Annotated in this window: 42 protein-coding genes (2 of these 42 cut by a window edge); 21 read left to right on the top strand and 21 right to left on the bottom strand. The window is 38.7% G+C overall.

The features are described 5' to 3' along the window. Positions 1-2,388, bottom strand: the 5' portion of a protein-coding gene (locus tag NO991_RS11805; RefSeq protein WP_371352029.1) for a hypothetical protein. The gene continues 540 nt to the left of window position 1, outside the view; the window shows 2,388 of its 2,928 coding nt (coding positions 1-2,388); its start codon is at positions 2,386-2,388; its stop codon lies beyond the left edge, outside the window. Further along, positions 2,381-3,211, bottom strand: a complete 831-nt coding sequence (locus NO991_RS11810) for a Wadjet anti-phage system protein JetD domain-containing protein (RefSeq protein WP_371352030.1) — start codon at positions 3,209-3,211, stop codon at positions 2,381-2,383. Before NO991_RS11810 ends, NO991_RS11805 begins: the two co-directional genes overlap by 8 nt. Before the next feature lie 123 nt (positions 3,212-3,334). Here NO991_RS11810 and NO991_RS11815 point away from each other — a divergent pair, with 123 nt between their 5' ends. The 13 genes from NO991_RS11815 to NO991_RS11875 all read left to right on the top strand — a co-directional run bounded on the left by NO991_RS11815 (position 3,335) and on the right by NO991_RS11875 (position 18,621). After that, positions 3,335-4,171, top strand: a complete 837-nt coding sequence (locus NO991_RS11815; protein WP_371352031.1) for a WYL domain-containing protein — start codon at positions 3,335-3,337, stop codon at positions 4,169-4,171. A gap of 663 nt (positions 4,172-4,834) precedes the next feature. Beyond that, on the top strand, positions 4,835-6,307 hold the full coding sequence (locus NO991_RS11820) for a hypothetical protein (RefSeq protein WP_371352032.1): 1,473 nt from the start codon (positions 4,835-4,837) through the stop codon (positions 6,305-6,307). 5 nt (positions 6,308-6,312) lie between these two features. Then, positions 6,313-8,874, top strand: coding sequence for an AAA-like domain-containing protein (locus NO991_RS11825; RefSeq protein WP_371352033.1), 2,562 nt, complete (start codon positions 6,313-6,315; stop codon positions 8,872-8,874). Between the two features lie 1,795 nt (positions 8,875-10,669). Next, on the top strand, positions 10,670-11,332 hold the full coding sequence (locus tag NO991_RS11830; RefSeq protein ID WP_371352034.1) for a DUF2971 domain-containing protein: 663 nt from the start codon (positions 10,670-10,672) through the stop codon (positions 11,330-11,332). Positions 11,333-11,402: 70 nt separating this feature from the next. Beyond that, positions 11,403-12,113, top strand: a complete 711-nt coding sequence (locus NO991_RS11835; protein ID WP_371352035.1) for a DUF2971 domain-containing protein — start codon at positions 11,403-11,405, stop codon at positions 12,111-12,113. 182 nt (positions 12,114-12,295) lie between these two features. Further along, positions 12,296-12,748, top strand: coding sequence for a hypothetical protein (locus NO991_RS11840; RefSeq protein ID WP_371352036.1), 453 nt, complete (start codon positions 12,296-12,298; stop codon positions 12,746-12,748). Further along, positions 12,702-12,935, top strand: coding sequence for an HNH endonuclease (locus NO991_RS11845; RefSeq protein WP_371352037.1), 234 nt, complete (start codon positions 12,702-12,704; stop codon positions 12,933-12,935). Before NO991_RS11840 ends, NO991_RS11845 begins: the two co-directional genes overlap by 47 nt. A gap of 133 nt (positions 12,936-13,068) precedes the next feature. After that, positions 13,069-13,758, top strand: a complete 690-nt coding sequence (locus NO991_RS11850) for an HNH endonuclease (RefSeq protein WP_371352038.1) — start codon at positions 13,069-13,071, stop codon at positions 13,756-13,758. A 414-nt stretch (positions 13,759-14,172) separates the two neighbouring features. Further along, positions 14,173-15,108, top strand: a complete 936-nt coding sequence (locus NO991_RS11855; RefSeq protein ID WP_371352039.1) for an HNH endonuclease — start codon at positions 14,173-14,175, stop codon at positions 15,106-15,108. A gap of 49 nt (positions 15,109-15,157) precedes the next feature. Beyond that, a complete protein-coding gene (locus tag NO991_RS11860; protein ID WP_371352040.1) occupies positions 15,158-15,991 on the top strand; it encodes an HNH endonuclease in 834 nt (277 codons plus the stop codon). Positions 15,992-16,334: 343 nt separating this feature from the next. After that, the gene (locus tag NO991_RS11865) at positions 16,335-16,715 is read left to right on the top strand and encodes a hypothetical protein (protein ID WP_371352041.1); all 381 of its coding nucleotides are present in this window, start codon (positions 16,335-16,337) and stop codon (positions 16,713-16,715) included. A gap of 78 nt (positions 16,716-16,793) precedes the next feature. Continuing rightward, positions 16,794-17,603, top strand: coding sequence for a hypothetical protein (locus NO991_RS11870; RefSeq protein WP_371352042.1), 810 nt, complete (start codon positions 16,794-16,796; stop codon positions 17,601-17,603). Next, positions 17,566-18,621, top strand: coding sequence for a ComEC/Rec2 family competence protein (locus NO991_RS11875; protein WP_371352043.1), 1,056 nt, complete (start codon positions 17,566-17,568; stop codon positions 18,619-18,621). The genes NO991_RS11870 and NO991_RS11875 overlap by 38 nt, the downstream gene beginning before the upstream one ends. Before the next feature lie 32 nt (positions 18,622-18,653). Here NO991_RS11875 and NO991_RS11880 read toward each other — a convergent pair whose 3' ends face one another. The 4 genes from NO991_RS11880 to NO991_RS11895 are packed head-to-tail and all read right to left on the bottom strand — an operon-like array spanning position 18,654 to position 29,778. Further along, positions 18,654-19,139, bottom strand: coding sequence for a T6SS effector amidase Tae4 family protein (locus NO991_RS11880; protein ID WP_371352044.1), 486 nt, complete (start codon positions 19,137-19,139; stop codon positions 18,654-18,656). Then, on the bottom strand, positions 19,140-24,113 hold the full coding sequence (locus NO991_RS11885) for a hypothetical protein (protein ID WP_371352045.1): 4,974 nt from the start codon (positions 24,111-24,113) through the stop codon (positions 19,140-19,142). A gap of 2 nt (positions 24,114-24,115) precedes the next feature. After that, on the bottom strand, positions 24,116-28,360 hold the full coding sequence (locus NO991_RS11890) for a hypothetical protein (RefSeq protein WP_371352046.1): 4,245 nt from the start codon (positions 28,358-28,360) through the stop codon (positions 24,116-24,118). A 29-nt stretch (positions 28,361-28,389) separates the two neighbouring features. Continuing rightward, positions 28,390-29,778, bottom strand: coding sequence for a hypothetical protein (locus NO991_RS11895; RefSeq protein WP_371352048.1), 1,389 nt, complete (start codon positions 29,776-29,778; stop codon positions 28,390-28,392). A 662-nt stretch (positions 29,779-30,440) separates the two neighbouring features. Between NO991_RS11895 and NO991_RS11900 the strand changes: the two genes are divergently transcribed. After that, the gene (locus NO991_RS11900) at positions 30,441-31,103 is read left to right on the top strand and encodes a hypothetical protein (RefSeq protein WP_371352049.1); all 663 of its coding nucleotides are present in this window, start codon (positions 30,441-30,443) and stop codon (positions 31,101-31,103) included. Between the two features lie 124 nt (positions 31,104-31,227). On the opposite strand, the gene NO991_RS11905 is transcribed toward NO991_RS11900, so the two are convergent. The 4 genes from NO991_RS11905 to NO991_RS11920 all read right to left on the bottom strand — a co-directional run bounded on the left by NO991_RS11905 (position 31,228) and on the right by NO991_RS11920 (position 34,399). Next, positions 31,228-32,259, bottom strand: a complete 1,032-nt coding sequence (locus tag NO991_RS11905; RefSeq protein WP_371352050.1) for a replication initiation factor domain-containing protein — start codon at positions 32,257-32,259, stop codon at positions 31,228-31,230. Next, a complete protein-coding gene (locus NO991_RS11910; protein WP_175082105.1) occupies positions 32,249-32,449 on the bottom strand; it encodes an AlpA family transcriptional regulator in 201 nt (66 codons plus the stop codon). Before NO991_RS11910 ends, NO991_RS11905 begins: the two co-directional genes overlap by 11 nt. Before the next feature lie 93 nt (positions 32,450-32,542). Further along, the gene (locus NO991_RS11915) at positions 32,543-33,322 is read right to left on the bottom strand and encodes a hypothetical protein (protein WP_371352051.1); all 780 of its coding nucleotides are present in this window, start codon (positions 33,320-33,322) and stop codon (positions 32,543-32,545) included. Between the two features lie 360 nt (positions 33,323-33,682). Further along, entirely contained in the window at positions 33,683-34,399 is a 717-nt protein-coding gene (locus tag NO991_RS11920; protein WP_300359764.1) for an enoyl-CoA hydratase/isomerase family protein, read from the bottom strand. A 204-nt stretch (positions 34,400-34,603) separates the two neighbouring features. On the opposite strand from NO991_RS11920, the gene NO991_RS11925 reads away from it, so the two are divergent. Continuing rightward, on the top strand, positions 34,604-35,377 hold the full coding sequence (locus NO991_RS11925; protein WP_300359766.1) for a sulfite exporter TauE/SafE family protein: 774 nt from the start codon (positions 34,604-34,606) through the stop codon (positions 35,375-35,377). On the opposite strand, the gene NO991_RS11930 is transcribed toward NO991_RS11925, so the two are convergent. The 3 genes from NO991_RS11930 to NO991_RS11940 form a co-directional block, all read right to left on the bottom strand. Next, a complete protein-coding gene (locus NO991_RS11930) occupies positions 35,367-36,845 on the bottom strand; it encodes a methyl-accepting chemotaxis protein (RefSeq protein WP_371352053.1) in 1,479 nt (492 codons plus the stop codon). The genes NO991_RS11925 and NO991_RS11930 overlap by 11 nt on opposite strands. Positions 36,846-36,852: 7 nt before the next feature. Beyond that, a complete protein-coding gene (locus tag NO991_RS11935) occupies positions 36,853-37,689 on the bottom strand; it encodes an ABC transporter substrate-binding protein (protein ID WP_300542542.1) in 837 nt (278 codons plus the stop codon). 249 nt (positions 37,690-37,938) lie between these two features. Continuing rightward, positions 37,939-38,574, bottom strand: coding sequence for an SDR family oxidoreductase (locus NO991_RS11940; RefSeq protein WP_300417944.1), 636 nt, complete (start codon positions 38,572-38,574; stop codon positions 37,939-37,941). Positions 38,575-38,716: 142 nt separating this feature from the next. Here NO991_RS11940 and NO991_RS11945 point away from each other — a divergent pair, with 142 nt between their 5' ends. Then, positions 38,717-40,174, top strand: coding sequence for an OmpA family protein (locus NO991_RS11945; protein WP_300359771.1), 1,458 nt, complete (start codon positions 38,717-38,719; stop codon positions 40,172-40,174). A gap of 22 nt (positions 40,175-40,196) precedes the next feature. Here NO991_RS11945 and mnmC read toward each other — a convergent pair whose 3' ends face one another. Then, positions 40,197-42,245: a bifunctional tRNA (5-methylaminomethyl-2-thiouridine)(34)-methyltransferase MnmD/FAD-dependent 5-carboxymethylaminomethyl-2-thiouridine(34) oxidoreductase MnmC gene (gene mnmC, locus NO991_RS11950; protein WP_300359773.1), complete on the bottom strand. Its 2,049-nt coding sequence runs from the start codon at positions 42,243-42,245 to the stop codon at positions 40,197-40,199. A 179-nt stretch (positions 42,246-42,424) separates the two neighbouring features. Here mnmC and fabB point away from each other — a divergent pair, with 179 nt between their 5' ends. From fabB to NO991_RS11970, 4 genes are all read left to right on the top strand, one after another. Beyond that, positions 42,425-43,639 carry a beta-ketoacyl-ACP synthase I gene (gene fabB / locus NO991_RS11955; RefSeq protein ID WP_054551681.1) on the top strand — a complete coding sequence of 405 codons (1,215 nt, stop codon included), beginning with the start codon at positions 42,425-42,427 and terminating at the stop codon, positions 43,637-43,639. A 132-nt stretch (positions 43,640-43,771) separates the two neighbouring features. Then, on the top strand, positions 43,772-44,893 hold the full coding sequence (locus NO991_RS11960; protein ID WP_300582164.1) for a 4-phosphoerythronate dehydrogenase: 1,122 nt from the start codon (positions 43,772-43,774) through the stop codon (positions 44,891-44,893). Between the two features lie 32 nt (positions 44,894-44,925). Beyond that, positions 44,926-45,942 carry an aspartate-semialdehyde dehydrogenase gene (locus tag NO991_RS11965; RefSeq protein ID WP_054551679.1) on the top strand — a complete coding sequence of 339 codons (1,017 nt, stop codon included), beginning with the start codon at positions 44,926-44,928 and terminating at the stop codon, positions 45,940-45,942. Between the two features lie 321 nt (positions 45,943-46,263). Continuing rightward, complete coding sequence (locus NO991_RS11970; RefSeq protein ID WP_371352055.1) at positions 46,264-50,622, top strand: FimV/HubP family polar landmark protein; 4,359 nt, start codon at positions 46,264-46,266, stop codon at positions 50,620-50,622. 69 nt (positions 50,623-50,691) lie between these two features. On the opposite strand, the gene NO991_RS11975 is transcribed toward NO991_RS11970, so the two are convergent. Both NO991_RS11975 and NO991_RS11980 read right to left on the bottom strand, forming a co-directional pair. After that, positions 50,692-52,317 carry a M28 family metallopeptidase gene (locus tag NO991_RS11975; RefSeq protein WP_300417947.1) on the bottom strand — a complete coding sequence of 542 codons (1,626 nt, stop codon included), beginning with the start codon at positions 52,315-52,317 and terminating at the stop codon, positions 50,692-50,694. Positions 52,318-52,444: 127 nt separating this feature from the next. Beyond that, positions 52,445-53,464, bottom strand: coding sequence for an MBL fold metallo-hydrolase (locus tag NO991_RS11980; RefSeq protein ID WP_300417928.1), 1,020 nt, complete (start codon positions 53,462-53,464; stop codon positions 52,445-52,447). Positions 53,465-53,639: 175 nt separating this feature from the next. Here NO991_RS11980 and NO991_RS11985 point away from each other — a divergent pair, with 175 nt between their 5' ends. Further along, positions 53,640-54,233, top strand: coding sequence for a TetR/AcrR family transcriptional regulator (locus NO991_RS11985; RefSeq protein ID WP_062564346.1), 594 nt, complete (start codon positions 53,640-53,642; stop codon positions 54,231-54,233). Between the two features lie 57 nt (positions 54,234-54,290). Here the strand turns inward: NO991_RS11985 and lipA are convergent, their stop codons facing one another. From lipA to NO991_RS12010, 5 genes are all read right to left on the bottom strand, one after another. Beyond that, the gene (gene lipA, locus NO991_RS11990; RefSeq protein ID WP_054551675.1) at positions 54,291-55,256 is read right to left on the bottom strand and encodes a lipoyl synthase; all 966 of its coding nucleotides are present in this window, start codon (positions 55,254-55,256) and stop codon (positions 54,291-54,293) included. Continuing rightward, positions 55,253-55,906 (bottom strand): lipoyl(octanoyl) transferase LipB, encoded by a 654-nt coding sequence (gene lipB / locus NO991_RS11995; RefSeq protein ID WP_082389180.1) that lies wholly within the window; start codon positions 55,904-55,906, stop codon positions 55,253-55,255. The genes lipA and lipB overlap by 4 nt, the downstream gene beginning before the upstream one ends. A gap of 19 nt (positions 55,907-55,925) precedes the next feature. After that, entirely contained in the window at positions 55,926-56,204 is a 279-nt protein-coding gene (gene ybeD, locus NO991_RS12000) for a DUF493 family protein YbeD (RefSeq protein ID WP_054551674.1), read from the bottom strand. Positions 56,205-56,387: 183 nt separating this feature from the next. Continuing rightward, positions 56,388-57,548: a serine hydrolase gene (locus tag NO991_RS12005; RefSeq protein WP_054551673.1), complete on the bottom strand. Its 1,161-nt coding sequence runs from the start codon at positions 57,546-57,548 to the stop codon at positions 56,388-56,390. A 54-nt stretch (positions 57,549-57,602) separates the two neighbouring features. Continuing rightward, on the bottom strand, positions 57,603-57,671 hold the final stretch of the coding sequence (locus NO991_RS12010) for a septal ring lytic transglycosylase RlpA family protein (RefSeq protein ID WP_371352056.1). Its footprint extends 699 nt past the window's final position; the window shows 69 of its 768 coding nt (coding positions 700-768); its start codon lies off the right edge, out of view; its stop codon occupies positions 57,603-57,605.

Genomic DNA, 57,671 nt, shown 5'->3' on the forward strand with positions numbered 1-57,671 from the left:
TACTCCCGGCTCAATTGTTAGCTCAAGTCGCATTGCATCAATATTAGATAGCTTGAACGTGTTAAGTTCTTTAGTTAAACGTTTTATATAATTTTCAAAGTGACTAATTTGATGGCTTAGCGTTTTTGTTAAATCAAGCGTTACTTGACCATGCGCTTTTGCTAGTTCATTTAGCTGTCTTTCATCATCTTCTAAGGATTCATAAATTGCTTGGCAATCAGCAAACAAACCTCTGTAAATACTATTAAAACTTGGACTTGAATTCATCAATAAGCTGTTAGCATCTTCTACGATATTGTTAGTTACTAGTATGTTAAGACCCTTTAAAATCGCACCTTTAGCCTCCGTAACGCGCTTAAATAGGCTCTCAACATTTTGCAGATGTCCTTGGTGGGGGGGGTCTATAGCATCAGCGCTCTGTAGCTCACTTTTAGGCTTGTATTTCTCTATAGTTTTTAGAGAATTTAATTTTGATTCAATCGACTCTGCACTTGTTTTCATTGAATTTAATGAATCGAGCTTTCCTTGAATACTTTTTATAATCTCATTGTGTTCCTTTGCTTGTGTTTTGATGATTGTAATTTGTTCGCTTAGAGCTATGTTATGATTTTGCTCTTCTTCTAACCCTCTCAAGTCAGCTAAGTGCTCCTCATAATACGGTGCGACTTCCCTTAATAACTTTAAATCTTTCTTGGTTCTATCTCTACTAGTTACGAGTTCTTCATACGACTGTTGCCAGTTAGCACTTAGTACTTTGTCTAGCTTCGCAATGTCTTCAAGTACTTTTCTTTTAGCCTGCTCTTTAGCTTCCAGCTTCTTCTCTATATCTTGACGAGAAAATGTTGTTTCTTCGGGTAATAGACCAAACGGTATTTCACCTAAAAATACTTGGTTTTCTTTTATTTCAAATAAGTTACAAAATTGATTTAGATAGCTAATTTGCTTGTCTGTAAAGTTGTCAGATGTAAGTCCAAAAGCACTATTTACAGTCAATAAAATTTCAGGGTGAGATAGTTTAGAGTTACGTATGAGTAATTGACTGTTGGATGAGAGTGCAGCTTTTAGACCAGAAATTTCAGTTTCGTATTCTATTAATTCGTCTTTAAACTGTTCACGTTTTTTTTCTGTCTCAACCATATTTTCATAAGGCTTTAACTCTTCTTTAACTCCATCTAAGTAATCTTGCCAGTATTTTTCTATATGTTCTGCATCACCGTTAAAGAGGATCAAGTCAGAATCTTCACCAAACAAAAGCGCTTGGTATTGTTCAACTTTAGGTTTTCTTCTGTTAACTTGAGTTGACTTTGCATTGAGTGCGCCTGTTTTTTGATCATAAGATGATTGTAACTTTGTTGCTTTTAAATCAAAGCTATCCCTTTTAGTTTCCTTTAGTTTTTTCTCGTCTTCTAAAGCTTGAATTTCAGCCATTTTATTTTTAATAAAATGTTTAGTAGAGCTTTCTAGCTGAATAAAATCATGATCTAGCTGATCAGAAACTGTTTTCAATTCGTTGAATGCATTGCAAATAGACTTGTAGTAATCTTCAAAGTTTTTTCTGTTATTCAGAACTAGCCTGTCTTTTTCCAAACTATCAAACTTTTCTAAAAGTTGAGTAGGCGAAAAGTCGGTTTTATCTCTTGTGTTGTTGATATATGTGCTTTCAATCAGGCTAACGACAGTTTTCTTAATGAGTTTATCGTTAATAGATGTGGCATTAACAGCCAACTTAAAAACATCAATTAAGTTATCTATCTTATTTTCGGTAATAGGCGCTATTGAGAACCTTGCTGAGTCTTCATCAACTAATGTACGATTGAACATCACTTTCTTGTTCTCTTGAACCGTTTTTGAAAACCTATGCCCCTTTACAGCTTTTATTTTACTTATTAATTGTTGGTACGTTATTTTTGTTGGGGTGCCAAGTTCATCATTTTTTGAAAATACCCAAAACCAATCATAGATATCATCCATACTGACAGGTAAAAATGCTCTTTCAATAGTTAGTGGTGCGGCTCCTCGGTACACAAGTTGGGTGAAAACACCATATGTATTTTTGAACTCATAAGCGATAACACTATTACTGTCAGGAAAGTGGTAGTAAAAACAGTCTTGATCGCTAAAGTGCTCACCTTCAGAGTCGACAAAATAAAATTTCTTATCCGAACTTTTAAATGTAGTATGCGGTAAAAATCCAATTTGAATAGCATTAAGCTTTGAAGTTTTACCTTTACCATTGGTGCCATTAAGTAAAGTATTTTTATCTGTTTCTAAAGAGAAGCAGTTGGCAGCTGCCGAGTTGTGAAACATGATTTTTCTCAATTGATAGCAAAGCTGATCATCAATAGAAAGTAATTCGGTTTGGTCTTCAAAGTTTAAAATATTATTCATTAATCTCACTCTCTAATGCGATCTGCAATGCTTCTTGCTCTAAAAATCTAATCGAGCGACGTCCATTTACTTTTAAGGAAACTATCTCATTTATGATGTCATTAAGCTCAGTTATGTTGTTGTATTTTCTTAATGCTAAATATTGTTTGTCAGTTACATTTTTGCCGAAAAAATTCAGATATTTAGCCAAATTCACAGGATGATAGAATGTCAATTTTATATCGCTACGTAATGTTAATTTGAGCCTTTTAAAAGCTTCAAAGCCACCTAGATCAAAGTCAAAAAAACAAATGATTTGATCATATTTGTTTAAGAAATTAACATATTGCTTTGATGTTATTTCTTGGCCCTTACTCCATATAACATTGCTTGTTAGTTTGTCTTCATCAATACCAACAAACACGTTATTTGGGCTTAAAAAGTTATTTAGATTTTCTATTAATAGCAGGCTGGTCGAACTGGGGTTAAAACCTGTCTTTGTATTTCTAAAACAAATGGAAATACCATGTTGATCAAAATAATGGTGTTTAAAATTAAGAACTCCACCATCTATTTTCCCTTTCTTACTATCCCCATGAAGAGTTGCTTCAACTTTTTCGTCATTACTCGAATATTCAAAACGAGAAAAGTATTGCTCATACAAACTGGTATCTTTGATTGATACCAAATAGTGCTTAGTTGAAATTGAGTTAGTTACATTAAAAATTTTGCTGAAAAGCTCATTATCAATATCGAGTTGCTTTGAGCACCAGTCTTTAAAGACGAACAATGGCAATGGTGCTGACTCTTTTATTGCATTTAAGTAACGCTTATATATTTTCAATCTCACTTTCCTAGGTTTTATCTACTAATTAACGTCCCTATTTACTATGTAATTAAATGTACTGTACATTTTAGGTACATGTAAATACTGTATACATATGTGTGTAACATTTTAGAGCAGGTTATGAGCTTGAGTTCTTTTAAGTGGGATCAAATATTAAGATTTAGACTCATTGAAATAATAGTTCTTTGGGAGGGACGCCTAACAACTAATCATCTTTGTGATGCATTTAAAATAGGGCGTCAGCAAGCTTCTAGAGACATTGCTAAATACAAGTCTCTATTTGAGCAGGAGCAAATAATTCTTGATCAAAAGCTAAGAGGATATAAACCAGCAAAAGATTTTATTCCTCACTTTACTGAAGGTACTCCCGGTGAATACCTATCTTTTTTGTATCAACAACAAACTATGGATTCATGTTTTGAATTTTTTAATTGGCAAAATGCAGAATGTGAAATTTTATCGATACCAGATAGATCTATTTCCCCTCAAATAATACGAAAGTTGTTGTTAGCGGCAAGAGAGTGCAGAAGAGTTGATGTTGATTATATTTCTTTGTCATCTCCGTCAGTTCGAGGTCGTATTATTGTGCCCCATTCAATTGTATATGACGGTGTACGTTGGCACTTAAGAGCGTATTGCGAAGAAAAGAAAAAATACAGAGACTTTGTACTAAGCAGATTTCGAAATGAGCCAGATTTATTAGATCATGCTAACAATAACCGTGATTTAGATGTTGACTGGATAACCTATGAAACTTTGAAAGTAATTCCTAATCCACACTTATCTAAGTCCCAGCAGAGAATTATTGCGAATGATTACAACATGATAGATGGCTGTTTATGTATTAAAACAAGAAAAGCTCTAGTGATGTATTACAAGCAAAGGTTGAGTATTTGTGAGGATTCAGAAAAGCTCAGAGGCGAACCTGAAGTGTATCATCTTACCATATCATTATAAGGTTTAATGGCAAGGTGTTATTAGCAACAAGATAATTACAGACAAAACTCCAAATTTATTGCATTATAAAAAATATGTACAAATTTATTTTGTTATTAAATTAATTGTAAGGCTATTCAAGGTTGGCATACTAGTGAAGTATAAGGAAAGTTAATTGACGGAAAATTTTTATAATCTAAATGTAAGCTATTTAGCTCAGCAACCCCTCTTGAAGATATTTGAGAAGGTGCATCAAAGCAGGGCTAAATTTTAGCCAACAATAATTAATAACCACAATGCTAGAATTCTTGACCTAGGTGTAGGTTCAGGGCAAGGTGCTAAATATTTAGCGAACTTGGCTCTAGGAAATCATAGTGAAAACAATGACATAAAAGTTCATGGCTGCTTGGCCTACTATAGAGCAGCTAAAGCTTGGTTAGATTCACATAATGAAAGATTTTTTTTCTGAAGCAAATTTAGCTTTACTTGCTTAGATTCAAATAATTGTTCAGTTGATAACTTGTTTGAAGCATTTAGCCCTCAGCGAAATTTATTAAAAGAAATGCAAAAACTTATGGAACAGTAAAAATTAAAAGTTAGTTATAATAAATCAATGTGTAATACAGGATTGGAATATTTGAAAGCTTAATATTGAGCGTTAGTTTAAAAAGCCTACGGGGTCATATGAAAGGTTGGTATGAAGTAAATAAGTCGGATACTGTTATAGTTTTTATCCATGGACTGTTTTCAGATAGCAGTAAGTGCTGGACTAGTAAATGTAACGTGTTTTGGCCGGACTTAATTCTGAAAGAGAAAAGAATTTTTAAACCCAGTATATTTCTAGCTGAATTCTATACAGAAGCTGGTTCAAATGACTACGGGATCAGCGAATGCGCGAAGGAGGTTCATTCGCAGCTGGTGAGAACAGATGAAAAAGGAAATTCTCCTCCAATTTCTAAAGAGAATATTATATTTGTTACACATAGTACCGGCGGTATAGTAGCTCGGTACATTCTCGACTCTTATCGTTCAACTTTTAGAAACAAAAAAGTAGGTTTATGTTTATACGCGTCTCCTTCATATGGTTCAAAGATTCCTTTCTTAGCAAGGCTTCTCTCTAAATTAACAAATAATCAATTAGCACAAGAGTTGAATTGGGAAAGTGATATTCTCAAAGATATAGATGATAGATTTAATACATTGTTAGCAGAGAAGAGCGTTAATATTACAGGTATAGAAGCATTTGAAAATAGGGCGCCATTTCGTATTCCTTTTATAAATTATAGGGTAGTAAATAAAGAATCTGCGGCAAGGTACTTTAATAAGAGAAAATTAATTCCGAACTCTGATCACTCATCAATAGTTAAACCAAAGTCAGCATGTTGTGCCTCTCACGAATTTTTAATAGATTATATGACTAGTGAGGGGGTTTGTTTGCCAATCAATAAAAAGCTTTCAGATATACAAAGCTCCCTATTTAACAGATATGAGCCTAAATATAAAGATTATACAATTGTCAGGGACGTAGATGTTCATTTAGTTCAAACTATAAGCCAGTATAGTGTTTGGGTTTGCGGTGAGTCAGGTACAGGAAAAACAACATCGATATTCAGAGCATTATATGAAGAAGATATTGATTTTAAATATATAAGTTTAGGGAGTTATATAGGGAGTGGTGTACATGAGCTTTTTAATGGAATACTTACAGAGCTAAATGAGGGAGAGTATGTTGAAACACATAATATCCAAGATTGTATAAAGAAAATATCTGGCTTTATTTCAAATAAAGCTGATGAGGAAGGGTATTTCTTGTTTATCGAAGAAATACCAATTTCAAATAATGTTATGTTCATTGACTTTTCAAATTATATATACGCTTTAATTAATTCATTAATTAATATTGATTTCAAAATAGCTCTATCTTCAATATATAGACCCAACTCATTATCAAATGAGTTAACAAAAACGTCTGAGGTACTCAAAGTTAAGGAATGGGTTCCATGGAGTACTGACGAAATAAGGAGTTTAATAAACTTGATTGAAAAGCATACAGGAATAGGTTTGGTTGATGTAGATATTGATACATTTGGTGGCATTCCTAGACATGTAAAAAAATACTTCAAAGATGAATTATCTAAGCAACCATTAAAGGCATAGTGATTATGAGTAAAAAATTAATTCCAAGTACTATAATCCCTGAAGAGCTTTACGTAGAAAGAAATGCTGATGTCCAATTAAGAGAAATTATAAGGGATATGGGGCGTCCTGGCTATATACTTGTCGCTAGGCAAATGGGAAAGACTAACCTTCTAATTAACTCTAAAAGGGCCTTGGAAGGAGTTAACGATATATTCGCTTATATAGATCTTTCAAACAAGTTCGAGACTGATAGAGAATGCTTTAGAAATATTGTTGACACTATTTTAGATGTTAATTATGAAAAGCTGGAAAGTATATCTGAAAAAATCTACTCGAATAGAGAGAAACGTAAAACTGTTGCGCATCGTGAACATGTAAGTGAGTTGAGGTTAATTCTTTCTGAAATTACAGGTAAACTAATTATAAACTTGGATGAAATCGACTCGCTTACAGCTGCTGAATATTCAGACAAAATATTTGCTCAAGTCAGAAGTGTTTACTTTGAAAGAGTTAATTATAGTGAATTTGAACGCTTAAGCTACATACTTTCAGGCGTTGCTGAGCCTAGCGATATAATTAAAGATAAATCTATTTCACCATTTAATATAGGTCAAAAAATATTATTGGGTGATTTTAGTCTAAAAGAGTTTAATTCGTTAGTCGAAAAAACAAATCTATCTTTATCTGAAGATGTAATAGGCAGGATTTTTTACTGGGCTAATGGAAACCCTCGCTTGAGCTGGGAAATTTGTTCTAAAGTCGAAGATATGATCATTGAAAATGAAAAGGTTGATTGTGAAAGTATAGATAATATAGTCAGTATTTTATATACAACAAACTTTAATAGGCCTCCAGTAGATCATATTAGAACTCTAATTCAATCGGACACAGAATTAAGAGAAGCTGTGTTATCTATTTATTACCAGCGTATGGAAGATCTGAGTGACAAAGTAAAGAGTAGGTTGTATTTGGCAGGAATACTATCTTCTGATTATGAATCAGGAGATATCAAAATAAAAAACAGAATTATAGAAGAAAGTTTGGATATGTCATGGTTGCTAGAGATTAGCAAACAAAATACATTATCATTAGTTAAAGCAGAAGAGTTTTTCGTTAATGGAGAATACGGAAAAGCTTCGGAAATATATGTGAATATTGTTGATAATCCAGAGTTCTCTAATGCCGATCAATTGAATTCGAGCTACAAATTAGGGGTATGTTATTCGAAGCTGGGTGAAAATCAAAAAGCTATCAACTGTATGGAAAATAAGCTTTTTGATAAAGTTGGATTTAGGGATATTCACATTGAACAACTATATATTCTTGGCCTTTCATATTTGAAACAGAAAAATTATGAAAAATCAGAAGAATATTTTAACCAAATAATTAAGGAAAAACCGAATGATTACTATTTTATAGCATTGATCAATCGTGCATCAACTTTAGGTAAGATGGATATAGAAAAACATCGTGAACAAATAATTGAAATAAATAAGGAGGTTGTAAAACAAAGTTTGGGTGACAATATTGTGGCGCCAGAAGCAATTTGTAGTGCATATTATAATCTTGGCACATTAAGTGATAGCGTAGACGAAAAGGAATCATTTAACTATTATTTAAAATCTTACGAAAGTGCTACTAACTCCTATAAACTTAAACCTCTTATTAATGCTTTAGACCTAGATAATGGTAAGTTTAGTTCGCTATGGCCAAAAATACTCAATGTTTTGTCTTCAGGAGATATCATATTTGATAGTGGTATTGAGCCTTATGGAATGGAAACATCATTATACGAAATTTCTGGCTTGATTAACATTGCTATAGAACTCGATAAAGTTGATGATTTAAATGATTTTTTAGAAAATATAAAAAGTTATTGCTTAAAAGAAAAAAGTAATTTTTCCACTGTACTACTGGAAATAGCTATCCATTTACTAAACTCAAATAAAAGGGGAGCTACAAAATTTATTTTGACCTTTATATCTGACCTTGACAGAATTTATGTATCACCTAACGACTCCTTCCTTTCAAGTAAATACCTTTTGTTTATAGATAGAGAAAACTCAAAGGCTGGTGAACTCTACTTTAAAGGTTTTCAAAATTATACTGATTCTATAGATCGTATAGATGTTTTACTTTTTGAAATAAAAATTATGAGTTTATTAAATGGAGGAGATGTTGGAACAGCTGTTAAGTATTGTGATTTGATTATAAATCAGAAAGGTCTCTATTCCCATGATATAAAAGTTCAGTTGTTGACTATTCTATTGTTGAAAATGAGGTGTTTGCAAAAGGGTGAGCATAAGCTAGAGCAGGCTCAAGAGCTAAAGTCGATAATTGATAAGGTTAAAAAAGAAGATTTACATTTAACCCATATCGATGAACGTAATTTTGAGTCTCTTAAAAGCGAAGTGATAGCAACAATTGTTGCAGAAACACCAATAACTCAAGTCATTCGTAAAGGAAAGCAATACGGCAGAAACGAGATAGTAAAAGTTCAGTTCAAAGACGGATTAATGCAGACTAAGAAATACAAGTATATACAAGAGGATATTAAAAGAGGAAATTGTTGGATAATTAATTAAGTAAATTTCACTTATTAGGGTCAGAATCATTGGTTAAATTAACCAATAATTAGCTTAGCAGTCTCATGACACATTTAAGGTGGCATGAGATACTTCAATTTATAATTTATATCCATCTAAAAATAATATTTTTATAACTATCAAAGTCTAAAGAAAAGTTTATTTTTCAGTGATCTTTACTCGTTTTGAGTTGTTACAAAAATAAAGAGATTACGCTCAACCTATTTTAAATTTATATTTTTAACTTTAGGTTGAGCTATCATTTTTCAAGTAATAAGACTTATTTTATCAATCTGATGATATTACCTCTGGCAAAGATGCACCAACTTCAGGTAATTTAATTTTTAAATCTAATTTATCTATCTATATCATTTTCCGTGTTGGTTTTTTTATAGATATCTATTATGAAATCTATAATTTAGTACTCTAAATTTTTACAGGCACACTCTTTTTTTGTTCATGAAATTATGCTTAATAAAAAATTTTAATTTCAGTGTAATAATCTAAATCACTAGTTTGGTAGATATTTAAACGATACCCAGTTAAGCTCAAGCAAGAGTCATATTCTTTTATGTCTTTAATGTTTTCTGCAGAACTTAAGAAAGCTAATGAGTTCAAGTTTGCTTTTAAACGATATTCTTTGACAAACTTATTAGAGTCTGAATATTTCTTGTTTTTTTAGCGGGCCTCGCATACAAGTTATGCGATCTCCTCTAATGACATACTTTTCGCATATCTTCGCCTCTTCTTCTGCAACCTTGATCGAATGAACAACCATTAACTGTTACTCAAGCTTAGTACAACTACCCATAAAATTTCTCCGCTGGTTAAGGTTGGAATGAGTATTTATTAAATTGTTTTGTTAGTCATCGTCATTTGTTGCCAATTAATGTCAATTTGTTTTTGGTGACTCTTTCCGCGTACTCATTCCAAGGGATCAAATATCTCTATCATACCAAGCTAATTTTTACTGTTTTCACTTAAAACCAAGTATGACGACAAGGTTATGACAATTTCATTTAATGTCGCACATATGTCATATGTTCCACGGAAGTGATTAACTTTAAATTACTGTTTTATAAGTTTTTAAATTGTTGTTGACGAGGTTTTGAACATTTTTAGATATCTAAAATAGTTATGTAAAACCTCTCAATTTGTGACGTCAAGATAGGTTTTTGTCGCACTTTTGCTGCTTGTTAATTGAACATTTTTGGCTAAATTCAGTAAATTAAGAAAATGTCTTTACCTATTATTTTTCCTATTAGCAACCAAACCCTTTAAATATACACTACTGGTAAGTCATGAGTTCGTTTCTAATCTAGCGAGAATCTAGCAAAGTTGGAGGCAAAATTTTTATCGAATATGCAAAGTTTTAGGTTTGTCTTCAAAGGTTAATGGCGAGCACTATAGTATGTTTATCACTAGAAATCTCATCTGCTCAAATTGACTGAGTACTAGGGGAGATATTTCACCAGCCGCATTTTTTGGGGTAGGATGTTGTGCCTTAATGAACTTCTTATAAAGCTATCAGCCTTTATACGAGCAAAAAATACAATTGCTTATCTGGCCAAACTTAGGTGTAATGGATACGCAATAAGCGCTGATATTTGCAGGGAAAGCCTAGATAATAATAAATTAGCTGATCAAACTAACTAGTTTGACTAGTGCTTCAAAAAAGCAAATTCTTACAGCATAAAAAACACCTACTCTGACACCGAGAAGGTAGCGACTCTGGCCAATAAGCGATTATGCAACACAAACGGCATATCACTAAATACAAAAATATTAATATCATATGAAGCTATATCATTTTCTCTCTGAAAAATGGGCCCTTGAAGCTCTAGAAAAACAATTTATAAAGGTATCGAAATACGATGACTTAAATGATCCCTTTGAATTGTTAGCTATGTCTCTAGAAGATAAGGTTTCAAGAACTGTTATGCTGGAAAATAAGAGAAAGATAAATGAAAAACTAAGAATACTTTGCTTTAGCAAAAGTTGGAAAAACCCGTTGCTGTGGGGGCATTATGCTGACAACCATAGAGGTATAGCGCTAGAGCTTGAGGTGCCAAGCAAGGACGCACATCCAATAACATATGAAGAGGATCGCAGTTCATTGGATTTACATGCACTTATGGATAAGCGTGATGAAGCTGCCAAACGTGAGATGTTTAAAATGTACACTACGAAGTATTCTGATTGGTCATACGAAGAAGAATACAGAGTTCAGTTTTTAAGAGAAGAGTGTTTCACAAAAGGAGAGCATGATTTTGTTAAGCTGGGCAATAACTTAAGGGTCACAGGGTTAGTACTTGGTCCTCTCAATAGTACTAGTAAAGAAAAGTTAGTCAGCTCTCTCCCTGAAGGTAAAGAAATAATTGTGACAACAACAAGAATTGCATTTCAATCATTTGACGTCGTTTATCAAAAACAAAAACCCCCATATAAGCTGTCATGAAATAGTTAATTAGGTGACTAAACAAGTAAGCTGCATCGCCTAGTTTGTCTTTAGTATTTCTGGAAAGAACATGGATATTGAAACTAAGAAATCCCTGCTGATGAAAGGTCTTGATAACGGCAGTTATCCAGAGGTTTTGTATAAGTACCGAACAATAGAACAGCTAGAAATGATTTTAAGTAATAACTCTTTTTGGTTTGCTCCTCCTAATACCTTTAATGATCCTTTTGATTGTTCATTATCAGAGGTCAACTCTTACAAATTAGAGGATGCACGTACTCATTTTCTCTCTTTAGGCATGACAGAAAAACAAGTTAATGATTCGATAGAAATGTTCCGTAAAGATCCAAGCGAGTTACAAGAACTTGTTAATAAGGTCAAAGACAAAACTATAAATGATAAAGGAGTTTTATCGTTGTCATCATGCTACGACGATATATTGATGTGGTCTCACTATGCGGATTACCATCGAGGAGCTGTTATTGGGCTTGAAGTAAGAAAAGACCTAGAGTTCTTTATAATGCCTATTAAAATCGATTATAGAGATACATACGAAGTTTTAAATTACTTGAAAGATCCAAGTAAGGCGTTAACTGATACGTTGAAAGTTAAGTCAACAGAATGGAGTTATGAAAAGGAAATTAGAATCTATAAAAATGGCTCAGGTTTGTACACTGTTAATCCAAAGGCAATTAAAGAGATTCGCTTTGGTGTTAACTCTCCTGATCTAATCATAAAAAAATACAAGAGCTTTGTGCTGACAAAGACCTTAACCACATAGCTTTTTTCCTAGCTAAAAAAATGCATGGTCAATTTGCTGTCGTATTTGAAGCTATCTAAAAACTTCTTAAGAGTGATTTGCATAGTGAGGCATGTTTTCTATTCGTTGTGTTTAGGGTGGCATGCGGGAGCTTCTGTATTGCGTTGTTCACCCTAACAAAGAATTATAATTCAGGAGAAAGTATGGCTTCATGGGAACAAGATATTATCACAGCCCTTGAGAACCTTGGTGGTGTTGCAAGCTATGATGATATTCATGATGAAATAGAGAGAATTATAACAGATTTGCCGGAAACATTGAAAGCGGTGATCAGACGAAGAATTCAGGATCTATCGTCAGACTCTAATGGTTTTAAGCAAGGTAAAGATCTATTTTATTCCGTAAATGGTTTAGGTGCTGGAGTTTGGGGTCTACGTAATAGCTTGGAACAAACGCCAAAAGCTCTCGACCTCCCAGACGGTGAAGAAGAACCTGGTAGAAAATACATTTCGACTTATCGAGTATTAAGAGACACCTCTTTAGCTAGAAAATTGAAATCTTTACACAAAAATAAATGCCAAATTTGTGGTGGGACTGTATCGTTAAAAGGTGGGGGGGTCCTACTCAGAAGCTCATCATATAATACCATTGGGTAATCCTCATAATGGTTCTGATGTTGCCGAAAATATTATTGTTTTGTGTTCAAATCATCACGTCATGTGTGACTATGGTTCAATTAAATTAAACTATGAAGAAATAAATCAAGTTCGAGGACACAAGTTGTCCCCAAATAGTATTGCTTACCATAATGAAACAGTTTGTGGAGAACTTGAAATAGAATAAACAATTTTAGAGTGATTCGACACGCGTTGCATTTTTACTATGCGTCAGTTTAAAGTGATTTACGGGAATATAGCTATTGAGGTCAGAAGACTTAATTGGGCGTTAAGTTTACATATCAGCTATCGAGGAGTATATGAATAAAACATTTATATATTTGCCAAAGAAAATTCTTGAGGAAGCAAATGATGCTTCTATCCGAGAGGGTAGAAATCAAAACTTAGAACCCAAATGGATAAAGGCGCTAGATGATAACTTTAATGCCATAGTGATGTTTGAACACTATCAAACTAGAGATGAAATAAGGCTGGTGCTAATGCTTTCACCCGGAGGGCCCCCAGTCTTTTTAGATGTAAGTAGAATACGATTCCAAAGCTTCCCCCGTGCTACTGTCGATGAGGACGGAAACTACACATATGAGTCAGAGGAAGAACTTCTAAAACGACGTCCTTATCCAAATGGAAGAGAATGGCAGGAATCTGTAGTAAAGAAACCAGTCAGAAAACAGGCTTCATTTAGAAAACAAGTTCTTGAAGCATACGGTAATAAATGTGCATTGTGTTCAATCGAGGAGGCATCTTTATTGCGTGCTGCGCACATTATGGATGTAGTAAATGGGGGCCCTGACTGTGTGAGTAACGGTATTTGTTTGTGTGTAAATCATGAAATTGCATTTGATAGAGGTTTAATTCTAATAGAGCCTGATTATTCAGTTGTTCATAGTAGTAGTATAAGTGAAACAGCTTTGTTTTTTCGCGCACCTTCGGATCTAGATAACCAGCCAAACGCTGAATATTTGAAGTTAAAATTGAGTAAGCTTAAGTAAACTCCAATTTTTTCTGGGCTACTTCCAGCGACTGGGAAGTCATAAACTAAGCAAACAATTTAAGAGTGATTCAAACGCTTGGCATTATTGGTTTGGGTCAGTTTTTGTATTTATAGCGTTCAATTTGAGAACAGTGGTCATTTGGCTCACACCTTAATGAGGTGTTGATAACCCATGTAAATGCTGGTGGATTGATTTATATCTCTTTTAAATATGGTTCTGGTTACAGAGAAGTGAAAGGGATAATTTACAGATATAAATGAATCCAATCTTGTGTGTATGAGCTACAAAATCGTGGTTCAAAAGATATTTTATGGATGGCAGAAGTTAATAGACCTGGACGAAATGGCAAGTGCTAAATGCGATTGCTCAAAAACCATCAAATTATATAGTGAAATATAAGGATTTAATTAAGTGACTAATTTTCTGAACCAATTTTTATTAGTTATTCAAAGTAGCAGCGTCGATAATACCTATAAAATGGCTTGGGCCAGAGCAATTGTTGAGTTGTCAATTAATAGAACCGACCCTCGGATCTATTTAGAAGAAATAGCTAAGGTGATGCTTCGGAATTACTGGAATCAAACAATTTTCTTTGATTTAATACAAGGGAGTAACCCATCAAAACCACCCAAGTTTATTAAAGAAGTAAAATACTTAATTAACTCTTTTTATGTGATTCAAGGAACGCAAATTCCCAAACGATTTGAGCTTGTAGAGCACTTATTAGACATCAACTATAAAAAATTGGTGAGCATTTTGAAAAGGGATGTTAGTTGGCGTTTTTTAAATCTAGGCAATGAAAAGGCTGAGCTATATTTTTATGAACAAGAAGCTGACTTTATCTTATTAGAAAATATACAGGTCCTTGCTCAAAACTCTTCACTCTTGTTTGATTCTATTAACTTTCGTTGGACTCAGATCTTAGAGCAGTTTAATACATCACCTCGAGTTGCCAAAAAAGTGAAATCAATGGATTTAGGAGAGTCAATTAGGCGGAAGTCTTTGAAGCCTTTTAGACCTTATCTTGATGTTATAAGTAGTAAAAAAATATGTTTTCTTTGTGGCAACCCAATTCCTAAAGATCAAGTGAGTATCGATCATGTGATCCCTTGGTCATTTATGTATAGCGATGATTTGTGGAATTTAGTTTATGCCCATAAAGGATGTAACTCTCAAAAACTAAATGTTATCCCCTCCCAACTTGATATTGAACGATTGAATTCAAGAAACGAGAAGCTATTAAAACAGTTGAAACAAACGGAACTAGCTAACAAAAAACACACTCATGAACTTGAATTAGCAATTAATCAAAATTACGTTGAAAAGTTTTGGATAAGTGCCAAGTAATTAAGCAATTAGCAAGCTATTAATTTATTACAAGACTTAAGGAAGTACCGTGTTTGAAATTGGCAAAGAATATAAAAGAAAAGAAGAAATTCATGGTGTATATGGTGGCCAGGCTCAAGGTGGAATATCTACACCGAAAAATCACCCAGTGGTTTTTATTTTCACCTCTGACTCCGGCGAACAGCATGGCTATCGAGATGAGTATCACGACGATGGTTTATTCTGGTATACAGGCGAAGGGCAAATCGGTGACATGAAAATGGTGTCTGGTAATAAAGCCATTTTTGAGCATGCAATAAGTGGTAAAACCATTCACGTATTTGAATATATTCGAAAAGCATACGTGCGTTACATTGGTTCAGCAGAATGTTTGGGCTATCATGAGGAAGATCGTCCTGACCGAGAAGGGAACAATAGAACAGCCTTCGTCTTTCATCTGGATATAGATTCATCTTACAAAGAAAATACCGCCGCAGAACCGAAAGCTATCTTTTCTCCAGAGAGTCCGAAGCAGCTTAAGAACAAAAGAATTAAAGATTTACGTAAAGCAGCCTTAAACAAAAGCTCTAGAACAAGTACACCCAAAGAAAAACAAGAAATTGCTGTTTATCGCTCACTAGCACTAAAGCTTTACGTTATCGCTAGATCAAAGGGAATATGCGAAGGGTGTGGAGCAAGCGCTCCCTTTCAGACTAAAAGCGGGCCATATCTTGAGTGTCATCATGTTCATAGGCTCGCAGATGGAGGACCGGACCACCCTAAGAATGTGGTGGCTCTTTGCCCTAACTGTCATAGGCGTGCACATTTTTCCAATGACGCACAAGCCTATAATGAAACACTTAAAAAAGTAGCCCACGAGGCTGAGCAAAATTCCTTGTTATAAATCAATTAACTTCGCGCATTTCAGGAGGCGGGGTAGCAAAGCTGCGCCGGTTATTAAGGTGATAGGCCATAATAACTTCTAAAGGAATACGCCTATTTCCAGCAGCGCAGGTCGAAAACTAGAAATATGGGCATATAAATTAATCAGCCATTCAGAAGATTTCATATAGCTTACTAATTATTAGCTATACTTAGATTGTAGGTTCAGTGGGAAGATGAATCAGTCCATGACTAATATAGGTTGTTAAAATGATTAAATTAGTTCAAAATGCGGATTCTAGAATTTCTATTATTGTTAAAAATTCATATATTTATGGAGTAATTTCTGTATGGGTGAGTACGCTATGAAGTACTCTCATGAAGAAGATATTGAGAGTGCTCGCTCAGAGGCTAGTTCTGAGTTTTTCAGTAGGCTCGAAAACAGAGCTTTACAGATTCTCATAGAACACTCAGATAATGTCCGTTTTCATCAGGATAAAGATGAAAGTAATAAATATGGCACCCAAGAATTAACAGCTGATCTGTTAAAGCAAAGAATGAGGGTGAATTATACTGCATTCTCAAGAGTGTTAGTTTCTTTAAAGGAAAAAGGGTATGTTTCTATAAAACGTAACGAAAAACCACTCTCAGATGATCCCTTTAACAGTTTATCGGTTTCGCTTACAAGGTTGGGGTTAACCCAAATTAAAAATGTTATTTTGAGAAAAAAAATCAACTTTTTTTAATCTCTTATTACAGGGAATTTTGTCATTTCTATTAGTAATAAATTAAGCGCTCTTACTAAGTTTTTTAACTTTGGATATATGACATTTGTAGTGCTATTGATACACATATTTGTTTCTTTTTTACTTTACTCATCAAGCGAAAGTTACATTTACCCTGTTGATTACCTGTGTACTTGGTGGCTGGGATTATTTTTCTCAGCCATAGAGCTCTCATCTAGATATAAAGATGATCCTGTTTCTGCTCTCTCAAGCAAACCAGGGTTACTGTACCTATTAATAAATGGTTTAATTTGTGTATCTGCTCTTTATCTAATACAAGTGTTTGGGCTTGGGTTTGAGGTCGAGGAAAGCTTGCCTCTGTTAAGCCAAAGAGTTTCAGATATTTTACAAGCCTCTCTATCTAGTTTTTTTCTTATGCGAAGCTCTTTCCTTAAGCTAGGTGAAAAGTCTCAGATTGATTTAGGCTTGAACGCTGTCTTAAAAAAAATGCTTGATATTGTTGACAGAGAAGTCGATAGGGTGAGAGGAGCAAAAAGAACAACTGAAATTAGTTTGCTATCGAAAGGTGTGCGTGTAGAACTTACAGAGCATATCTTTTCACTTTGTACTCACGCAATGCAAAACGTATCTAGCGATGAAATTAAACATATTCAGTTAGATATTGATGAGCTGAAAGCTGCAGATGAGGATACCTGCGTAAATAAGCTAAAATCATTACAGTTGAGAATTTTCTTAAAACTGTACACTGTTATAGGTTTAAGCACATTAAAAGCTGCTGTTAAAGAAATAGATAGCTTGATGCCTTCAGATCTTAAAGGCCCTTTGGAAGGTAGAGAAGATGTAATAAAAGATGCTTTCCAATTTATCAGCTCTCATTTGGACGATTAGAGAATTGAGAAACTGCTTATTGGTATTATTCATCGTTATTTTTTCTCAAAAAGTATGGGCAACTATAGAGGTACGTACCATAGATGTAGGGCCAGGCCTCTGCATTATAATTAAAGACCACTTAACAGAAAAAGTTGTATTGTATGATGCTGGCCGGTGGGATAATGAATTTTGCTATCTTGATTTGTATAAAAACATGCCAAATCAAATTATCGATTTAGTTATCCTAAGTCACTCGGATTCTGATCATATTGGAAATGTAACTAAAATACTCAATAGATTTACTCCTAAAATTGTCATTCATACAGGTTACGAAAGGGAGAGAGTTAAAACATGGAGAAAAGTTAACCAAAGTCTTTCTGAATCGGTACAGAGAGGGGCCTCAGTGATTAACTTAAGCTCACTAGGATTGGAGCAGGTCAAACGAGTATTTGAAATAGGAAACTTCAAAGTTGAGCTTTTATCTGGTGGTGATATTTGGTACAAATCAGCTGATAAAAGTGATGTCACTGAACTCTCCGAATCTAAATTAAGAAATAGTATAAGCATAACGGCAAAATTATCAGCCTACGGTAAGTCTCTTTTATTTACTGGAGATATAGTTGGAAGAAAAGAAATTGATGATAATGAACACTGTTCTTATAGTGAAAAGTATCTTGTTGACTCATATAAAAAAATGAATTCTGATGTTTTGTTTTTACCTCACCATGGTGCCAATAACGCCAGTTCAAAATGTTTTATTGAGGCTGTATCCCCAAGCTATATGATTATCTCCGCTGGTCACAAGTATAGTCACCCTAGAAGTTCAACCCTTAATAGATCCCTAAATGCTTTAGGCATCTCTAAAGAAAATGTTTTGAGAACGGATAGAGGAGATGATGAAGGAAGCCTAGAGTGGGGGCACTTGAGGATTCCTGGGTGTAAAGATGTAGCTGGTGACGACAACATTGTTACTTTTATTAAACCGTCGGGCGAATTATTAGTGTTATACGAAAATGAAGATAATATTTGTTCATAGATTAGAAATACTTTAATGAAAACAACTCGGTATTAATTCAACTTCCAAACGGCTAAGTGGTATCCGTCTTGTATATCACTAAAATTTCCATTACCAACAAAATCATTACCATTCCAAAGGTCAAAATGTCCTGTGGCGTCAGCCCAGGCTACGTGATAAACAATGATGCCTTTAACAGAAGGAAGAGTATTACTCCCTATTGGCTGCCCTGGTTGTTTACTTATGCCCCAAAAAGGCGTGCCTATTTGTGATTCAATAAAGTTTTTTAGCGTTTTTACTTTCAGAATTATTGTGTTGCCTGCACCATCCTGGGCTTCTTTGTATTGGCTGGGTATTTCTATACCACTTTTACGTATTGCTATAGACAATCGAATGGCGCAAGTATTTGCGTAGTTTGGATTGTTAATTAACGTTGGCCATTCTCCCCCTAAGGCGTTATATAAATCGGCACGTGCCTGAGCACTGTTAGTGCTGGTAGGGCGAGGATAATTTTGTTTTACATCGTTAAAGTTTACCATTTAATGCTCCTTTTGAATGATCACTCGTACGTTACGAATACTGTAAAACTGATTGTTGTTGTCACCTTGCCATTGAAAGTCCAATTGAAATTCATGGTGCTCAGGATTTAAGAAATCAACAACATTCTTGTTCCAGCTGTTATCTGTGGTTCTGGCGGGAACGACCTGTAAAGGGTGTCGCCCAGTTTTCTCGATAATTTCCATATCTGATGTGTTGCCGGTGTTTGAATCAAAATACAGGCCTTGAGTTTTGTGTTGTTGCTCGTGAAACACCGAAATGCTTAAATCGAAACTAGCCCAAATCGATTCTTTAGCACTTATCAATTTCAGCTCATCCACCAGTAACTTTTGAACAAGTTCTTTAGGCTTCCAGCTCCTTTTACTTAGTACAATTGGAGGGGAGTTTTCTGCGCTTTCAGATTTCGACACCAGCATATCTAAGGCAATAGCCGGGCCCGTAAGAAACGCAAATTTAGGATCAAATACTCTGCCTATCATTAAGTCAAGGTTTTCTTTTTTATGCTGTACGTTTCGGCCCTGAACTAGGGCAAGCGAATGTGTACTCCATATTGGCAACTCAATCTGAAGGACCATATAAAAGGCCGAGTCACTGGTTGATCCGGCATCGCTCAATTTGGGTCGGAAGGTAAGAATGCGATAATAGTTATCAAAGCCCTGATGTTGTGCGGATACCCCCCCGTTTATAAGCTTAAACACTAATGGTCCATCTAACACAGATCTGTCTTCAGGCTTATCTAATGGTCTACTCAGATGGTCAGTGAGATCTTTGAGTACATCATCTGAAGTTATCAGAGCCCAGTCATCGATATTATGCATGTTTAATCCAATATCTTTTTCGAGTTTATCAAACAGTGCAATGAAATTATAACTGCTGTTATCGGTACCTACACTATTGACTCCAGAGCTAGGAATGTTTTTGTCCCAGAAAAACCCAAATACGTCGTTGGTAAAGCCGTTGGACCATTGACCTCCCTGTGCTAATTCCTCATCACCATTGATCTCACAAATAATTGTGAATAACTCATCATCCTCGGCATAGGTTCGCTTGGCATCTTCATAACCGCCAGAACTATTCTTGATCTGCCTCACATATTGACTGACGAGTAATGCTCCTTGAGAACTGGACTGTTCAGTAAGAAAACCATTTTTTAACTTTTCAAGGTCAGCTGGTTGGGTTTTGAATCGCTCGGTGTTCTCATTTTTAATATCCAATTGTCCAGAAAATACAATCACTGGCTTAACAAGAGGTTTTCTTGAGATAAGCGATACTCGCGCTTTTGGTACGACGTCAAATTCATTTTTATCATTGTAGACAATACCTCCGGATGGAATCTCAATACCTGATTTTACTTTACCCGCAGGAGCACCAACGGGAACACCGTTCATTCCTTTTTTGTAAGCTTTATTACGTTCTTTCGCTGTAGCGTCAATCACATCCTCAAAGCTATTTAATTGATAGCGTGTAAAGTGAAAATCATTGTCATATGATTCATCATCCAGGTATTCCAGAAATCCACCGGCTCCGACCGTATTGTCTTTTATAAAACTACTGATGTTGTGTAGGCTATCTTTTCGTGTTACTAACGAAGCTTTTGTTTTGTTGTTTATTGGTTCGATTATTTTTGTTGTCTCTAACTCGTACAAATCCGGATTGAGTGGTTGCTCATTTGAGTGACTCAATTTGTGAAATATCCAGGCTTTTGCATTCTTGAATTTTGCCGGTTGGTTCATAAGCTGAGTACGAATTTGGTCGCGAATCTCTTTTGCTATTTTCTTGTCGGCTTTCCACATATTCACAAAATCATTCACTTTGTCTTTAGAGTAATCCTTATACGGATGAGGGAGAGTCCATAGCCGTTTTGATAATGAGTCGAACAGAGTGGCAATTTGATCTTGTTTACTTTGCATCGTATCAAAATGCGTTTTCCAAGCTGCTGCCTTATACGTCTCACTCCATACAGGTACGCGAACATTGATGACGTCATCAAGATAGACAAAATACTCTTTGATATAAGAAGCTATTTTGCTTTTGTATTTTGGGTGAGGATCTATGGGTACGAAGCTCAATGGAATACAGGTAGGGAAGACTTCCTGTTTGTTTCCATCTACTGCAGTTTCAGGAACCAACCAGTCTCCTGAGCCATAATTGCCCACCAATTCGTTAAACACCGCCGCACTGCCTTTTTCAACATCTATGCCATCAATACTGTCTCTCGCCTTCTGCAATGAGCTTATGTACTTTGTAAGGATCTTTTTGACGTTATGGTTTTGGACTTCTTTAACTTTTAAACCGTTTTGATCATACCAATCATCCACACTCAGTGCCTGGTTATTTATTCGATAAGGCTTAAAGGTACCCGAGGGGACGCAGTCCTTGTCACGCTCTATATGAATAAACATTTCTATGGCGTTTGCTTTTTTACTTAAGCCATAGCTGGCATCCAGTTCGATTTCCAGTGGTTCAGTTGGCAAATAAGTTAGGTTACTCAGATAGTTAATCAACTCCTGCGTGATATCCAACTCAAAATTATCGGGCCCCAGCGCTGATGAAAGGCAGGCTGCAAGATTATTTTTCCCCGAGTTTTTTACATATTTGGTGGCATCAAAACGTACGATGTTTCCTTCAAGCATGACTTTCTGCGCAAACTTCATTTCAGCTACTGAGAGCCAGGCCTGCTGAAACACTGCTCGTTCATGCTGAATGTCATTGGGATCATCAGTTGAGTTTACGGGGGTTAAATAATCAAAATCAAAGTGGAGTAAAAAGCGTTCGCCTTTGTTACCTTCAGGTGGGCGGTATTCAATACGAAAAAATGGTTGATGATTTTTCTTTTTGATCTGCGTAGGTAATACAATATCCCAATCAATAGCTGCACTAACGGAGCCAAGGCTATGTTGCGGCAACCTGGTTCCAAAACTGTGCTCTAGGTCGACATTGATAGGTCGACCTCTGCTTTGTTTGGCCAATTGGTAAATTGCTTCTAATTGCGACCATGGCGCCTGTTCTTCCAGAGATGGCCATGGTCTTCTATTGTAAGTGAAATGAAAAACATGATTATTTTTACCATTTTCTTTAAACTCGAATTTTGGGATTTCCTCATGTTCTGGATTAAGGTGTAATACCTTTATGCTGCCATTTACGGCCATTTCCGTGAACACGTTGATTGTATTGTGATTCACCTGATCTTCAGCTACAGCGTTGTACCAGTCATCAGTCGTTGGATTGTCTTCATTGAAGGGGTACTTGGCCGTCACCACATGTTCTATATGTGAAGCACTCTGGGCAATATGAAACTTGATATCGTCCTTGAATAAAATCGTGGGTTGCGCAAACTGCAAGTTGTCTTGCAACAGGCTGTTATCAAAGCTAACTGCGTGGAACTCACTTTCAGAGTAAGGACCGTTAAACGGGAGTTTCCCTACCTCGTTGGGAGCGGCTTCCCAATAGAGCAAGCTATTTTCTTCCTCATCGCCAATTTCTCGCTTCGTCAGATTTAGTTTGAGCGGTGAATTGCTGTTAGTTTGAAACAATGGTACAACCGCAGCAACATGACCCAAGTAGTCTTTTGCGCCAAAAAAGATTACAGACTCTTGCTGAAGGGGGGTGTCAGTTTTAACATCCCAGGCTAATAACCCTTTGAACACACAAATGGGCGCAGGTTTTTTCTCCACAGCATCATCTACAGTGCTGTACAGTAATTCCGCACCGGCGAAAACACGTTCCTGCTGACTAATTTGACTGAGGTAACGATAAAAATCTTCTTTATCTTCGTCACCGGGCACGAATCTCATCAGGACATTGGCATTGTCTACCGGGAAATCTCGATAAACTTCAAAGCTTCCTTCGAATACTGCCTTGAAGCCAACGCTTATTTGATTAGGTAATGTTTTGAGGTCGGTTGCCCCTTTTTCAAAAGCAAGACGCATTGCTGCCACTGAGGTTAAGTTGAGGTCATCTACAACAGTGTCTTGCGAATCATCAATGATTCTGGATTCCTGATTGCGACCAAAAACACTGCCGGTTAGATTTGGCCAATGCACAAGATTGGTGGGAACATGCTCTACATAAACACGTTTGTTCAAGTCATTGAGAGTTCTATATTGAACAGGAAGGTTGGGTAACTTCGCTTTTATTTTGGAAAAAATATCTTCAACATTATCACCTGGGAACTCTATGGTATGGATGACATTGTCTTCCGTAGCACGATTGCTCAGATAAAATTCAATGGTTAACCGGTTAGCAGTGTTTAAATCCAGTGCCTGACTACTGTCGGCAAGTTTCAGCATATTTCCAAGCATGCCGTGAATATTGGTAGTGTTGTTGCCAAATGTGTCGGTATCCAGCACCATTTGATGTTGATCCAATTTAACATTTGCCGGAAGAATACGCCGTGTGCCAAATAGTCGGGTATCGTTCAATCTGGAACAGACTGCCAATTTTTCTTCATCGTTGGCTTGTTCCAGTTGTTCGGCAATGCTGTGTGCGTGGAATCTCGCGTAGGTGAGTGCGTTATCGTTTTTAATGGCTTTGGCAAAGGCTTTATGTACAGTTAGGTGAGAACGGGTATCTTCTTGTTTGCCCTGCCATGACTGTGTATCTGATATCGCACGGTTCAGTCGTTCAAACTCCAACCAATCACTATTTGAAAATTGAAGTCTGGACGCCTTATTGGTATTTCTTGTCAGTATATCGCCATTATCGTTTCCTAGGGTGACTCTCACCTCCACTTCATGAGGAAGAGCTGCGCCCAGCATCTGCTGTTTTTGCTCATCACTTAAGGCGTTAATATCGTCAAGAGAAAATGCTTTTGTCCCTTTTAGGATGCCAGCTAAGTCGTTTTTCATTTGCGGGTACAACATGAATGGCATTACATCGAACCACAGCTCCCACTCATTCTGATCATTGACAGGCTTAAAGAATAATTCCGGTATAATGTAAATTGATGTAGACATAATTAGTTCAAATAAAATGTTTTGTTGAAACCCATAGTGGTAGAAGCACGCACACTCTTGCACACCTTGAACCACTTTTTACCTATGCAGGCACGAGCGGATGCTCTGGCGTGTAATACAAAATTAGCCCGTAAGGTGGATTTGCCACTGCCACTCCATTCTAGAGTTGCCATAGCCTCTGCCGTCGCGATGACTGAAAAACGAGCTGAAATGATCCAGAAATTGAGTTCTCCAAAGCCTTCAACTAAGATTCCAACGGCCCCGCGTAATTTCAAAAAGGTAATATCAAGTTCACCGTTTTGTTTGGAAAGTCCGATTTCACCAGCCAATACGTAGTAAATGCCGGCCCGCACGTAAACAGTGAATATGCCGCTGCCAAAAGTAGCGCCTAAGCCAACCTGAGTGGCGTAGCCGCCAATCACACGAATCTCACTTTTATTATTGGAACGAACGGCGACCTTACGCATCTCCATAAACATACCGCCTTTGCCCTGAAATGGAGTGATAATGGCACCAAAACTTCGGGCCCAATTGCGAACCCCGTTGTTCATCAGATAGGGGTAGCCAAAATCAAATTTCCAGCCACCATTCATCACCACCTTGATACCTACCACACCGCCGTCAAAGCGAATTGGTCCAGTGGTTACCGCAGGACATTTATATTCCAGGTAAAAATAGTCTTCAGACGGAGTATTACCCTTCACATACAGAATAGAAAGGGCAGGGACATCCAGGCCAAACCATTCTTTCAAAAAGGTGCCTTGCAGGGCTAAACCGTAATAACGACCATCCTCAAAAATGAATTTACCAACGACCGCATCGCCTAACACCGTAAAACCACCGGCGAACAACCATCTTTTAATGGTTAATCCAGTGGCAGTGGCATGGGGAATTAGTTCTCCTCCATCCCAAGCATTTCTTACCAGATACCTGATTTTTTCCTGGCCTTCCATATCCTTTACAGAAAGCAGTCGAACGGCCATATCTTCGCCGTCAATCTTTGGAAGCTGGATGCCTTTGCCGGCAAGTACCCAGTCAATAGAAAATGCGCCGAAGTTAATAGTTGTGTCTTTGGGCGTCCATACACCGATAAACCCTCTTTGGCCATCATTGGGGTTGGTGTACATGGCCATAGACAGACCGTCGACGATAGAGTTGCCTAAAATATTTAAACTGACGCCATTGAATTGTAGCCAGGGTGCCTCAGTACCTAAATTTGGGCGATACTCGTTTTTAAAGTACGCACTTTCGATGGAGAGGGTTAGTATGCGCATCAAATCCAGTTCCAGCCCTTTAAAGCCAAATCCTCTTACTCCCAGAGAAAAATCATCAGGATTAAACTCATATTTGCCTTTGGGTTTGCCATAAGCAATAGTGAAATCCAGAGAAAGAGAATCCAGCCCTTTGCTGCATAATTCAGGAAGCTCACCTATTTCAAAACGATAATCATTTAGAAATACAACATCGTAGTTACTCAGATTCTTACCTCCCAGCATTGCCAATCCGCCATAGTCAAAACGGGGACCCTCCAATGCTGGAAAATCAAGGCCAAAATTCTGAAACTTGAGGGTTAACTGGTCATTTCCGAACAGATTAACATGTGGTAAATTCGGGTTAATCTTAAAAGAGGGGTAGAGTATTTTTAGCCATCTAGGGGCATTATCGTTGCCATTTTGCAGTGCAGGTAGACGTATTCCTAAGCCTCGGAAATCGACGCTGTTATCACTGTCCCCCAGTGTCATGCTGCCGATATTTAGCTCCTGGAACTCGATATCCCCATCCATGTCAACCAGGGTTTCATTGTTCCTGAATAAGATCTCGCCGCGTTTCAGATAAACTTGTTTGATAGGACCTATGCCATCATCGGATTTGATAATCGGGTAACGGGTAGGAAGTTCACCAATAAAACGAATTTCATCATTCCTGGCATCATAAAATCCGTTTATTTTTACAGTTGGCAATTCATCTACGGATACCTTTCGGTGATCTAATCTGGACCCCAATACTGAGCGAAACTTAATGTATGCTTGTGCGTTAAAATCCACTAAGCGACTATCGACAAAAGTAGCTTTTACACTTTGCATACGGAAGATAGTTTCACGTTCTTCTCTTATGGTGTCCTTTTTAACTTGCAAAGCACTATTATTATGGGGGGCAGCGTCTTCATCCCATGATTCCGAAGGCCACTTTTCGTTGTTATACCAAATTACCTTACCGTTGGTGGAATAATTGTTAGTTGCGGACGCATCTTTGCTAGGGGTGATGGCAACATACTGCAATTGCATGCTGCCAGGCGACACCATGGAGGTTAATACTGGGAACTTTTTAAAATCCAGGTTGACTCCAAACAATATGGCACCAACATAATCAACACCCTGCACCTGAGGATCTAAAATGTCAGTGTAAAGGTCTCGAGTCTCAGTACTGTCAGCAGTGGAAAACTCAATTTTTGCGTCATAGATACCCAATTCTTCTAGTATTTGTTTAAGGGTAATCCCTTTACGCAGCTTTAAAATGGCAATCGGAAATCGCACACCATTTTGCAGGGTTAAACCGATAGGTTGTCCGTCAAAGCCAAACAGACTAGTGTTAAAATCTAACGAATGGGCATGACTTCCCATGTTAATGGTCCCCTTTCCGCCAGCAAAGAAAGGGACATAGTAAGGCACTTCATCTGAGGTAAATTCGGTATCAAAACTGATGGGATGAAAAATCTGACGTATATGATGCGGATCGAATTTAATGTCACTTCCATCAACAGTAGGTTGATCCGCTAAAAGTGAACTGTTTGCGGTATCGTCATACAGCTTGTTAATGCTGATATGACGGTTTCGATTGTCCACCTTTTTTTCTGAGTACATGGTTTCATGAAAAGAATGCTCAATAGTGTGTTTGAGCTTGTTGTCCTCGAGGCTTTTATTCAATTTTGCTGAAAACTCAGATTTTAACCCTGTTTGTTGTTGATACTTAGCATTTACCAGTGGTGTACTCAGTGACTGAGTCGTACCCCGAGAAAATTTCATCACATAGGCATTGGTCGATGTGGTATTTAGCACAAAACTTTCCGCCATTTTGGGTACCAAAAGGCTTGTTTTTTGTGTTTTCATATAAGGAAGTGTGTAGCGCCTTATCATATCGCTGCTGAGCCCCGTATTTGCGGGGGAATGTTCTTTTTCTTCTCCGCAATCCATAGCATCAATAATCATGCTCGATTGACCAATAAGTAACTTGACATCAGGGATCACAGAATTGATTCGAGCTAAATTGCCGTGATAAGACAAAGTGACAGGCTTATCCTCAGCTATCATCAGGCCTGCATAATAGCGCTCGGAATTAGCCATCTGTCCCACTAGACGCAACTCTTCCGAGGCTGTTAGCTTGATGATTTCATTATCTTTGTCTGAAAGCGCATGCAGTCCGAGACTAAAACCGTGACTGTTTTTTGGTAGTAATGTCAGTTTATCTAGAGCGGAATATTTTCCGGGCTTATATAAGTAGGTTTTTAGATTTGCGTTACGAAAATTTAAGGCGGATTTGACAGGGTTCTCTCTAGTTGCAATTCCACTGGGTTTAGGCTGATAAAGTTGAATTGGCAAGCCTTGGTTGTTGGTCTCTTCAAATTCAACTGACTGTAAATTCAGAGGCGAGTTGAGGTTCAATGTAAAAGGCTTGCTTTCAAAAGTAGTATTTAAAAGTGCGCCAATAATTTTTTCATCGAAGTCGCCCAATAGAGCCCCTTTTACTGAAGCCGTGATTTCGATACTACCCTTTGTAAAAAGCAAGCTTTGTTGCCCAATATTAATCATTAAAGGACTACTGGTACTCCAATGAAATTCGATAGGATAATTTGAATAGTCGTCAACTGCACCAATAAAACTGACTCCGCTCAATAATATTCCGATTTCACCATTGTAATTTCGCAGTGCAATTCGAGATGACACAATATGAAATACATCAAAGTCGCAATAGAAGGCAGTATGACCTGTATAGTTATCGCGTCCAGTCTGAAGAATGCCTATTTTATTATGATCTGATTGACCATTCTCCTTGACAGTATAGTGTGTGCCTTGCGCCTCTACCAAAAAGTGTAGATTGCAAAAATATTGAGCTTCTCCAACAGTCAACACTGCCTCAATGGCAGCTTGTGCGCCGGCAATGGTGGCGTTCCATATTAGGGCGCTTGCTGGACGCTCAATTTTAGTATTTTCGTAAACCTTTAAATCTAAGCCGAATAAGTTGATCTTCATTACTATCTCTCCATGTAAAGCAAAGTACCTTATTCAAAAATGAGTTTGTCACCGTGAGCCAACAATATGTTCTGTTTGCTCTCTGGAGTGAATGAAATGTACGGCGTATTGCCCAATATAACTTGGGGCTTTGGTGTTTTTCGAGCTCTCGTGTGTTTGAAACGTATTTGGACAAACTCTTTATATTTGGGGTGTATTAGTTTTCGTTTTGAGGTTGATACATCATCATTAGTCTTGATTTTGCCAAATGGAATGTACTGACCATTGCGTAGTATTCCGGATATCATTTTTTTGTATTTATTTTCAAAGTCACTTACTGTGCTACAGGGTAATATTCTTTTGCTTGTTCCCAAGTCAAGTTCAGTGACTACAATGAAGGGAGTTACCATCATTTTATAGGGCCGTGTATCCGCAATTTTCCTAAGTGATAATTGAGTTCGTGGCTTGATTATTGATTCTGAGTTAGTGAAATATTCATCAGAATCAATACCAAACATGAACCTAATACTTTTTTGATTCTCAAGATTTTTAAGGCGCCTTGTTTCTCCCAGAATGAATTCAACATCATCCCCCTCGTCTTTTCCGTCGACAATTTCATCTGGTACTAAGCGAATAGGGACTGCTGTACTTATCATCTGCCCCACATGCTTTTCGTCATAATCAGTTACCAGTGTATCTTTATTATTTCCAAGCGATCCTAACTCTTCTGGGTCCCAATTCAGATTTCTGAGGTTCAGATCGATTGAGCTGTAATCCTTCTGTGTAACTAACTCAAAGCTGCGGCAAATATTGCTTTTTATAAATTGTAAAGAGTTTTCAGAGTCAAATGCTGAGCAGAGTTCTTTGCTGTCGTCACAGCGTTTGCCTGCCTTATCTTCAAAAGTCATTGGGTAATGAATGACCAAGTTGTTGGTTATTATTTGAAATAACTTTAATTTGTCGCTTTCAGGTAGCGCTTTGAGTTTTTCCTGAAAGGAAAATGGCTCATTCTGCCATCTCTGATGACTGACCGTTGATTGGGTTAACCACCAATGCATAAAGACACGCTCTTTAGCTGACAGTACTTGACTGAATTTTGTATTCTGATGAGCTGGTGGTACTTCAAAAAGAGCATCCGTATATGCACCTTGAGTACTGTGACCTTTTTCCTTATTCACAAATGCCATATTTCCATCAATTCCTAGTACCATTCCAGGTAAAACTTCAAAAGTTCTGTGGGGCCTAGCTGCAGATTTATCATAATTAAACCCCTGACACTGATTTGTGCCGTTATAGGGTAAATAACTAATACTACAGTTGAGGTTATCTGCACTAGGCTCTTTAATGAAGTATTTATTACTACATCCAAAGAGCAAAAAAACGCCAAATAATATGAGAGGAGTATTCCTTGCAACGATAATCTGTTGAATAATATCCATATTAAAGAATTCCATATTTTTGAATCGATGGAGATTTGGGTTGTTCAAAAAGTGACCAGCACAAATAACAACATAGACATAAGATGTTTTAAATGCAAGTTAAAATATTTGTAATTGCCACCCAAAACCACAGCACCAATTTTATAAAGACAACCGATAGTTGTTAATCAGCTTCTGATGAATTCAAGCCTGCGTATGCTTCACCAGATTAAGATTTTTGCCTAGAAGGGGTTGTTACTAGAAGTATCAGACTTCATAAGCCCTGTACTGAGTTTCAAATGAGAGAGTTGTATAGCTTTTTTGTAATTGCTCATGTTCTAAAACGAGTAAATGCTATAAGGTCTGTTATGAGCAAAAAGCAGACGACTAGACAAACTCGTTTGCCTCAAAATGAGTTAGTGTAAATGCTCTACAGATCTATTTTGAGAGATAACCAGACATTTAAGTCAGCTAAAAATAAGAGTTAGTTGATTTCCAAAATATGTAGTTCGCTAATATACTCAAGAAAATGAGTGACAAGCTCATTTTCTTTTCTGAATATATTAAGTGCCAATAAAAATATATAGTTGGCTATGTATTACGTTATTTGTTAAGAATAGATTTACTAATACATTAGCGTGACATCGGCAGAAAGATGTGACGCGCGCACTATAAGTCAAGTGATGCAATACATATATAGTTTAATACAAGAGAATCCAGGGTTTTATGCATGGGCATTTGGGCTTGTCAATGTCGGTTGGATTTTGTTTGCGTATTTTAATAAGCAACGACACGAAAGAGATCTTAAATTCTTGGAACAGGATTTGAGATATAATGCAGACAGACGACTTAAATTATTCGATCTGAAAGCCACTCAATATAGCCAATACGTCACAGACTTGGATGCGTTTAGTAAGAAGAATCAGGTTGAGATGCCAGCTAGAATGCAGCCCATTTTTGAAAGTTATTTTAGTGAGTATATGGCTGCAAGTGAGTTAGGGGACAATCTAAGGGAACGAGCAGCCATTGAGTATTTAAGTTCTCAAATACTGAGTCTGATGAACGAAGGCCTTCAAGATGTGACGAAGCTTAAATACGAATCAAACAGGCTTAAACTAATCGCTACAGACGAAATGCTCGAAACATTTGAAAAGATCGAATCATTAAACCAAGAAATATTTGATATAACAAAAATATACATGAGCGAATTCACTGACATTATAATCGAACAACAGACAGAGAGAACTGAGTTGTTTCAAAGTACGGCATCTAAATTAGGCATGGAACAACAAATGTATTCTAAGCTGTTGCTTCAGCAAATGAGACAAGAGATAAATGATATATAAATGACATAACAGCTCTGTTGAATGAATTGGAGTATCGCCAAAAATCTGAATTCAGTCGAAAAGAACAGTCAGGTTTAATTAGAGAGTGAAATCAAACCTGACTGGTGAAGTTAAATTTATAGAGTTAGCTAACCATCATACTAAGCGGCAAACTCGGTTGAAATCTTTTTGCAGGTCTCATCGTTTTTTGTATTATCTCTTTTTCTGTCAACGTCTGTTTTGCAAACAATAGGGTAGGGCCATACTGTTTACTTAGATTTTCTAGACCCCTATCCCTAACTGCATTACATCGCGTCTTTATCTCTCTTGTTATAGATCTTGCTTCAACGCCTTTAAGCATACATCGATAAACCTTTGGGTATGCATTTAAAAAATAACTATCAGGGCATGTGAGGACATTACCAGGGATAACTATATTTTTGTTGCCTCTTAGTCTGAGTTCATGTCTTGTCCATGATTGATATTCTGGTGCATCTTTTGGCAACTGTAATTGTTTACCCTTCTCGTATATGACCATCTGTTTGCTGGCATTTTTTGAGCCAATATAGATAGTTCGTCCTGTTGATGAGCTAATGTTTTCTCTGGTTGGCTTTGGCCCAGAGGAAGGTGAAAAGCCACCAGAAGAATACTTTTTTTGTATAAAGCGGATATTGTAACGGCTTGAGAAGTCATCTAAAGCTATATCAACTCGTTTAATTTCAAAGCGGTTTCTTTCCATCAATTCTAAAAGCGGAAAGAAATAGCATTGACTAATATTAATCAATTCACACGCATAGCCTGTGAGTTCAACAATTATGAATTGCTTATCAGCATTCCATTTTATAGCCCCGCAATAGTGTACTTTTACATCAGTACTTTCTAGTAGGATGCCGTCATCAAAGTACTTTCTATTAAATTTATCTTTAGACACCTTAATTCTGAGGGTAGTTAACCATTGTTTGATTAAATAGATAGTTGACTCGAATTGTGCATCACTAGTTGTAAATAGTTTTAGAGTTAAATAATCAATTCGAGTTTTGAAATTATTATCTTCTAGAAAAGGACTATCTGTACTTTTTAACGGCATTAACTTCTCGTTGTGTAACTTACTGTTTTTTAACTCATTACTACTATTTGTTGTCTCACTTAATGGCTTAGTTATGATCTTAGGCTGCATTAATACGTTCCTCCATCCAGTTTTGAATGTCAGAAAGTCTCCATGCAACGGTTCGTGTATTCAGCTTTATACGTTTTGGAAATTTGTCTTCTTGCTCCATTTCATAACGAGTTGTTCTAGAGAGCCCAGTTAAGTGTTTACATTCTGCTTCACGCACAAAGCGATCAATTTGTGAATTGGTAGTATTCATCACGGATACCTTCCTATTATCATGGGCGATCGATATTGTTCGCCCTTGTCTGAGATGTATTTAACTGGAAATTTAAGAGTCTGAGAATCGTACCTAGCAGCTAGGCTCAGACTTTTTTATCTGCTGAGAATAATAGAAGTTTTTTACTGCTTGTGAGGTTTTGGGTTTCCATTCGTTATTTTTAATGAAGTGTGAGTAGTTAGAAATCCATTTTAAAATAGCTTCAGATTCTTCTGAAAATTCTGGTGTTACGCTTCTTAGATCGGCTCTTGATTTAATGAAATTGTTAACCTTATTTTTTATTATTTTCGCTATGTGGCTGCGGCTTAAAGTGCTTGTGCTGTAATTTGATACATATTCATTTAATGCGAAATTAACAATACCTTGATTCTTTTCAGCTTTAATCCGACCACCACTACGACCGTTTTTACGAGCTTTGTCTTTTACAGCTTCTTCTTTTTGTACTTCTCCTTGAAGCTTTTCAATTTTAACTGTTAGTAAAGGTTTTATTTCTTGTTTTAATTGTCTAAATAAAATTTCATTCGCGATATCATTTAGCCCTAGGTTTGTGAGCATCTGAGGCAACATGTAGTAAAAATCAGAGTCCTCTAAGTCTTCGATTTTTTCTTTATTTGCTTCAGTCATTCTATTTGACTCTTTGACAACGCGTTGTAATTCATCACTATTAGGTAGAGTTGTTTTTGGAATTGATGGATTCTCAAAGTATTTATTTCTCATCCATTTTAGAAAATCTTTTTGTTCTTCTTCTAAAATTTTAAGAGCTTTCTTTTTAGAGCCGGTAATTTGAATCTGTTCTGAAATAAAATTGTTGGTTATTTCATGCGCGTTAGTTGTTATTTCGTTTAGATGCATTTTGCCCTCACGTATTAATTTTAAAACTGAGGCATCCCTGCTATATTAAGTACTCATCGTACAATTTCGAACTTATCAGACAAAATACGATGCTGAAAGCATTAAAAAAGGGAAAGTTTCAAATTTTTTTCATCCCTGTTTTTGAGCAAAGTTGAACCCGGGGTTCAGAGATAGCTTGAGGCCCATGGCGTGGCCCATGGCTTTTTGGGTTTTTTGAATTATTATTATAAATCAAATATTTAAATCTTGGGTTTTACTCACCCCAGCTCCACCAAATATGAAAAAGGCTGCTCTCAGAGCGGCCTTTTTTATTGCCAAAACTTTTTCTAAAACTCGCCGAAATAAGTCCAGAATCTATAATCAAACAACCAACTGAACGGCATCAATAATCGGTTTGTTTTCTATATCAATGGTGTCGATGATGTGTTTGTGTAGGCGCTTTTTGTGCTCTGCGAAAATCGCACGCTTTTTATCGAATTGGCTGGCAAATTCGAGGGCGGTATTAAATAAAGCTTCGCTGTTTGGGCAAGCTTGTTCAATAACATGATCCGTGGCAAGTTCGCCTGCGGTAACGCGGCGGCCTGTTAGCATCATCTCGTTAAAACGATAGTATGGAATGGCTTTTTTAATAAAGGCGAGCATGCCCGGTAAAAACGGGATTGATAAATCCACTTCTGGGAAGCAGAAGAAACCACGGTCGCTTTGCATAAACCTAAAATCGCAAGCGCACGATAAAATGGTGCCATTACCAAACGCGTGGCCATTAATTGCTGCAATTACTGGCATTGGGAAGAGTAATAGGCGTTTAAATACCGCATCCATCGAGTGCATAAAGCCACTTACTTCTGCAAATTTTTGTGCTTTTAATGCGGGCATAAGCCAATCGGTATCTATGCCCAAGCTCCATGACTTTTCGCTGCTTGAAGTGATCACCAGTGCTTTGTGTTCAGGATTACGTTCGATTTCGTCTAGGCAATTTAAAAAAGCCTCAGCAAAAGCAGGGTTATGGCGATTTTCAGCTGTTGTCATAGTTAAGATAGCAACAGATCCTTGTGTACTTACATTCATCAGTGTCATGCTGTGCCTTTAATTTTATTGTGTTGTGGGCATAGTTATAACCCATAGGTTTAACAAAATAAACCACAAGTCTGACCAGTTGTGAATTTAGGGGCACTTCTCTTTTGGTTGATATGGTCTTTTAGTCGAAAGGGTTTTCAAATAGTCGCTAATAGTGGTGAGTCATGATAGCGTTAGCTCAAACACACTATTTAAAGCGTAACAATGGATTTGATCAGTTGGCAGTTTTTAGGTGGGGATTTATTAAGCCCGATCAGCACAATCATGCTCATTGTGGTTGCGGGCTTTACTTCAATGATTTCAGCGGCTTTTGGTGCAGGTGGCGGCTTAATGCTGCTGGTGATCATGGCATCCATGCTTCCTATGAGTGTGGTTATTCCTGTTCATGGGTTAGTGCAGTTAGGTTCTAATGCAAACCGCTTTTTGTTTACGTTTAAACATATTGATGGTGCTATGTTTGTGTACTTCTCTTTAGGGGGAGTCATAGGAGCGCTGGTTGCCTCAACGATTGTCACATCAATTCCCCTTGAATTAATGAAAATAGTGGTCGCTGCCTTTGTGCTTTATTTACTGTGGGGTGTGACGCCAAAACTCAGAGAAACCTCAAAGTTATGGCGGGTTCTTGCTGGGGGTTGGACTACGTTTATTTCGATGTTTGTAGGGGCAAGTGGGCCTTTAGTTGGCAGCTGCTTATACGTAAATAATTATAATAAGCTTAAATTTACCGCCACTTTCTCAAGCTGCATGACAGTACAACATACCTTAAAAGCGATTTTATATGGGGCTGTGGGGTTTGCATTTTGGCAGTGGTTGCCGCTGATTATGCTCATGATAATGAGCGGTGCTTTAGGTACTTGGCTTGGCCTTAAGTTATTGCACCGCATTTCGTCAGATAAATTTAAAAAGATTTTTCGTTTAGTGTTAACAGTGCTTTCCCTGCAACTTGCGTGGCAGGGGATTATGGCTTTTAGTATTTAAACAAACCCAATTTAGCAACGATGCCGCGTTCCAATTCATTGAGCTGGCCTATAGTGTTATCAAGGTGCTGAGCTTCTTGCGATAGACTCTTAGCGCCTTGGTTAATAAGCTGCATAGTATTTAAGATATCAGCGGTGACACTGGTTTGCTCTTCAGAACTTGCCGCCACGCTTTCGTTCATTTGATTAATGGTATTGATTTGTTTAGCAATATCTTTAAACACCGCTTGGCTTTTTTGATTCGCTTGGCTTACTTTATCACTCAGTGACTTACTTTGCTCCGTTGCGGTTACACAATCAGAGGTATTATTGTGTAGCGATACAATAATCGACTCAATCTCAGACGTTGAATCATAGGTTTTACTAGCAAGCGCTCTTACTTCATCGGCGACCACGGTAAAGCCTCGACCAGATTCACCAGCACGAGCCGCTTCAATAGCAGCATTTAGAGCCAGCAAATTGGTTTGCTCGGCAATGCTTTTTATAACATCGAGCACTTGGCTAATTTCATTGCTGCTGGCGTTTAATTGTTTAACTACATTTGAAGTGTGGTCTAGTTGTGCAGTTAACTCATCAACAATATTGCCATTGGCATTCATGTTTTGTTCGCCTTGTTGGCATAAGCGATGTACATCGGTTGTTTGCTGCGCGGTTTGGTTGGCTCCTTGAGCAATTTCTTTGGTTGCTTCACTTAACTGACTAAGCGCATTGGTTGCTGAATCAGTGCGGTTGTATCCAAGTTCGGCCTCATTTTTTGAGCGAACAGATGCTTCGTTTACTGTGCTGGCAATCATTTCAAGTTCGCTGGCAGTGCTGCCTAACTCTGTAATTATTTCTTGTACTTGCGCTATAAATCGGTTGAAGCCATTAACCAAGTAACCAATTTCATCATTAGATTGATAGCTAATACGTTTTGTAAGGTCGCCTTCACCTTTGACAATTTCATCAACAAGGCTGTTTACGCTATCGATTGGTTTTATCACTAAAAGCCGCACGATATAAATAATCACGGTACCTAGGGTGATAAATGAGACCAGCAGGGTAATAATCATAGTGCGTGTCGAATTAGCAATGGTGCTATGCAGCGCTTGTTGTGAATAACCAATTTTAATGTGGCCAATTAAATTACCTAAATAGTCCAAATCAATAGTTTTGCTAACCGATGCGCTGTTACTTTGTTTGATGATTGAGGCAAGAAGCTTATTACGATGGTCTGTCACTGAAATGCTATGTATATGTTTGTTTTGCGAAAAGGCTTTAATAATCTGATTGATTAACGGCTCATCATAAGAGAATACCGGCTCAGCTAAAATAACCTGCAGTTGCTCATTAAGGGCAGTGATGTCGTCTTGCCATTGTTGTGTTTGACTCGACTTTGCGAGCAGATAGTTTGCGCTGATCACGAAGAGCACGCTCAGTAAAAGGCACAAAGACAGTGCCAAGGTCATTTTATATTTTAATGATTTCATTGTGCGCTCATTGAAATGGGTTAAACCACAAAGGGCTATTTTTATTTGGTGTGTTCGACGATAACGTTGGGTTTTCAAGCTCAATGACGCGACGCGAGCTCAAGTTGGCTTTTGATAAAACAGTTTGTACTTGGCTGTCTGCCAAAAACATCGCGTTAAAAGTGCCATCATCGATCATCTCGTTAAGGGCATCATTTAGCTGTTTATGAAGTGTGTGGTTGTTTTTGTTGACGAAAAAGTAAAGTGGTGCGGTGTACTTAATCACCAGATGCGGCTCTACAGTGAGGTTAAGCGCTGAGTGATTGGCAATTTCATCCCAAGGTTCATTCACCCCACGTGGGAAGTAATCAAAGCGTTCGCCTTCAAGCATTGGGAACAAATTAGGGTATTTTAATGTGGTAACAACGGGCAGTTGGTTCGCTTTTAATATTTTCGTATCTGGCCAGGTTTTACCTTGCCCTGCGGTGTAGCGCTTTAAATCTTGCAAGCTAGTTACCGAGCTAAACAGCTCGCGATTTTGTGCTTTCACTAATGCTACTCGCATGCCAAGTAAGCCACGAAACAAAGGAATATAAACGGCTTGGTAATTTTCCTCTAATTGTCTTGAAGTCATGCTCCAGATAACGTCAAGCTGCTTATTTTGTAAGTCGTTTAACATTCGAGCATCGGTAATATCTTTAAAGTTATTATATGGATGCGAGTAGCTTAAACCCGCTCGCTCAATTGCTTGGGTTAACAATTTATAGGGTAAAGAAGTGTTACTACTATTACTTTGTATCTTAACTTCTTGGGAATAACTTACAGAAGCAAAGGCCAGACATAGAATAATGAGGGTGTAATGCATTGGATACCATTGTTGTGTTTTTGTAAATAATATATTAATTCCATATGGCGTTTAATGTCATTACTGCTTTATCATTAAATAGGGCACAGCAATGCTTATTTGTAAGCTAATTTAAAATAAAAATAATTAGAGCATTGAAATATAAAGTTTTTATTCATTGCGACTTACAAAAAATTAATTTTTTGGGTGGGTATTTAAGGAGGGAGCTGGATAAAGTTAACTTTATCCAGCTAAAGTTTATAGTTTAAATTAGGCATCCAGTAAGTCATAGATTGACTTATCACCATTAAACAATTCAAACACTTGTGGTTTTTTCGGTGTATGTTCAGCAAGGTATAGCAGGGTATTTGCTACATCTTCACGGTTGATAACCGCATCTTGGCGCGTTGCAGGGCGCGTGGTGGTTAATCGCCCCGTTGCTGCATCATCTAATAGCGTGCCCGGTCTGACAATGCTGTAATTTAATTCGCTATTGATTAAATGTTGGTCAGCCATGTGCTTTGCAACTAAATACGGTTTTATACTGCTTTCAATGTTGTCTGGGGCATCAGCACCGATTGAGCTCACCATAATAAAGTGCTTAACCTTGGCATCTACCGCATAATTAATCGCTTTAACTGCGGCCCATAAATCTATCAGTAAGGTTTTATCTGCACCCGTTGCGCCGCCAGAACCCGCGCTAAAAATTACTTGTTCAACACCCTCGAAGGCACGACTAAAATCGTTTTCGAGGTCTTGCTCTACAATCGTTAAATTATTACTTTCAAGCGCAGTCAGTTTGCTTTTGTCTCTAACCAGAGCCACTACGTCATGGCCACTTGCCAGCATTTTTTCGGTGGCCATTTTACCTATTTGGCCCGTTGCGCCAATGATTAAGGTCTTCATATCAAACTCCTTCTAATTGCTGTGTAACTAAAGACCTTGGGGTGTGGATTTATTTTTAAAGGGGTACAAGCAAACTTTGAATAAAAAAGTATTATTTGGCATAGTATTGAATTAGGTACAAAATCAATTAAAAGGACTTAAAGTGAAAATATATTTTAATCTTTTGGTGGTGGTAACATTAGCATTTTGCAATGCGGTATCTGCCAATCAATGGCTATCGCCTTACCCAAATAGTGAGGTTGAAAAGTCGGTTAAACTCAGTGGCGAACAGACACAATTAATGAGCCAGTTTGATGACAGTAAAAAGTCGTCAGAGCGATTTAGTTACACAGACTTTATTGGCGATGTAAACCACACATTGTACGAAATAAACAATGTTGCCACTCTCAAAGTATTTGAAAACTATAAACACGCTCTACTCACAGATGGCTTTAATATTGTTTACTCTTGCAAGCTAGATGCTTGCGGTGACAGCAGTGATTTTGCAGAGGAAGTCGGTTACTTTCAGCTCTATAATTATCATCGTAAGCCATATTATCTTATTGCCACTAAAGGTGAAAAGCCTGAGTTTGCTGTGTCGTTATTTGTTGGCCAGTACAACAGTAAAACGCGTGTTATGAGTAGCTCAATTGCGATTAAGGAGCTTGAAACAGGTCTGATACAAGCCAATACAGCTGCTTTTGCAAAACAGCAATCAAATCCAGTTACCAAAGCACCTAAAGACGATATTAGAGGTTCAAGCGATCATCCATTACTTAGCCGTTATCCTGGTAGTTTTATTGAAGACTACGAGCAAATTGATTACGAAGAATTTTTACTACCAACAGGAATATTCAACGGTAAAAACAAAGCGCTACTTGCCGAAGATGTGACTGGTGATATTACTCGTATTACTTATGAAATTAGAAAAGTATCAACCCTTAAGGTTTTTCATAACTATGTGTCTGCCTTAACAAAAGAAGGCTTTGAAACGGTTTTTAGTTGCGAACGTCAAGCATGTGGTGACGACCGTAAGGCAATACAAGCACTTGGTGATCACTTGTCGGTAAAACAAGTTTATAACTATTATCGTCAGCCGCGTTATCAGTTAATGAAAAACACCATAGAAAATCAAACAACCTTTGTCGCATTTTTTGTGGGTAATTACCAAGGCACTACGCGAGTGCAACTTGTTATAATTCGAACAGAGCCTTTACAAGTAGATTTAGTTAAAACCAATCCGGATCAGGTGTTAAAGCAACTAGAGCAAAAAGGTAAAGCAGCCATTTATGGCATTTACTTTGACCATGATAAATCAGACATTAAACCTGAGTCAGCCGAGTCATTAAAAGTGATTGCGGATGTTTTAAATAAAAATAACAGCTTAAACTTGTACGTTGTTGGTCATACTGATGATAAAGGAAGCCCAGAATATAATTTAGGGTTGTCATCTAAACGAGCAAAAGCGGTTGTTAAAGCGCTCGTGAGTCAATATGGCATTAAAGAGTCGCGCTTAATTGGTTATGGTGTAGGCCCTTATGCGCCAGCTGCCAATAATAAAAACGATTTGGGTCGTCAGCTAAACCGGCGCGTAGAGCTAGTTGAGCGATTAAGTAATTAATCAAAAGGGGCTTTTTAGCCCCTTAAATTTTATTACGAATTAGGTCACGAACAATAAAGCGGGCGGGGTGAATAGCTTGACTCACGCGTTCGCTAAATGGTCTTGGTTCATTATTTAAACAAGCAATTAAATGTTCAGCACAAAGGGGGGCACTGCACAGGCCTCTTGCACCAAAGCCTGTGAGTACATGCAAGCCTTGCTGAGGTTTTGTTAACGTTTGGTACTGATAACGCTTGCCCAAGCGAAGATTAGCAAACGCGCTTACATAATCACTTTGTTCAGCCCATTCACCAACCATAGGTAAATGGTCAATGAAGGTACACCTTACAGCTGCTTTCGCGGCTGTTATCTCACCTAAGGTCGTTGCAAACTCGCTGTCTGTGTAAAAACTTAACAGTTGTTCGCGATTGATGTGGTTGTCTTGCTCTTTAACTTCACGGCTTTTTGAGTTTTTTTCAAAGGTCGCGCCCATGCAATGATGGCCCTGATATTCAGGAGTAAAATAGCCCTTATGGCAAAGCACGGTCTTTAAGCGTTTTGACTGCTCGCTTGCTTGCACATGCGAGACTTGGCCGCGCACACCAACAACAGGTAGAGCTTGAGTTTGGCTAAACTGGTCACTGTGTTCACCTGCACAATTAATCACATCGCTAAATGGCCCGAATGTTTGCTCTTTGCTGTGTAGTAACCAGCCGTCAGCGGTTTTTTCGAGCTTTTCAATATGGCAATTAAAGTGACTGTCCATTTTATTATTGGTAGTGGCAGTTAACGAATTTGCCGCATTAAAGAGTGCTGTAACCAGGGCTGGTGGATTTACCCAGCCGCCTTTTGCAAAGAATACGCCTGAGTAGCCCGTTTCTACACCGGCAATTTCGTCGCCTTCTTCAGCGCTTACATTACGCATTAATTCAGCTGGCCAAAGTTCTTTATCGGCAAGGTTTTGATGTTTATCAGCTAGGCCTTGTTTAACCGCATGTTGTAATACACCACACCACTGGTGCGGGTAGTCAAAACCATCATTAAGTAATTGTTGGTAAAGACGCATCGCATATAAAAAACTATGAGCAAACATTTCACTGTGCGGTGAGTTCTTCGCTTGCAAATGCGGATAAACAGCCCCTTGTACATTGTGAGATGCGCCCATGGCAAGTGCTTCATCTTGGCAAAAAAGCGTGGCTTTTAGGTCTCTTTTTGCTAGTGAATACAGTACACTGCTACTGGCAATACCACCGCCAATAACAGCCACATTATTCAGTTCACTTTGCTGATGTGCAAAATACGCTGGCCCTGACTGTTGCTCATTAGGCTCAGTGAGCTCGCCAATTAGCATTTCGCGTTTTTTACCATAGCCTTTTGCTTTACTCATGCTAAAGCCAGCTTCGATGAGTCCTCTTCTGACAAAGCCTGCGGCAGTGAAAGTGGCGAGTGTGGCATTTGCTCTTGAGATAGCACGCATCTTGTTGAACAAACTCTGTTGCCACATATCTGGGTTTTTACTTGGTGCAAAGCCATCTAAATACCAAGCATCAACAATTCCTTCGCTTGGGTAGCTCATGGCGTCAATGCTGTCTTGCACGTCACCAAAGTAAAGGTCGAGTATTAGTTTTCCGCCTGCAAATTCTAGGCGATGACAGCCGGCTAAATTAATTGGGTATTGAGCAATTAGTTGCTCACTATACTTGCTTAAACTAGGCCAAGCTTTGAGTGCTTGAGCAAGGTCATCACGCTTAATAGGAAATTTTTCAAAAGAGATAAAGTGCAAGCGGGTAACACTTTTTTTACCACTATGGTCGGGTTGATTTTGAACTTCTTGCTCTGCATGCTGCCTATCAAGGTGAGCAGCAAAGTGCTGCCATGTATTTAAAAAGTTAAGCCCCGTACCAAAGCCTGTTTCAGCAATTGCAAAGTGGTTACGGTCATGATTTTGTAATCGTTGCGGGATATGGTTTTGTTGATAAAACACATAATGTGATTCGGCTAAGCCATCGTCATTAGAGAAATAAACATCGTCAAACTGATCGGCGACAGGGGTACCAAGGTGATTAAAATGAATATGTGCGTTTTTGATCATGGTTTAACTAATTAACTACAAACTTTTTTCATTATTTTACGTGTTTTCTTTGAAATAGTCTGGCGTTATTTATAAGCTAGACATTCAGAGTACATGTGTACGCTAGAAAGCTGACCACTTCGAAAGTAATTTCAGCGTAAAATAGAACACAATTTAGTATAGAGCTAAGGTAATTACCCATGAGAAGAGCCGTTATTACGGGCATCGGTGTTGTTTCAAGCATCGGTAACAACAAAGAAGAAGTATTAGAATCATTAAAACAAGGCCGTAGTGGTATCGCGTTCAACCAAGAGTTTGCTGACTACAACCTACGTAGTAACGTATCTGGCAAAATCGATATTGATGTTAAAGAGTTTGTTGATCGTAAAGCAATGCGCTTTATGGGCGATGCTGCTGCATACGCTTATATCTCAATGTCACAAGCGATTGCAGATGCTGGCCTTAGTGAAGATCAAGTTTCAAACGAGCGCACTGGTTTATTAGTGGGTTCAGGTGGTGGTTCATCTAAATGGCAAGTTGAAGCGGCTGACATTTTACGTGAAAAAGGCGTAAAACGTGTTGGTCCTTACATGGTACCACGTACTATGGCGAGTACGACTTCGGCGTGTCTTGCAACACCATTTAAAATTAAAGGTGTTAACTACTCACTAAGCTCTGCATGTGCGACATCTGCACACTGTATCGGTCATGCGGTTGAGCAAATTCAATTAGGTAAGCAAGACGTCATCTTTGCAGGTGGTGGTGAAGAGCTTCACTGGACGCTAGCAATGGAATTCGATGCAATGGGTGCATTGTCTACTAAGTACAATGAAACACCAGAGAAAGCATCACGTACATACGATGCAAACCGTGACGGTTTCGTTATCTCTGGTGGTGGCGGTATCGTTGTTGTCGAAGAGCTTGAGCATGCACTTGCTCGTGGCGCGCACATTTATGCAGAAATCACTGGTTACGGTGCAACGTCTGACGGCTACGACATGGTAGCTCCATCAGGTGAAGGCGCTGTACGTTGTATGAAGCAAGCAATGCAAGGTCTTGAAGGCGGTATTGATTACTTAAATACTCACGGTACTTCTACACCTGTTGGTGATGTGAAAGAGCTTGGCGCTATTCAAGAAGTATTTGGTGGTAACTCGCCAATGATCAGTGCAACCAAAGCGATGACAGGTCACGCTCTAGGTGCAGCAGGCGTTCATGAAGCAATCTTCTCGCTATTAATGCTTGAGCATAACTTTGTTGCTCCATCTATCAACATTGATGAACTAGATGAGCAAGCTGCAGGTCTAAATATTGTAACTGAGCGTAAAGACGTTGAACTAAATACAGTTATGTCTAACAGCTTCGGTTTCGGTGGCACTAACGCCACATTAGTAATGAGCAAATATAAAGGTTAAACCTCTCCAGTATTTGCTTAAAGCCGAGCAATAGCTCGGCTTTTTCATTTGTTATAAAGTCTTAGTTGTTACCTATCCGAATACTGATAAATTCGCTACAATAGCGCCACTTTCTGCCTCTCGGACACACAAATGAAAATTCTTGCAGATCAAAATATGCCATTGGTTGAGCAGTTCTTTGCCGATTTTGGTGATGTTGAGCGATTTGATGGCCGTAATCTCCAACCCGAGCAGCTAGTCGGGGTCGATATCTTGTTAACCCGCTCTGTTACCAATGTAGATAAAGCCTTACTCACTCAAGCAGATAAATTAAAATTTGTGGGCACAGCAACCATAGGTGTTGATCACATTGATACCGAGTTACTTGCTGAGCGAAATATCGCATTTAGCAGCGCACCAGGTTGTAATGCTGTGGCGGTTGCTGAATATGTTATTAGCTGCTTGTATGCCTTGAGCCAAGAAAATGCCAGCTCGTTACAAGGCAAAACCATCGGCATAGTGGGTGTTGGCAGTATAGGTAGCTGTTTACGTGATAAGTTAAGCTTGCTAGGCATGAATGTATTGTTATGTGATCCACCAAAACATGAAGCCGGTGAGCTTGCAGAGCATATTGAGTTAGACACATTACTAGCCCAAGCTGATATTGTGACTTTTCACGTGCCATTGGTTAAACAAGGGCCACATAAAACCTTGCACATGCTAGACGAAACACGCTTAAAAGCACTTAAGCCGGGCATGACGATTATCAATGCAAGCCGTGGTGATGTGATTGATAACCAAGCATTGCTAGCATTGTTTGAGCAAGGCGCAAAATTAGATTGTGTGCTTGATGTTTGGGAAAACGAACCCAATATACTGACACCTCTGCTTGATTATGTACGTTATGCCAGCGTACATATTGCAGGGCATACACTTGAAGGCAAAGCCCGCGGTACACAAATGCTGTATCAGCAAGTATGTGAGCTTGAAGGCATCGCAGCACTTAAGTCGCTGGACGATTTTTTACCAGAGCCAATTAGCCACTCTGTCACGCTAGGTGAAACCTTTAACCTAGATGATATAGGTCGCTTAGTGCACTTAATTTATGATGTGCGTCGCGACGATGGCATTTTACGAAGTAAATTAGCAAGCGAAGGCTTTGATAGTTTACGTAAGAATTACCCGCCACGACGCGAGTTTAGTACGTTGTCGGTGGCTGCCAACAGTGCATGCGAAGGCGCATTAGCTGCACTGGGATTTAGAATTAACGAATAAAGCCATTTGCTTTATTCAAAAGAGGAAAATACATGTCGCAAAAATTTAATGTAGCCGTATTAGGTGCCACAGGTTTAGTGGGTCGTCAGATTATCGAAACTTTAGAAGATCGTAAGTTTCCGGTAGACCAGTTATTTTTACTCGCAAGCAGCCGTAGTGCTGGTGAAGAAATTCAATTTCGCGGTGAGAGCATTGAAGTAATCGATGTTGAAGAGTTTGATTTTAGCCAAGCTCACATTGGTTTATTTTCAGCAGGCGGCAGTGTCTCTGAAAAATATGCACCGATTGCGGCGGACGCAGGCTGTGTGGTAATTGATAATACCTCACACTTTCGTAATGACTACGATGTGCCACTCATTATTCCTGAAGTGAATGCATCAAGCTTAGCGGATTTCAGAAATCGCAACATCATTGCAAACCCTAACTGCTCAACGATTCAAATGCTGGTGGCGTTAAAACCAATTTATGATGCTTATGGCATTGACCGCATTAACGTATCAACTTATCAAGCTGTATCGGGGGCGGGTAAAGAAGCCGTTGATGAACTAGCCAAGCAAACAGCAAACTTAATGAATGCGCGTCCGATGGATAATGCCGTTTTCCCTAAACAAATTGCTTTTAACGTGATCCCACAAATAGACAGTTTTGAAGATAACGGTTATACCCGCGAAGAAATGAAAATGGTTAACGAAACACAAAAGATCTTAGGTGATAACAGTGTTGTGGTTAACCCGACCTGTGTTCGTGTTCCCGTGTTCTTTGGTCACAGTGAAGCGATCAATATTGAAACGCGTATGCCAGTAGATATCGAACATGTGAAGCAGCTATTAAACGATGCACCAGGTGTTGAGTTTATTGAAGATTTAGCGGATTACCCAACAGCTGTGTCTGATGCAAGTGGTAACGATACAGTATACGTAGGGCGTTTACGTGCTGATATTTCGCATCCACATGGTTTAAATATGTGGGTTGTAAGTGATAATACGCGCAAAGGTGCAGCAACAAATAGTGTGCAGATTGCTGAAGAGCTTATCGCAAATTATTTATAAATCTGATGATTTAGGCTGAGCTAAATTTGACAGAAAGCGGCAATTTGCCGCTTTTTTTGTGAATTCACTGCCAAATTATTGCCGCATACGTTGTAAAAGCGTATAAACTTAACGATAACAATAAAAAAGTCTCTCAGCCGCTAATATTTAAGCTATTTACTATCAAGGTGTTGCAATAGATATTGCAAGGCAACTAAGTTATAGTTTGCAGCTGGAATAGAGCTTGCAAGAAAACATAATTAAGAATCAATTCTGCAAGAATTACTTGATGTTTAAGCAACCAGGGTTGCTGCGTTAACATTTAAAACATAAAGGATCAGCATGCGCGGTTTAGCAACACTCTTCATATTAGCGTCTGCATTGGTGGTAACACCGACATACTCTGATGAAGGCACCACACTTAAAGGCCCTAAAGGTGTCGATTATGGTGCGCAGGGGCGCTCAATTGGTCCGATCAAGCCGACCGATACACTGTGGCGCATTGCCGCTAAAATTCGCCCTGACAACTCTGTAAGTATTTATCAGGTCATGCAAGCTCTGTATGACAAAAACCCATCGTCATTTTTAGACCAAAACCTTAACCATATGCGCGATGGCGCATACCTAAAAATCCCAACAATTGCTGAAATGCGCGCGGTCAATCCAACGTTAGCAAAAGCACGTTCTGAACAAGATGATGAGCTATGGGAGAAAAAGAAAAACGGCACCCTGACTACTGCTGAAATTAATGAATCGCAAAAGAAAGTAACCCAAGCCCGTAAAGTTGATGTAGACGAAGCAAAGCAAGAGCTTAAGCAAGAAATCAACACCATTAAAACAGAGCAGGGTACGCAGCTAGTTGAGCTTCAAAAGCAGTTTAAATCGTCGGTTGAAAATGTTGAAGAAATCTTAGCTGAGAACAACAAACTCAAAAAACAACTGAGTGGTATTTCTAAAGAGCTTGAAACCGTTCGCGATCAGCTTGGTCAAGACAGTGAAATTCAAAAGCAGCTGAAAGAACTGATCACTAAACAAAATGAAATCATAGAGCAGCAAAGAGCAAAAAAGATTGAAGAGGACAGTGGGTTTAGTTTTTCGAGTTTACTGAGCAACCCATTTGTTCTCGGTGCATTAATGTTTATTCCGGCATTACTGATCATTGCTGCCGTTGTGATGTTTTTGAAAAAACGCAACAGCGCTAATGATGATACAGATGCCAGCGATGACGATGAATTTTTACCTCAAAGCCCAAGTTATAATCCTGATGATGATTTAGAACCAATTATAGAAACTGATCCACTAGTTCCTGATCCAGTCGAAGACAATGATGACTTGAGTGTGCGTTTAGATGACGACTTAGACCAAGACATGCTGCCAGATGATGACATCATTTTTGACGACAGCATTGATGATAGTTTCGATGAAGATGACAGTGTTTTAAATCAAGATGAGCTAGAAGGGCTTTTAAGTGATGATATTGAGTTTAGCGATGATTCATCTAATAGCGCTGACGATAATGATTTAGATGCATTTTTACAGCAAGATTTCGATCAAACCGATGACGACAGTTTAGGTGATGAAATAGACCTAGATAGTGAACAGTCTCCAGCAGATTCATCGGGTGATATTTTAAGTGCAGATGACATTGATGACCTATTTGATACTGATGAAGGTGACTCGTTAGATAACGCTAATGATGAAATGGCAGCGCTTAGTGAAGAGCTCGCAGAAGATGACGCTGAAGATGATTTTGACATTGATAGCTTAATTGATGAGCAAAACAACACGGATTCTAATCAAGACGTAAACCTAGACGATATTGATGACTTACTCGATGAAAATAATGATGCCTCAACAACTAACGTAGAAGCAGAACTCATCGATGAAGATGATTTCGATATCGACAGCTTAATTGATGAAGCGCAAACAGACGAGCCAGCAGCCGAAGCTAACGATGCATTAGAAAACGACGATCTTGATGATGCGCTGGATGTTGATGACATTGACTCGCTATTAGATGAAGCTCAAGAAGAAGCGCCAGCCGAAGAACCAAGCGCGGATGAACTCATCGATGAAGATGATTTCGATATCGACAGCTTAATCGATGAAGCACAAACAGAAGAGCCAGCCGCTGAAGCTAACGATGCATTAGAAAACGATGATCTTGATGATGCGCTAGATGTTGATGACATTGACTCACTATTAGATGAAGTTCAAGAAGAAGCGCCAGCAGAAGAACCTAGCGCAGACGATTTAATCGATGAAGATGAGCTTGATGATGCTCTCGATGTTGATGACATTGATTCATTACTAGATGAAGCACAAGCAGAGCAAGAGCCTCAAGCGGAGCTTGTTGAGGAGCAGCCTGAAGAGCTTGTAGAAGAACCTAGCGCAGACGATTTAATCGACGAAGACGAGCTCGGTGATGACTTAGATGTTGATGACATTGATTCCTTATTAGATGAAGCACAAGCAGAGCCAGAGCCTGAAGAGCTTGTTGAAGAGCCTAGCGCAGACGATTTAATCGACGAAGATGAGCTTAATGATGACTTAGATGTTGATGACATTGATTCATTACTAGATGAAGCTCAAGATGAGCAACAGCCTGAAGAAATACAGGAACCTGAAGAGTTAACTGAAGAATTAGCAGAAGAACCTAATGCAGACGATTTAATCGACGAAGATGAGCTTAATGATGCCTTCGATGTTGATGACATTGATTCATTACTAGATGAGACACAAGCAGAGCCTGAAGCAGAGCTTGTTGAGGAGCAGCCAGAAGAGCTTACAGAAGAACCAAGCGCAGATGACTTAATCGACGAAGACGAGCTCGATGATGATTTAGATGTCGATGACATTGATTCATTATTAGATGAAGCTCAAACAGAGCATGAGCCTGAATCGGAACTTGTTGATGAGCAGCCTGAAGAGCTCGTAGAAGAGCCAAGTGCAGACGATTTAATCGATGAAGATGAGCTTGATGATGCCCTAGATGTCGATGACATCGACTCACTATTAGATGAAGCTCAAGAAGAGCCTGAATCTGAAAAGTTGGTTGAAGAGTCAATTGAAGAACCTAGTGTAGACGACTTAATTGACGAAGATGAGCTTGATCATGATTTAGATGTCGATGACATCGACTCATTACTTGATGAAGATGCTAGTGATGAGCAGGACTCTGACGTTGATGATGAGCTTGAAGAGCTTATTCAGCAAACAAATGAGCTGAAGCAAGACACTGAAGCGCAGATCTCAGATTTAAGTCATGAACAGAGTGACAGTGCGGAGCATGATGAGAACCTACAAGAGTCGCTAGAAGATTTAGCCGATGCTGATCAAGCGGTTGATGACATGAATGTTGAATCGATTGCATCTGAGTTGGTTGATGATGCGGATGATAGTGACGAAGTTGATATCGATGAAGCGCTTAATCAAGAGTTCAATGAAGATAGCGATGAGCTATTAGATGAAGATGATAGCCTTGACGAGTTTGATGATCCGTCACTGAAAAGTGTTGATGAGTTATTAAATGAAATTGGTGAAGAAGATGACTATGTCGAAGCACCAGACTGGTCAATAGATGAACCAGAGCAAGACATAGAAGAAGTTGAAATTGATTTAGGCGATGATCCGCTAGCAGATGAAGACCTAACAGATGAATTTGATTTAACCGCCGACGAAGAGCCATTACAGCAAGATACGGTGACTCCTAGCCAAGAGTTGGAAGAGTATCCAGAGCTTGAGCTAGATGAAGCCGGTTTTGAATTGGATGAATCTGATGAAGACATTTCTGGTGAGTTAGATGAAGATGCACCATTACAGCTAAGTCAGGCAGAGCAAGACCTTGCTAATTCATTAGCAACGGGTAATGAGCTTGATCAGCTAGACGATGATTTTGATGATGAGATCTTGCTTGATAATGAATTTACAGAAGATGATGTTCTTGATCCTGAGGACGACTTATCGGATCAATCACAGAGTGAAGGCACAACAGAGTTAACGAGCGAAGCGCCAATTGACGATGAGGTGGCTGATAGCCAAGACGAATTAGAAGAGTTCCCTGAATTCGAATTGGACGATATTGAACTTGATGATGCCCGAGAAGCTGAGCAAACATTAGCTGATATCGAGTCTAATTTAGCTGACGAGGCTGATTTAAGTGAGCTGTCAGACGATGAAATCGATGATGATTTTATGGCCGACCTTACTCAAACAGACTTTGATGCGCTGTTAAATGAACTAGCAGAGCCAGACGAAGCTGATATTGCTGATGCCAGTGAGTTCGATGTTGATTTTAATGCGCTATTAAATGAAGACTTACAGGGTGAAAGCGAACAGCCAGTTGCACCTGAAGTAGAGGCATTAGATGCCGAGGAGCAACAAACTACCTCAACGGATGAGTTTGTAGATATCGATTCATTACTTGAACAAAGTGACGATGAAGCACTCGACCATGAACCTTATGATGAGGTTGATATGGATGTAGGGCTGAGTGATTTTAATGACTTACTAGCAGGTGATAACCCAACTGATGTTGATGCCGAAAGTGGTGGTTACTCAGCAAAACTGGACTTAGCTCGGGCATATATCGAAATAGACGACTTTGATGCAGCGCTGCAAGCCATTGAAGATGTTATTGCCAATGGCCCAGAGGAAGTGCAAGAAGAAGCACAATCACTTAAAGCTAAAATTAGCGAGTAATAAGTAAAACTAACCAATAATAAACCGAGCTAACTTCAACTAGCTCGGTTTTTTGTATCTAAGCGAAGGTTATTGCTTGTCTTGTAAGCGACGAGTTTTGAAATCAGACTCGGCTTTCCACTTAGGCCAGTCGCCGTTATCAGCAAGTTTGGCAGCAATATCAACTATCAGTTCGATATCTTGCTCAACACCACCCATAGACCAATCTGCTGAATAGTCGTCAGCTTCTTTATGATATTTGTGCGCGATGTAATCTGGATCTGTATCACCTAAACTCATAAACAATAAGCTAGGAACCCCTTGCTTAGCCAGCGAGAAGTGATCAGAGCGGAAGAACAAACCATTTTGAGGACGCGGGTCCATTTTTACATGACGACCTTGTGCTTTCGCTGCATCTGCAAGGTAGTCTTCCATTTCAGACATGCCTTTACCGTATTGTAATATGTAGTCAACGCCATCTAGCACGTTCATACCATCAATATTAAGCAGCGCGACCATTTGCTTGGTTGGTACAATCTCGCCAGTTGCGAATTGCTCTGAGCCAATAAGCCCTGTTTCTTCAGCCGTAAAGTTGGCAAAGATAATAGAGCGTTTAAATGGTTTTTTCTTATGCATTTCAATAAGTATACGGGCTATTTCAACCGTTGCTGCGCTACCTGATGCGTTATCAACAGCACCATTGTAGATTTTCACACCGTCATCAGTTTGCTTGGTGCCAAAGTGGTCCCAGTGCGCACCAATTACAATGTACTCATCAGGAGTTTCGCTACCTTTAAGCGTTGCAACAACATTATGCGATTGCGCTTGAGAGATATCACTTTTCAGTGTCAGCGCTGCTTTCGCTTTTAAGTCGACAGGTTTAAAGTCAGCTTTTAGTGCGTTGGCTTTTTCAGTTTGATAATCAAGGCCTGCTTGAGCAAAAATTTCATTTGCCGCTTGCTCATCAATCCAACCCATTACAGGGATGTCAGAAGCATTCTTATCTTGGTCGATTAAGGTATATTTGCTACCCGTGTTCGAGCTTTCTACAACGCTCCAAGGGTATGCGGCAGGAGCCGTTTCGTGAACGATAAATACTGCTTTTGCACCTTGGCGAGCACCTTCTTCATATTTGTAAGTCCAACGACCGTAGTAGGTCATAGCATTACCGGTGAAAAGCGTGTCGTCTTGGGTGGCAAAACCAGGATCATTAACAAGCACGATAATTGTTTTGTCTTTTACATCAATATCTGCAAAGTCATCCCAATTATATTCAGGTGCATTAATACCATAGCCAACAAACACAACATCAGAGCCATCAATGTTGATTACAGGGTTAATTTGTTGGGTACGGGCGGTAAAATCACTGCCAGCATTAAAGCTTAAATCACCCACTTGTAAGGTCATGTTTTGATCTGGAGTGAGTTTTGCCATGGTAACTGGCTGTAAAAACTCACCATTAAAACTACCGCTTAAGCCGAGTTTTTTATATTCATCGGCTAAATAGTTAATAGTGAGCGTTTCGCCTTCAGTTAAAGGGCCACGGCCTAAGAATTCATCAGAGGCGAGGGTTTTAACATGTGAGCGTACATTGGCAATGTTTACGGCTTCATTGCTTTCAGCGTTTGGTTTATCAGTGCTTGTTGTTGGTTGCTCAGAGCAGCCGAATAAACCTATTGCAAGTGCCAAGCTTGCATACTTAAGGTGAGTTGTCATAGTTTTTCTGGTTGATTGCACAGGGTTTCACTATATGGGACGCGAAGGGGGGCTGTCCAGAAAGAGTCTACAAATAACTAATTATTCAGGATGAAAGGATAATAATGCACCTTTCATCCTGTCAATTTTACCACCACGCTTTATCAATCGCCGTATCTTGAATTTTAAATACCTCTCCAACTAGCGGAGTACTCAGTGATACTTGCTCTTGTCCTGCTTTTTTAGCGACACGTTTAAGTGGGTCATACCAAGCATGAAAGGCCAGATCGAATGTTCCATTATGCACTGGCACCATCACATCACCTTGTAAATCGAGGTGAGCTTGTACTGATTGCTCTGGTGTCATGTGAATGTCAGCCCAATCTTTGTCGTAAGCACCAGTTTCAATAAAAGTGATATCAAACGGACCATAGCGATTACCAATCTCTTTAAAGCCAGCAAAATAGCCAGAGTCACCGCTAAAATAAAAGCGCTTGTCATTTACTTTAATAGCCCAAGAGCCCCAAAGAGTTTTATTGCCATCTGTTAAACCTCGGCCAGAAAAGTGCTGGGTTGGTGTAAATACAATTTGGCTATTTGCCATATTTTGCTCTTGCCACCAATCAAAACTATGGACTTTTTGTTCATCAACGCCCCATTTTTTCAGGTCGTTTTCGACTCCTAATGGCACATAAAAAGAATCTGTTTTATCAACAAGCTGTTTAATTGCTGCTTTATCTAAGTGATCATAATGGTTGTGTGAAATAAACACTTTAGCAATGTTTGGTAGCTCTTTAATGCTGATAGGTGTTGGCTGAAAGCGCTTTGGCCCCATGAATGAAAAAGGCGAAGCGCGCTCTGAAAATACCGGATCAAATAGCCAGTATTCGCCATACACTTTCGCTAAAATAGAGGAGTGACCTAACTTCACAAAATGCACTGTGTCATTAGATAAACGCTCAAGCTGTGCATGAGAAACAGAATGCATAGGCAGTTCACCTGTTGGCTCTGCATCAATTTTCTTTTCTGTAATAAAGCGTTTGAAGATACCTAGCGTTTTCTTAAAGCTGGGTCTTTCTACCTCAGCAGTATTGTGGAACTTGCCATCAGATAACTGCGCAGAGTGGCTGTTATCACTCACGCCTTCAGCGGCTAATTGATTATTCATAATAAACACTCCTATCACGATGCATAGAGTGGCGATTGCGAGCCATTTTAGAAATTTCATATCGTCACCATAAGTAAACTACACGGTGTAGTTTTTCATGGTTTGCTATAAAAGTAAACTATCTAGTGCATTTTTTATTTTTGCGTTACACTAGTAACCCTTATCGGAGGGGGCCATGAAATTATCACAGAGAAAACGATTAGATATTTTGAATGCAGCTGAAACATTGTTTTTTCAGCAGGGCGTTGAGCATACAAGTATGGATCAGGTTGCAAGCTTAGCGGGTGCCTCAAAACGTACCGTCTACAATCACTTTGAAAATAAAGATGTGTTGTTTCAAGCAATTCTAGTGTTTATGTTTGAAAAAGTCCGCCAAGAGCAAGCGGTTGTATTTGATGCCGCTGTGCCAATTGCACAGCAGTTAACACGCATTGCTGAACAAGAAGTGGCACTTTTGACCTCTGAAGAGTTTTTAAAAGTAGCCAAAGTCGCTTTCATGCAGATGTTACAGCAGCCTGATTTAGCAAAATCATTAGCCAGTAATAACATGGGCTGTATGCAAGATCTGGTGGCGTTTTTAGAAGCAGGTGTGCAAGCACAGGTTTTAACGATTGATGATGTTGAGTTTGCAGCAAAACAGTTTGTGTATCAGTTAAAGTCGCTGATCTTCTATCCGTTGCTGTATGGCTTTGAGCGCCAAGAAGGCGACTCCGATAACAAAGTAATAAGCGAAACTGTAAAAATGTTCTTAGCGCGTTATGGGCGCTGATATTTTGGAACATAAAAAAGCCCGCTTAATGCGGGCTTTTAAATAGTTGTAAAAGTATTACTTCACTTCTTTACCAGCTGCTTGTTGGTCAGCATGGTAGCTTGAGCGAACAAATGGACCACAGGCCGCATGTGTAAAGCCAATTTCGTCTGCATAATCTTTTAAAGCATCAAACTCTGCTGGCGGCACATAGCGTTTAACCGGTAAGTGGTGCTTAGAAGGTTGTAGGTATTGACCTACCGTTAGCATATCAACGTTATGCTCGCGTAAATCACGTAATACTTCTTCGATTTCGCTAATTTCTTCACCTAAACCTACCATCAAACCAGATTTAGTTTTCACATCTGGATGTGCTTCCTTAAAGCGGCGTAACAATTCAAGTGACCATTTATAGTCAGCACCTGGACGCGCTAATTTGTATAAACGCGGTGCTGTTTCTAGGTTGTGGTTAAATACATCTGGCGGCGTCTCGATTAAGATATCAAGGGCTCTGTCCATACGACCACGGAAGTCAGGTACTAGAATTTCAATCGTGATTTCTGGGTTGTGCTTACGAATTTCACGAATACAGTCAGCAAAGTGCTGTGCACCACCATCACGTAAATCATCACGGTCTACTGACGTGATTACAACATAGCTTAGCTTCATGTCTTTAATAGTCAGCGCTAGCTTTTCTGGCTCAGCTGCGTCTGGTTTTAATGGACGGCCATGGGCAACATCACAGAACGGACAACGACGAGTACAAATAGCACCTAAGATCATGAAAGTCGCGGTACCATGGTTGAAACATTCAGATAGGTTAGGGCACGAAGCCTCTTCACACACTGAGTGTAAACCATGTTTACGCATCGCTTGTTTAATACCATCAATACGTTCAGTTGATTTTGGTAAGCGAATTTTTAGCCACTCTGGCTTACGCAGCATTTCGTTTTTTTCAGTAGGTAAAACTTTAACTGGGATCAGAGCCATTTTTTCTGCATCACGCAGTTTTACGCCTGGTTCCATTTTGACTGGTTTATTCATTCGTTTTCAAACCCTTCAGTGTGCTTAACCACAGTAGCATTAAGCTTTTTAATCATGTGTTTTACAAGCCCTGCACCTGCTTGCTCGAGGTTTTGCGGACCGTTAAGATCGGTTGTTTGCACCATGTTCATACCAGCATAGCCGCATGGATTAATACGTAAGAATGGACTTAGATCCATACTTACATTTAGTGCTAAACCGTGGAAAGAGCAACCGCGGCGAACGCGAAGGCCTAATGAGGCAACTTTGCTGTCGTTAACGTAAACACCGGGTGCGTCCGCTTTCGCGTAGGCATCAATGTCGTAGTCTTTTAACGTATCAATAATGCACTCTTCAAGCCAGGTTACCAGCTCCCTTACACCAATGTTTAAACGACGTAAGTTGAATAGCACATACATCATTTGTTGGCCTGGTCCGTGATAGGTAACTTGACCACCACGATCCACTTGGATCACTTCGATATCACCGGTATTTAATAAGTGCTCAGCTTTGCCTGCTTGGCCTTGCGTAAATACTGGCTCGTGCTCTACAAGCCAAATTTCATCTGCTGTGTGCTCATCACGGGTGTCGGTAAAAGATTGCATTTTTTGCCAAATTGGCATGTAACGCTGACGACCTAGTTGACGAACGATTAATTCTCTTTCGCTCACGACTTACTCCGTAATCGGCCTATAGCATGTGACGTACGTCATCGATGTTGCTGATCACGTTATAAATTTCTTCAATGTGCTCTTTACTTGTAACCGTTGCTACAAGCGTTACAGATTCGTAATTACCTTTGCTGCTTGGTTTTACCTTTGGCGCATAATCGCCAGGTGCAATTGGTTGCAGCTTTTCTAGGATCTGATCTGTTAGATTTACGTTAGCTAAGCCCATGATTTTAAATGTGAATGGGCATGGGAAATCTAAATACTCGTCAAACTTAGTATTTTTTACAGGTTGAACCACGACGGTGACTCCTCAAACAGTGAGTGTGCTTAATAGAGGTGTTCTCTGCCATTTCTTGGCGTTAAGCAAACTTAGATTACGACGCACTCGACCCAGCGCGACTGATATGGGGCGCATTCTATCATTTTTCAGACAAAAAAAAACGCCTTGCGGTGCAAGGCGTTTATAAACTTTATGACCAGATTACTGAATTTGTAAACGTAGGTAATCGTAGATCTTGCTAAAGAAGCTGCCTTCTTCCACTTCTTCTAGTGTAACTAGTGGATATTGTGCAATTTCTTCACCTTCAAGCTGTAAGAATAGCGTGCCTACTTTAGTACCTTTAGCAAGCGGTGCTTCTAATGTTTTATCAAGTTCGAAGTTCGCTTTTAAGTTTTTACGCTGACCACGTGGAATCGTAATAGGTGTGTCTTCTAAGATACCTAACGATACGTTTTCTTTGTTACCCATCCAAATACGTTGCTCAGCAAAGCTGTCGCCTGCTTTATATGGCGTGATTGTTTCGAAAAAGCGGAAACCGTAGTTCAATAGTTTTTTGCTTTCAACTTTACGAGCACGTTCGCTTTCAGTGCCCATTACTACCGCGATTAAACGCATGTCATCTTTAGTTGCAGAAGTTACTAAGCTATAACCCGCTTCTGACGTATGGCCAGTTTTAATACCGTCAACGTTCATGCTTTCATCCCATAACAATGAGTTACGGTTGTATTGCTTGATGCCGTTAAAAGTGAATGATTTTTTCGCGTATACTTCGTACTCATCTGGTACATCGCGAATAAGTGCAGCACCTAAAGTTGCCATATCACGTGGTGTCGTGAAGTGTTCGTTAGTATCTAAACCATGGCTATTTACGAAGTGGCTGTTAGTCATGCCAAGTTTTTCAGCGTGGGCATTCATTAAATCAGCAAATGCGCTTTCGCTACCAGCAATGTGTTCAGCCATGGCTACACAGGCATCGTTACCTGATTGAATAATAATACCGTGGTTAAGGTCATCAACGCTGATCTGCTTACCTACTTCGATAAACATTTTTGATGATTCAGGAAAATTCTTTGCCCAGGCTTTTTCACTGACTGTAACCATATCAGTTGGTGCAATATTACCTGCTTTGATTTCAGTACCAATTACATAACTGGTCATCATTTTGGTTAAACTAGCCGGTGCTAATTTTGTATCTGCTTCGCCTTCGGCAATCACTTTACCTGTGGTGAAATCAACCAAGAAATAACCTTTCGCATTAACTTGAGGTGGGGCAGGGATAATTTGGGCTGTTGCAGAAAATACGCTAGCAGTGCAAACAAGGCCACAAACGCCACTTAAGATTTTATATTTTATAGATTTCATCGTACTCATTAATGGTTAAAGTTAAACATGTTGCGTTGACCTATTCTAAAGGTCTTACTCACTGTAAAGCAAGAACGCGTTCTGAAATTGGTTTTGTTTTAGCTTTTCTAAAACTGCTTGTGC

It is taken from the genome of Pseudoalteromonas sp. DY56-GL22 (assembly GCF_041414715.1).
Classification (GTDB): Bacteria; Pseudomonadota; Gammaproteobacteria; order Enterobacterales; family Alteromonadaceae; genus Pseudoalteromonas; species Pseudoalteromonas simplex.

Excerpts from the sequence above, each read along its gene's own strand:
- NO991_RS11815 (WP_371352031.1), top strand. The coding sequence starts at position 3,335 with ATGAGCTTGAGTTCTTTTAAGTGGGATCAAATATTAAGATTTAGACTC.
- NO991_RS11820 (WP_371352032.1), top strand. The coding sequence starts at position 4,835 with ATGAAAGGTTGGTATGAAGTAAATAAGTCGGATACTGTTATAGTTTTT.
- NO991_RS11825 (WP_371352033.1), top strand. The coding sequence starts at position 6,313 with ATGAGTAAAAAATTAATTCCAAGTACTATAATCCCTGAAGAGCTTTAC.
- NO991_RS11830 (WP_371352034.1), top strand. The coding sequence starts at position 10,670 with ATGAAGCTATATCATTTTCTCTCTGAAAAATGGGCCCTTGAAGCTCTA.
- NO991_RS11835 (WP_371352035.1), top strand. The coding sequence starts at position 11,403 with ATGGATATTGAAACTAAGAAATCCCTGCTGATGAAAGGTCTTGATAAC.
- NO991_RS11840 (WP_371352036.1), top strand. The coding sequence starts at position 12,296 with ATGGCTTCATGGGAACAAGATATTATCACAGCCCTTGAGAACCTTGGT.
- NO991_RS11850 (WP_371352038.1), top strand. The coding sequence starts at position 13,069 with ATGAATAAAACATTTATATATTTGCCAAAGAAAATTCTTGAGGAAGCA.
- NO991_RS11865 (WP_371352041.1), top strand. The coding sequence starts at position 16,335 with ATGAAGTACTCTCATGAAGAAGATATTGAGAGTGCTCGCTCAGAGGCT.
- NO991_RS11870 (WP_371352042.1), top strand. The coding sequence starts at position 16,794 with ATGACATTTGTAGTGCTATTGATACACATATTTGTTTCTTTTTTACTT.
- NO991_RS11875 (WP_371352043.1), top strand. The coding sequence starts at position 17,566 with ATGCTTTCCAATTTATCAGCTCTCATTTGGACGATTAGAGAATTGAGA.
- NO991_RS11880 (WP_371352044.1), bottom strand. The coding sequence starts at position 19,139 with ATGGTAAACTTTAACGATGTAAAACAAAATTATCCTCGCCCTACCAGC.
- NO991_RS11885 (WP_371352045.1), bottom strand. The coding sequence starts at position 24,113 with ATGTCTACATCAATTTACATTATACCGGAATTATTCTTTAAGCCTGTC.
- NO991_RS11890 (WP_371352046.1), bottom strand. The coding sequence starts at position 28,360 with ATGAAGATCAACTTATTCGGCTTAGATTTAAAGGTTTACGAAAATACT.
- NO991_RS11895 (WP_371352048.1), bottom strand. The coding sequence starts at position 29,778 with ATGGATATTATTCAACAGATTATCGTTGCAAGGAATACTCCTCTCATA.
- NO991_RS11900 (WP_371352049.1), top strand. The coding sequence starts at position 30,441 with ATGCAATACATATATAGTTTAATACAAGAGAATCCAGGGTTTTATGCA.
- NO991_RS11905 (WP_371352050.1), bottom strand. The coding sequence starts at position 32,259 with ATGCAGCCTAAGATCATAACTAAGCCATTAAGTGAGACAACAAATAGT.
- NO991_RS11910 (WP_175082105.1), bottom strand. The coding sequence starts at position 32,449 with ATGAATACTACCAATTCACAAATTGATCGCTTTGTGCGTGAAGCAGAA.
- NO991_RS11915 (WP_371352051.1), bottom strand. The coding sequence starts at position 33,322 with ATGCATCTAAACGAAATAACAACTAACGCGCATGAAATAACCAACAAT.
- NO991_RS11920 (WP_300359764.1), bottom strand. The coding sequence starts at position 34,399 with ATGACACTGATGAATGTAAGTACACAAGGATCTGTTGCTATCTTAACT.
- NO991_RS11925 (WP_300359766.1), top strand. The coding sequence starts at position 34,604 with ATGGATTTGATCAGTTGGCAGTTTTTAGGTGGGGATTTATTAAGCCCG.
- NO991_RS11930 (WP_371352053.1), bottom strand. The coding sequence starts at position 36,845 with ATGAAATCATTAAAATATAAAATGACCTTGGCACTGTCTTTGTGCCTT.
- NO991_RS11935 (WP_300542542.1), bottom strand. The coding sequence starts at position 37,689 with ATGCATTACACCCTCATTATTCTATGTCTGGCCTTTGCTTCTGTAAGT.
- NO991_RS11940 (WP_300417944.1), bottom strand. The coding sequence starts at position 38,574 with ATGAAGACCTTAATCATTGGCGCAACGGGCCAAATAGGTAAAATGGCC.
- mnmC (WP_300359773.1), bottom strand. The coding sequence starts at position 42,245 with ATGATCAAAAACGCACATATTCATTTTAATCACCTTGGTACCCCTGTC.
- fabB (WP_054551681.1), top strand. The coding sequence starts at position 42,425 with ATGAGAAGAGCCGTTATTACGGGCATCGGTGTTGTTTCAAGCATCGGT.
- NO991_RS11960 (WP_300582164.1), top strand. The coding sequence starts at position 43,772 with ATGAAAATTCTTGCAGATCAAAATATGCCATTGGTTGAGCAGTTCTTT.
- NO991_RS11965 (WP_054551679.1), top strand. The coding sequence starts at position 44,926 with ATGTCGCAAAAATTTAATGTAGCCGTATTAGGTGCCACAGGTTTAGTG.
- NO991_RS11970 (WP_371352055.1), top strand. The coding sequence starts at position 46,264 with ATGCGCGGTTTAGCAACACTCTTCATATTAGCGTCTGCATTGGTGGTA.
- NO991_RS11975 (WP_300417947.1), bottom strand. The coding sequence starts at position 52,317 with ATGACAACTCACCTTAAGTATGCAAGCTTGGCACTTGCAATAGGTTTA.
- NO991_RS11980 (WP_300417928.1), bottom strand. The coding sequence starts at position 53,464 with ATGAATAATCAATTAGCCGCTGAAGGCGTGAGTGATAACAGCCACTCT.
- NO991_RS11985 (WP_062564346.1), top strand. The coding sequence starts at position 53,640 with ATGAAATTATCACAGAGAAAACGATTAGATATTTTGAATGCAGCTGAA.
- lipA (WP_054551675.1), bottom strand. The coding sequence starts at position 55,256 with ATGAATAAACCAGTCAAAATGGAACCAGGCGTAAAACTGCGTGATGCA.
- NO991_RS12005 (WP_054551673.1), bottom strand. The coding sequence starts at position 57,548 with ATGAAATCTATAAAATATAAAATCTTAAGTGGCGTTTGTGGCCTTGTT.